This is a genomic window from Aurantimonas sp. A2-1-M11, assembly GCF_036549475.1.
In the GTDB taxonomy this organism is placed as follows: Bacteria; Pseudomonadota; Alphaproteobacteria; order Rhizobiales; family Rhizobiaceae; genus Aurantimonas.
The window spans coordinates 1-48,261 of sequence record NZ_JAZHLI010000033.1 but is presented as its reverse complement, the minus strand read 5'-3'; the positions used below and the strand labels follow the sequence as shown (position 1 = coordinate 48,261).

The window sequence follows — 48,261 nt, the reverse complement described above, 5'->3', positions numbered from 1 at the left end:
ACGATCTACCATTCGAAAATTGCTCATCGCAGAACCGGTCATATGGCTGGAGAATCAATCTCTCGATTCTAATCGATATCCCTCGCGTGCGCTAAGTCCGACAGGCTGCTAGGCTTGGCGCATGTTCCTGACCTTCTTCCTCAAGCTCAAGGCCGCCGGCGTGCCGGTCACGCTGCGCGAGCACCTGGCGCTGCTCGACGCGATGCAGGCCGACCTCGTCACCTACGACGTCGAGGGCTTCTATTATCTGGCCCGCGCCACACTGGTGAAGGACGAGCGGTTCATCGACCGGTTCGACAGGGTCTTCGCCGACGTCTTCAAGGGCGTCGAAGCTGTGTCCGGTCAGGCCGGCGACGGGGTCGACATGCGCGAACTGCCGGAAGAATGGCTGCGCCGCCTTGCCGAGAAGCACCTCACGGACGAGGAGAAGCAGTTGGTCGAGTCCCTCGGCGGATTCGAGAAGCTGATGGAGACGCTCAAGCAGCGGCTGGAAGAGCAGACGGAGCGCCACCAGGGCGGCTCCAAATGGATCGGCACCGGCGGCACCTCCCCCTTCGGCGCCTATGGCTACAATCCGGAAGGCGTGCGCATCGGCCAGAAGGAGAGCCGCCACCGGCGCGCGGTGAAGGTCTGGGACCGGCGCGAATTCCGCGACCTCGACGACAGCGTCGAACTGGGCACCCGCAACATCAAGGTGGCGCTGAAGCGTCTGCGCCGCTGGGTGCGCGACGGAGCCGAGCAGGAATTCGATCTCTCCGGCACGATCCGCGCCACGGCCGAGCACGGCTATCTCGACGTGAAAACCCGGCCCGAGCGGCGCAATGCGGTCAAGGTGCTGCTCTTCCTCGATATCGGCGGGTCAATGGACGACCATGTGCGCGAGGTCGAGGAGCTGTTCTCGGCGGCCCGTTCCGAGCTGAAGCACCTGGAGTTCTTCTATTTCCACAATTGCCCCTATGAGCGGCTGTGGCAGAACAACCGCCGCCGCCATGCCGAGGCGATCCCCACCATGGACGTCATCAACCGCTTCGGGCCGGACTACCGCGCCGTCTTCGTCGGCGACGCCTCCATGAGCCCCTACGAGATCGCCATGCCCGGCGGGTCGGTGGAGCACTGGAATGCCCAGCCCGGCGCGGTCTGGCTCGCCCGCTTCACCCGGCACTGGCAGAAATCGGTCTGGCTCAATCCGGTCCCCCGCCAGCACTGGGACTGGACCCAGTCCATCGCCATGATCCGCGAGGCGATGGAGGACCGCATGTTCGAGATGACCCTGAAGGGCATCGAGGCCGCGACGAAGACGCTGTCGCGCTAATGGCGGGCTGCGTCCAAAAATACGCCCTCTCTGCATGCATAATTTCCGGGCAGCCGTAGCGCCGTGACGGCATGTCCCCCATATGGAGGGGGACTCAAACCAGACGGGAACCGACATGGTCCATCGCCTCCGCTTCGGCGCGCTTTTCGCGAGCCTCCTCCTCGCCTTCTCCTTTGTCGCGGTCGACTATGCCGAGGCACGGCGCGGCGGCAGCTTCGGCAGCCGCGGTTTCCGCACCTATCAGAGCGCCCCGGCAACCCGCACGGCGCCCAGCGCCGCACCGGTGCAGCGCTCCATGACGCCCGGCCAGGCGACGCAGCCGGGCGGCAGCGCCGCGCAGAATGCCGCCGGCGCCAGTCGGCCGGGCCTCTTCGGCGGCCTCGGCGGCGGCCTGCTCGGCGGCCTGATGCTGGGCGGCCTGTTCGGCATGCTGATGGGCACTGGCTTCGGCGGCATGGGCGGCCTCTTCGCCCTGCTGATCCAGCTGCTGCTCGTCGGCCTCGGCGCGATGCTGCTGATCCGCTTCTTCCGCAGCCGCAATCCCAGCCCCGCCCGTTCGAACGAGGCCGGGCCGGCGGCGCGCCGCGTCCATGAGGACCAGCCGAAGCCGGCCGGCGACGGTGGCTTCCGCATCCCCTCGATTGGCTCGGGCGCGGGCTTCGGCGGCGGTGCCGCGGCAAGCAAGGCCGCAGCGGCCGAACCGTCCGACGAGATCGGCATCACCGACGCCGACCTCGACGCCTTCGAGCAGAAGCTTCAGGAGGTGCAGGCAGCGTTCTCGCGCGAGGATTACGCGGCCCTGCGGGCGATCACCACGCCGGAGGTCATGTCCTATCTCGCCGAGGAACTGTCGGAGAACGCCACCTCGGGCCGCAAGAACGACGTCCTCGACGTCAAGCTGGAGCAGGGCGACATCGCCGAGGCATGGCGCGAGGGCGACCAGGACTATGCCAGTCTCGCCATGCGCTATTCGTCGATCGACGTGATGCGCGACCGGACCACCGGCGAGGTCGTCGAGGGCGATCCGGAGCAGCCCACCGAGACGACGGAATTGTGGACCTTCGTGCGCGAAAACGGCGGCGACTGGAAGCTCTCCGCCATCCAGGAGACCTGAGCAACGAACGGGCCGGCATCGCCGGCCCGTTTTCGTTCAGGCCGCTCTTCGATCGCGCCCCTTTCGATCTGGGCGTATTCTTTGAACCGTCAGAAACCGGCGGCGCGGGCGAATGCGACCATCGCCGTGCCGATCGCCACGGTGACGATCAGCGGCAGCCGCAGCGCCAGCACCACGCAGACCAGGATCGCGATGCGCTCCGGCCAGCCGCCGGAGACCAGCGCCGGCGTCACGATGGTGGTCAGCACCGCCGCCGGCACCGCGTTCAGCGCCGCGTCTAGGCGTGGCGGGATCGTGCCGATGCGCGCCAGGAGCAGGTGTCCGCCGGTGCGGGTCAGATAGGTCAGCCCGCCTGCCAGGAGGATGATCCACCAGATCTCATCCATGGCTGTCCTCCCCCTGCGGGGCCGCCGTCGGCGCTGGCGGCAGGATCGCGGCCACGGCGATGCCGGCCAGCCCGCCTAGCGTCACGTGCCAGGGCGGCCCGAGGGTCAGATAGACCGCGACGGACGCGATGGCGCTGGTCAGGGCGACCGGATAGAAGCCGCTGCGCGCGCGAAACGTCATCAGCAGCGTCAGGAAGTAGACCGGCAGGATGAAGTCCAGCCCGTAGCGCGCCGGATCGTCGATCAGCGAACCGAACACCGCGCCGAGCGCGGACGAGGCCAGCCAGCCGACATAGAGCATGCAGCCATAGGCGAAGTAGAAGGTCTTGGTCAGTGGCTGTGCGCTAGCCCGCGCCTCGGCCGCGCCGAACACCGGGTCGACGAGGAAGAAGAAGGCCAGCGCCTTCTGCGGCCCGGAGAAGCGATGCAGGTGCCGGCCGACCGAGGCCGAATAGAGCACGTGCCGGAAATTCAGCGCGACCACGGCCAGCAGCACCGACCAGACCGGCGCGCCCAGCCCGATGAGCTGCAGCGCCGCCAACTGCGAGGCGCCGGCATAGACGGTCGCCGAAAATCCCATCGTCTGGGCGAAGCTGAGCCCCTCCGCCGTGGCGATCGTGCCGTAGACCATGCCGAAGGGCACGACGGCCAGCAGCACGGGAAGCAGCTGGCGCATCGCGGCGCGGATCTCCGATCGGGTGGTCTCGGTCAAGGGGACACTCTGCGAAATTGCGGGACGCCGCGCGCCGGATACTCAGCCGGGCTTATGCTTCGTCGCGGCGCCGCACACAAGCCGCCCTGGGTGAACAGCGCGTGCGGCAGGCGCCGGACCGGCCGCGATGACAGGCCGCCCTCGCCCGCCCTCAGAGCGACGGTTCGAGGATCTGCGCCTCGAATTCGGCGAGCGAAATCATCCAGCGATCATAGGCATCCGTCAGCTGCGTGCGGGTGACGCCGCCGCGGATCGACAGGTTCAGCTCGACCACCGGCAATTGCTCCTCGGTCTGATACGCCTTGTGGAAGGGCTGGGTGCGGTTCCAGGCGTTCAGGGCTTCCAGGGTGATGTCGGGCCGGTCCCAGATGGCGTAGAAATTGATGACCTCGCAATCCTTGCCGTCGGTGCAGTCGAGGAAAAACAGCTGATAGGCCACGCCGTTGATGATGCCGGTGATGACGGGATCGCCAATCTCCGTCTTCACCAGGTCGGCGTCGCCATAGCCTTGGGCAATGTCGAGAATGGTGTCGAGGTCGTCGGCCCGCAGGAGGTCGACGCCGAGGCTGGACTGGCCGTCGGTGCCGGACTGTGCCGCCAGCGAGCGCGACAGCAAGCCCTGTTCGTCCCGTTGCGCGGTCTGCGGGGTCGCGACCGCGCCCGCCGGTGCCAGACCGGAGCAGGCCAGCATCATCGCGGCGGCAAGGCCGGTGCGCAGCGCGCGCGGCGGATGATCGGGCATCGGAATTCCTTGTTCGAACCGCGCCAGTGTCGGCCACCGGCGACGGCCCCGCAAGCGGCGATGGGCACGCGGGGGGCGGTTCTGCACCGACCGTGGCGGGGATACATCGCGGCCCGCCGGTGGCCGCGACGTCAGGTGCGTTTTCGCCGCGACGACACCGGTCGGCCGGGCCCACAGGCGGACGCGACGGTTGGCCGATCACGCCGGAACAAGTCGAGCAATCCCGCGAATCGGTCTCAGGCCTCGCGTCCGATCCGTACGAACCAGGCCGCCTCGTCGATCACCTCGATGCCCAGTTCGGCGGCCTTCTTCAGCTTCGAGCCCGCGCCGGGCCCGGCAACGACGAGGTCAGTCTTCTTCGACACAGAGCCGGCCACCTTCGCGCCCAGCCCTTCGGCCATGGCCTTGGCCTCGTCGCGGGTCATCTGCTCCAGCGAACCGGTGAAGACGATGGTCTGCCCGGAGACGGGAGAACTGGCGACCGGCTGTTCGGCCGGCTGCACGTCGAGTTGGGCGACGAGTTCCTCGACCAGCTTCAGATTGTGATCCTCCGAGAAGAACTGCGCCGTCGCGGTGATCACGGCGCCGCCGATGTCGTCGAGCGCGTCCATCTCGGCGCTCGCCTCCTCGTCGCCGGCCGCCACCTTCAGCGCCGCCTCGTGAAAGGCCTCGAAGGTGCCGTAGGCGCGGGCCAGGGTCCTGGCCGTGGTCTCGCCCACATGGCGAATGCCGAGGGAAAAGATGAGCCGGTCGAGGGGGATGGTCCGCCGCGCCTCGATCGCCTCGAAGAGATTGCGGGCCGAGACCTCGCCGAACCCCTCCTTGTCCTTCAGCTTCTTCAGGCCCTCCTGATTGCGGCCCTGCATGCGGAAGATGTCGGCGGGCGTGCGGACCAGGAAATCCGGGTCGTCGTAGAACAGGTCGATCTGCTTGTCGCCCAGACCTTCGATGTCGAAGGCCTTGCGCGAGACGAAGAGCTTCAGGTGCTCGCGGCGCTGGAAGGGACAGGCGAACTCCCCGGTGCAGCGGCGCACGACACTCTGCCCGCCGGAAGCGGTTTCCTCGCGCACCACTTCGGTCTTCAACTCGCACGGGCAGACGGTGGGAAAGGCGAAAGGCTCGGCATCGGTAGGGCGCTTGTCCGCGACGATGCCCAGGACCTGCGGGATCACGTCGCCGGCGCGCTGGATCTGCACCGTATCGCCGACCCGCACGTCCAGACGTTCAATCTCCTCGGCATTATGCAGCGTGGCGTTGGAGACCATGACGCCGCCGACATTGACCGGGTCGAGCTTGGCCACCGGGGTCAGCGCGCCAGTCCGCCCCACCTGGATCTCGATCGCCCTCAGCACGGTCGTCGCCCGCTCGGCCGGAAACTTGTGGGCGATGGCCCAGCGCGGCGAGCGCGACACGAAGCCGAGGCGCTTCTGCAGGGTCAGATCGTCGACCTTGTAGACGACGCCGTCGATGTCATAGCCGAGCCCGGCGCGGCTCTCCTCTATCAGGTGGTAATGGGCGATCAGCCCCTCGATAGAATCGAAGCGCTGCATCCGGTCGTTGACCGGAAAGCCGAAGCCGTGGATCGCCGCGACGACGTCGGTCTGGGTCTCGCCTGGAACCTCGCTCGCCTCGCCCCAGGCATAGGCGAAGAACTGCAGCTTGCGGCTGCGGGTGATGGCGGCGTCGAGCTGGCGCAGCGACCCGGCAGCCGCGTTGCGCGGATTGGCGTAGACCGGCTTGCCATCCTCGGCCTGCCGGGCATTGAGGTCGGTGAAGGCGGCATGGCTCATATAGACCTCGCCGCGCACCTCGAAGATTTCGGGCGCCCTGCCCTTCAGCCGGTTCGGGATGTCGGCGATGGTCCGGGCGTTGCGGGTGACGTCCTCGCCGGTGGCACCGTCGCCCCGCGTCGCCGCCGAAACCAGTTCGCCCTTCTCGTAGCGCAGGGACAGCGACAGCCCGTCGATCTTCGGCTCGGCCGTGATCGCCAGCGGAGCGTCCTCGTCGAGCTTCAGGAAGCGGCGGACGCGCCTGGCGAAATCGGCTACGTCCTCGTCGGAGAACGCGTTGTCCAGGGAGAGCATCGGCACGGCATGGCGGATCTTGCCGAATTTCTCCGACACCTCGGTGCCGACGCGCGCGGAGGGGGAATCGGCGCGGATCAGGTCGGGAAAGCGCGCCTCGATGGCTGCGTTGCGCCGGCGCAGCGCGTCGTATTCGGCGTCGGTGACGGTCGGCGCGTCGTCGCGATAGTAGCGGCTGTCATGCTCGGCGATCTCGCCCGCCAGCCGTTCCAGCTCGGCGGCGGCCTCGCCCCTGTCCAGCGTCTCGACCGCCTTGTCGCTCATGGTCTATCCGAATCCCTGGCCGTTCAACCGGCCTGTCTTAGCCATTCCGGCGGCGGCAGGTCGAGGCCGAGAATCCGGTCCGCGATCCGTCCGCGCAACCAGGGCGTCTGCCCCGCCACGGGCACGAAGACGCGTAGCAGCGCCAGCGCGGCGGGCGGTGGCGCGGCGATGAAGTCGGTGCCCTGGCGCGTCGCCGCCATCACCTTCCGGACGGAGGGCAGCCGGCGCATCTCGTATTCGGTCTCGCGGTCTTCGCTCGCCAGGAAGGCCAGCGTCGCCGCATCCTCGATGCCGAGATTCATGCCGCGCCCGCCCACCGGCGAATGGACATGGGCGGCATCGCCGGCGAGAAACACGCGGCCCTTGGCCATCCGTTCGGCGTGGCGGAAGCTGACATGGAAGCGCGAGGCCCAGACGACCTCGCCAATGCCCGGAAGGTCGCCGAGCAGCGCTTCGGTCGACGGCGCGATCCCAACATAGCGGCCGTGTCGTTCGCCCAGCGGCAGCATGGCGATCGCTCCGCTCAGATGCCCGGGTGACGTGCGCAGGTCGATCTTCGCCACCGCCGGATCGATCGGCCGGTCGAAGACGACGTCAGCCAGCGCGAAACCGGCCGGATAGCCGTCGCCGCTCCACGAAATGCCGATATCCTCGCGCACCGCCGAATGTGCGCCGTCGGCCCCGACGACAATATCCGCGGCGACAATCTCGTCGGTGGAGAGCGTCACGCGCGGCACATGGGTGTCGGCGACGGTCTGGAAGCCCACGCCCCATTCGATTTCGACGTCGTGGGCGGCCAGCCATTCGATCATCAGCCGCTCCGTGCGCCCTTGGGGCAGTGCCAGTATGAAGGGGTGCTGCGTGTGGCCCGGCGTGGTGGTCATCTCGAAGAGCGGCCGGCCGTCGTCGGTAACCGCCATGCGCGAGATCCGGTTGCCCTCGGCCAGCATGCGCAAGGCGATGCCCGAGGCGGCCAGGATGTCGAGGGTGCGCGGGAGCACGCCGAGCGCACGCGACTGGTCGTCGGGCGTCGGTCCCTCCCCTGCATCGACGATGCGCGGGGAAAAGCCCCGGCGGCGAAACTCGACGGCGGCGGCCAGCCCGACCGGCCCGGCGCCTGCGATGAGCACGCAGCGGGCGGTCACGCTCAAGCTCCCGCGCCGATGAGCCGGGCAGCGGCGGCGCGCGCCTCTTCGGTAACGGTCTCGCCGGCCAGCATGCGGGCGATCTCCTCGCGCCGGCCATCCTCGCCGATCGGCGCAACGCGGGTTGCCACGCGGTCCTCGCCGGACTCGGCGGTGCCCTTGGAGATCAGCAGATGCGTCGTGGCGCGGGCCGCGACCTGAGGGGCGTGGGTGACGGCCAGCACCTGCACGGTGCTTCCCAGCCGCCCGAGACGGCGACCGATGGCATCGGCCACGGCGCCGCCCACCCCGGTGTCGATCTCGTCGAAGACCAGTGTCGGCGCCGAGCCGCGATCGGCCAGCGCGACCTTCAGCGCCAGAAGGAAGCGCGACAGCTCGCCGCCCGAGGCGACCTTCATCATAGCGCCCGCACGGGTGCCGGGGTTGGTCTGGACGTAGAACTCGATCTGGTCGATCCCGGCCGCCGACGGGCTGTCGGGGTCGGTGGTCTGCTCGACCAGGAAGGTCGCGCGGTCGAGCTTCAGGTCGGGCAGTTCCGCCATCACGGCGCCTTCCAGCAGCCGGGCCGTGGTGCGGCGCTTGTCCGACAGCGCGGCCGCATCCCGGTCGAAGCGCTGGCGCTTCTCGGCCAGGGCCGCTTCCAGCTTGCCCAGCCGTTCCTCACCGGCGTCCAGATCGGCCAGGTCGCCGATCATCCGCGCGGTCAATTCGGGCAGATCGTCGACGGGAACGGAATATTTGCGGCCCGCCGCCCGCAGCGCGAACAGGCGCTCCTCCGTCTCCTCCAGCGCACGAGGATCGAACTCCAGCGAGCGCAGGGCCGTCTGCAGCGCCATCTGCGCATCGGACAGCGCGTCGAGCGCCGCATCCAGCCGTTCGATCGGCTCGTCGAGCAGGCCCGGCAGCTCGTCCCGCTTGCGATCGAGCCGCTTCAGGAGCCCGGCCAGCGGCGGGATCGGCGAGGACGCGCCGGAGAGTTCCTCATGGGCGTCGTGGACGTCGGTGGCGATCTTTTCCGAGCGCATCATCACCTGCCGGCGCTCGGCCAGTTCCTCCTCCTCGCCGGCCACCGGGGCGAGATCGGAGAGTTCCTCAACCGAGGATCGCAGATAATCGGCCTCGCGGGCCGCCGCCTCGACGCGGGCGCGGTGGGTGCGCAGTTCGTGCTCGGTAGCGCGCCAGTCAGCATGGGCGCGCGCAACGACGGCCGCCTCCTGCTGAAGCCCGCCATACTGGTCGAGCAGCGTACGGTGGGCCTGCGGGTCGATCAGCGCCCGGTCGTCGTGCTGCCCGTGGATCTCGACCAGCGCCTGGCCGACGCTGCGCATCAGCGAGACGCTGGCGGGCCGGTCGTTGATGAAACCGCGGGTACGCCCGTCGGCTGTCTGGATGCGGCGCAGGATCAGGTCGCCCTCGCGCAGATCCTGCTCGTCGAAGCCGTTCTCGAACAGGATGGCACGCACGCCTGCGCCGGCGGGCAGGTCGAAGGCCGCCGTCACCTCTCCCTGTTTGGCGCCGTGGCGCACGAGACCGCCATCCCCGCGCCCGCCGAGAGCGAGCGACAGCGAATCGAGCAGGATCGACTTGCCCGCGCCGGTCTCGCCCGTAAGCACGGAGAGGCCTTCGTCGAGGGCGATGTCGAGCCGTTCGATGAGAACGATGTCGCGGATCGAAAGATGAACGAGCATGACCGGGATCGTCGGTACTGAACCGCCACCGAAATGGCAATGGCTCGTCAAGATAGTGCGGATAGGAGCCGAGCGCACGGCCGGAGCGCGAAAACCGGCGAGGCCTTGCGCGCCACCGGACAGACGATACCGCACCGCCCGGCGAAGGCCGCCAGCGAGCGGCCGGACCGGGGCGTCCCCGGTCCGGCCCTGTCTCAGGCGCCGGTGATCTTGCGCGCGGCCACGCCAAACCACGAGGTCGCGCCGCCCTCGCGGGGCGACAGACCGTTGGACTGCAGCAGCTGGTAGGAATCCTGGTACCACTGCGAATCCGGGAAGTTCTGGCCGAGCACGGATGCCGCAGCCTGGGCCTCGCGGGTCAGGCCCATGGCGTAATAGGCCTCGGTCAAGCGTGCCAGCGCCTCTTCCACATGCCGGCTGTCGGAATAGACGTCGACGACATTCTTGAAGCGGTTGATCGCCGCGACATATTCGCGCCGCTCCAGATAATACCGCCCGACCTGCATCTCCTTGCCGGCGAGCTGATCACGGGCGATCCGCAGCTTGGCGCGCGCATCTTCGGCATATTCGGAATCGGGGTATTTCTCGAACACCTCGCGCATGGCCGCCGCCGCACGGGCGGCTTCCTTCTGGTCGCGGGTGACGTCCGGGATCTGGCGATAATAGGCCAGGCCCATGATGTACTGGGCGTAGGCCGCCTCCTCGCTGCCGGGATAGAGCGACAGGTAGCGTTTGGAGGAGTTGATCGCGGTGTCGTAGTCGCCGCCGCGATAGCTGGTAAAGGCGCTCATCACCAGCGCCTTGCGGGCCCATTCCGAATAGGGATGCTGCCGGTCGATCGCCTCGAACTTCTTGGACGCCTCACCGAGACGGCCGCCCTCGAGATTGGCGAGACCTTGATTGTAGAGAACGTCCGGTGGGTCGGTCTCGGCGGCAAGCGCGAGCGCTTCGACGTCGCTGGTGTCCGATGACATGCAGCCCGTCAGGCCGGCGGATGCGAGACCGAGCGCCAGTGCGCCGGTGAGTTTCGCCACCCGCAATCGGCGCCAGGCCGGATGATCGTGCGGATTGCTCATTCGTGCTGATCCCCCTGCTTTCGAAAGCCCGGCAGTCTTACGCCGCGCCTTCGTCGTCAGCAACGCTCAAGCCGGTTCAAGCCGCCTTTTTTGTGACGTACCGCTTCAAATCCACCGGACAAATGCGTTTTCGGTCTCGGCCGGGACTATCTGACGCCCCGGCGCGAGCAGCCCGCCTCAGAGGGTCTGCGGACCGTAGGCCGGCGCCGCGACGGCGACGAGCGGCGCATGGTGGATGGGATCGACCCGGCGCGACGGCGCCTCGACGATCTCGTAGGCCCGGCGATCGGCCAGCAGCGCCTGCAATGCGAGGCCGTTCAGCTTGTGACCGCCGCGATAGGAGCGGTAGCAGCCGAGCACGCGGGCACCGGCCAGCGCCTGGTCTCCCACGGCGTCCAGTGCCTTGTGGCGGACGAACTCGTCCTCGTAGCGCAGGCCGTCCGGATTGATCACCCGGCCGTCATCGCCGATGACCACCGAATTGTCGAGCGAGGAGCCGAGGGCGGAACCGGCCGCCCACAGGCGCTCGACGTCCTTCATGAAGCCGAAAGTGCGCGCACGGGAGAGGTCCCTGGCGAAGCGCTCGGCGGTCAGGTCGGCGCGGTAGACCTGCCGGCCGATGGCCGGCGTCGCGAAATCGATCTCGACCTCGAAGCGCGTGCCGTTGTGCGGCAGGTATTCGGCGCGGGCGCCGTTCATCTCGACGACCACCGGCTTGAGGACGCGCACATAGCGGACCTTGGCCGACTGGCCGACGATGTCGGCTTCGCGGATGCCCTTGATGAAGGCGGCGGCGCAACCATCCATGATCGGCGTCTCGTGCGCGTCGAGCTGCACGACGGCATTGTCGACGCCCATGGCGTAAAGGGCGGCCATCAGATGTTCGATCGTGGCGACATGGGCGCCGCGCGGATCGCCCACCACCGTCGCCAGATCCATCGGCGCCGCATTGGTGGAGACCGCCCGGATCTCGTGGATGTAGCCCTGCTTGTCGCTCAGGTGGAAGACGATACCGGTGTTGACTTCGGCGGGAAGCAGGCTGAGCTGGACCGGAAGACCGCTGTGGACGCCAATGCCCTCGAAGTAGACCGTGGAACCAATCGTCTGCTGGAACATTCGCACTATCGGTAACCTTTCCCGCCAGCATCGCGCGGCGGACCGCGTCGCTGATACCGGCATCCCCGCTCGGGAGCTTTGCCCCCAGCGCTGGCCCATCCCTGTTCCCCTGAAGAAGAATCGGGCCGTTACGCGCTTTGAATCCGTGACGAATTTCCTAGAACGAACAAGCGTTTCGACAAAATCACGGTTCGTTACCCGTTGTTACCGCCTGTCCACGTCTAAAATTCGGAAATCCAGTATTTTCATATACTTGTCATGAGAAGGCCCGCCGATGTCATCGGCGGGCCTTGTGTCAAACCTGCAACGCTGACGGTCAGTTCGCCTGACGGCGCAGAAATGCGGGGATTTCGAGCTGATCTTCCTCGCTGACGGCGCGCGGTTGCGGGGCTGGACGAGCCGCTGATTCCGCCGCGGAACGACGCGGCGCATAGGGGTTCGGCTCGACCACGGCGCGCCGCGGCTGCTCGGCAGGCGCATGACGCGCTTCAGCCGGTGCCCCCTCGTCCTCGTCGCGGCGCGACAAACCGGTGGTCAAGCGACGCAGTAAGCCCATCGGGCCGCGCTCGTCGGCATGGGCATCGGCGGCCGCACGGTTCTCGATTTCCGCCCGCACGGTGGGCGGGAAGTCCTCGACCCGCGGCATGCGCGGTGCAGCGCGTGCCGCTTGCTCCGTGGCCGGGCTGACTTGGGCGATCTCGGCCTCGAGAGCGGCGGTGAAGTCGTCCTCGATCTCGGCCTGAGGCTCGTGAGCAGCTTCAGCGTAAACATCGGCGTGCACCGCAGCGGGAGCCGGCTGCTGGGCGGCCGGACGGGCCGCGGCAGCCTGGGAGACGGGCAGTGCGCGGGATGCCGCGGCAGTCGTCGGACCGGTGTACGCTGCGGCGGCTTCGATGGCTTCCATCTCCGCCTTATCGATACCGGTGGCGACGACCGACACCCGGATCACGCCTTCCAGATTCTCGTCGAAGGTCGCGCCGAGAATGATGTTGGCGTCGTGGTCAACTTCCTCGCGGATACGGGTCGCCGCCTCGTCGACCTCGAACAGGGTCAGGTCACGGCCGCCGGTGATCGAGATCAGCAGGCCGCGGGCACCCTTCATCGAGGTCTCGTCGAGCAGCGGGTTGGCGATCGCAGCTTCCGCAGCGGCCATCGCACGGCCCTCGCCGGACGCTTCACCTGTGCCCATCATCGCCTTGCCCATCTCCCGCATCACCGAACGAACGTCGGCGAAGTCGAGATTGATCAGGCCTTCCTTGACCATCAGGTCGGTGATGCAGGCAACGCCCGAATAGAGCACCTGGTCGGCCATGCCGAAGGCATCGGCGAAGGTGGTCTTGTCGTTGGCGATCCGGAACAGGTTCTGGTTCGGAATGACGATGAGCGTATCGACGTTCTTCTGCAGTTCCTCGATACCCTGGTCGGCGATGCGCAGCCGGCGCTGGCCTTCGAAGTGGAACGGCTTGGTGACGACGCCGACGGTCAGGATGCCCTTTTCACGCGCCGCCCGGGCGACGACCGGGGCCGCGCCGGTGCCCGTGCCGCCGCCCATGCCGGCGGTGACGAAGCACATGTGCGAGCCGAGCAGGTGATCGCAGATCTCGTCGATGGACTCTTCAGCGGCCGCGCGGCCGACTTCCGGCTGCGAGCCGGCGCCAAGACCCTCGGTGACCGCCACACCCATCTGGATGATGCGCTCGGCGCGCGAGGAACGCAGGGCCTGGGCATCGGTGTTCGCAATGACGAACTCGACGCCTTCCAGCCCGGCATTGATCATGTTGTTCACCGCGTTGCAGCCGCCACCGCCGACGCCGAAGACGGTGATGCGGGGCTTCAGTTCGGTGATGTCGGGCTTCTTCAGGGTAACGCTCATGGCTTGATCCTCTTTCACACAGTTCTGGCCGGTTCGCCGCGCGGCCGTTCCGTTGGTGATTATCCTGCAGTGCGCGGCGCGCACCGGTTTGCTGTTCGCCCGGCCGTCGCCGCGGCCGGGGGCATCTTCACAGGCTTCGCCTCAGCCACGAGCCGATCCGGCCGGCCCGGCTATTCTGGTCGAAGGCAACCGTAGCGATGGACGGCGCCGACACGCTCTCCCGGTGGGCGACCTGCGGGTAGATCAGCAGGCCGACAGCCGTCGCGAAGGCCGGTCCCTTGCTCGACGGGTTCAGTCCGGACACGCCCATCGGGCGGCCGAGCCGGACATTGCGCTGCAGGATGGTGCGCGCCGTGTCGCCGAGACCGGCGAGCTGGCTGGCGCCGCCGGTCAGGACGATCCGCTTGCCGATGACATGGCCGAGCCCCGAGGCGGCCAGACGGTCGCGGACGAGTTCCAGCGTCTCCTCGACGCGCGGGCGGATGATCCGCGAGACCAGCGACCGGGCGACGTTGATCGGCGCATCCTGGCCGTCCTCGCCGAGCGCGGCCACCTGCACGGTCTCGCCATCCTGCATCAGCTCGGTCAGCGTGCAGCCGTGCATGACCTTCAGCCGCTCGGCATCGGCCAGTGGAATCGACAGGCCGCGGGCCAGGTCCATGGTGATGTGGCGGCCGCCCATGGCGACCTGGTCGGCATAGACGAAGCGGCCGTTCTGGAAGATCGCGATGGTAGTGGCGCCGCCGCCCATGTCGATGCAGGCCGATCCCATCGCGGCCTCGTCCTCGACGAGGGTCGACAGCGCGCTGGCATAGGGCGTGGCGACGAAGGCCTCGACCATCAGCTGGGCGCGGTTAACCACCGCCTCGAGATTGCGCAGCGGCGTTTCCTCGGCAGACAGGACATGCATCGAGGCACCGAGCCGCGAGCCGGTCATGCCGACCGGATTGTCGAGGCCGCCCTCGCCGTCCAGGGCCAGGTCGTAGGCCATGGAATGCAGCGCCACGCGGCGTTCGTCGAGCGGCACGCGTGCCGCCATGCCCAGCACGCGCTGTACGTCGGCCTTGTCGATCTCGCCGGCGGTCTCGATCTCGGCGGAGCCGCTGTGGCTCTTGAGACGTCCGGCCGTGACCGAGACGATCAGCGATTCGATGGTCAGCCCGGCCATGCGCTCGGCGGCGTCGACGCACAGTCGGATCGCCTGCTCGGCGGCGTCCAGATCGACGACCACGCCGGACTTGATGCCGTGCGAACGCTGGTGGCCGACGCCGATGACCTCGATCGTATGGGTGCGGCCGGGCAGCATCTCGCTGGCCAGGCGCGGCTTCAGGCGGGCGATCAGGCAGGAGATCTTCTCCGAGCCCACGTCGAGCACCGAGATGACCCGGGCGCGGCGCTTCGGCAGTGCCTTGATGCGGGGCAGTTCGTCCCCGCCGCGATTGAACAGACTCATACCGGCTTGTCCTTCCGGCTACGCTTGATGAGCTTCTCGCGCTCCTCAAGGGCCGCATTCCGGCGCACCAAGGCGTCGGGAGTGAGCTTGACGACCATGCGATCGGACAGCCGCATGTCCACGGAGACGATGTCCCGCGACAGAAGTCCATTCTCCCGATCCATTCTCGCCACCTCGGCCAATGCTTCTACCGGCTGATCCTCCGGCAACAGGACGGACAGGCCATTCTCCAGCCGCACGTCCCATCGGCGGTCTCCGACGCGAACATACGCCTTGACCCTTGCGCGAAGCTCGGGAAGCACTTCCATTTCGTCGATCAGGGCGGCGGCATGGGTCGCCGCACCGGTGCCGACGACGATGGGCAGCGCGGCGAAGCGGCCGGGAGCGAAGGGGACGATCTCCTGTCCCTCGCGGTTGACGACGACGAATTCCTGGCCCTTCTGCCAGACGGCATAGGGCCGGTGCTCGGAAACGCTGATGCGCACGCGGCCGGGGAAGACCTTGGCGACCGAGGCCCGGTCGATCCAGGGCATCGCCTCCAGCGTCTCGCGCGCCGCCGACGGATCGAGCGAGATCAGGCTCTGGGAGCCGGTCTGCCAGAGCGCCTGCAGGACGTCGATCTCGGAGGTCTCGCTGTTGCCGGCGACGTCGATGTCCTCGATCGTGAATCCGAGCGGCTGCGCGACGGCATCGACCACCGTGACGGTATGCCCGCCCTGGACGACGCCGTAGAAGACCGACGAGCCGATGACGACCGCGGCGAGGCTGCCGAAGCGGGGCAGCGGCCATTGCCCCACGTCGACGGCCAGCGCCGAGACACGCCGGCCCAGCCGCGCGGTGCGCAGCATCAGCCGGCCGACAGCGCCCGGACGCGGATCGTCGTCATGGTCACGATAGGCCCCGAAGGGGCGCTGGGCGGTCATCGGCGACATGAGGCATCCTCCACCATCCAGCTGAGAAGTTCCGGGAAGCTGTGTCCGGACGCGGCGGCGATGTCGGGCACCAGCGATGTCTCGGTCATGCCGGGCTGGGTGTTGATCTCCAGCCAGATGACCTCGCCGCCCGGACCGAAACGGTCGTCGTAGCGAAAATCCGAGCGCGAGACGCCGCGGCAGCCGATCGCGGCATGAGCGGCCAGCGACCAGCCCTGGATGCGCCGAGCGACATCCTTGGGGAGGTCGGCGGGCACCACATGGCGTGAACCGCCGGGCACGTACTTGGAATCGTAATCGTAGAAGGCGTGGCCCTCGGTGACGATCTCGCAGACCTCCAGCGCCACGTCGCCCATCACCGCGCAGGTCAGTTCGCGGCCGGCGATGAAGCGCTCGATCATCACGATGTCGCCATAGGGCCAGTCGTCGCCATAGAGCTGCTGCGGCGGATGCGGTTGGTCCTCGCGCACGATCAGGACGCCGAAGCTCGACCCCTCGGCCACCGGCTTGATGACGTAGGGCGGCGGCAGGACATGGGTCTTGGCCGCCTCCAGACGGTGGCGAAGCTTGGCTTCGGCCACCGGCACGCCGGCCGCCTTAGCGACGATCTTGGCCCGCTCCTTGTGCATGGCCAGCGCCGAGGCCAGCACGCCGGAATGGGTGTAGGGAATTTCCAGATATTCGAGGATGCCCTGGATGGTGCCGTCCTCGCCGAACGGGCCATGCAGCGCGTTGAAGGCGACGTCCGGACGCATCCGGGCAAGCGTTTCGGCGACGTTGCGGTCGACGTCCACGGTCGTCACGCTGTAGCCGGCGGTCTCCAGCGCGGCCGCGCAGGCCTTGCCGGAGGCCAGGCTCACGGGCCTCTCCGACGAAAACCCACCCATCAAAACCGCAACATGCTTGCCCATACAGAACCCGATCCATCCTCGAACGAGGGTATCGGCCATTCATCGCAGGCAGATGGTTAAGCGCGAGTTAAGCCACTCGCGCTAAAGCAAGAAAATCGTAACACTGCCACAATGGGAGTGGCAGCTGTGGTTCGCGGCACTCCGCTCAATTTGCGCTCGCAGACTGCCACTCCGTTAACGAATTGTCGATCATCTCCATGGCCATGACCTTCCGGGGAAATGCGATGTCGAACGATCTGCATGAAGCCATCGAAGAAGTCGTGATCCGCGCCAAGCTGGAGCGGACGGTCCTGACGCTCGCCGAAGCGGCGCGGCAGATTGCCCTGGCACGCGGCGCCACCGACCGGCGCGGCGACGGCGATCTCGTGCTGGCATTGATGAAGGAATCAGCCCGCCGCGGCGTGGCGATGCGCTTCAACTGAGCCGACGAAACACCGCTTCCGTCCCGGCTCGCGCCGAGGACACCAGGCGCGGCGGCGTCCGCCGGCACCTCCTCCGCATCAGCGCCCGAGAAAGGGCTCCACGACCTTGCCGTCCTGGAACCGGCCGAGCCGCTTGATCTCCCATTCGAGCCGGATGCCGGACGTCTCCAGCACCCTGGCGCGGACCGTCTCGCCGAGCAGTTCCAGATCGTGGCCGGTCGCCGTGCCGGTATTGATCATGAAATTGCAGTGCAGTTCGGACATCTGCGCGCCGCCGACGACGAGGCCGCGGCAGCCGGCCCGGTCGACTTCCTTCCAGGCCGAACTTTCCGGCGGGTTCTTGAAAGTCGAGCCACCGGTCTTCTCGCGGATCGGCTGCACCGTCTCGCGGTGATGCTGGACCTCGTCCATCTTCGCGCGGATCTCCGTTTCCTCGGCCGGATAGCCCTCGAAGACGGCCGCTGTGAAGATCAGGTCAGATGACGCGGCCGAATGGCGATAGGCATATCCCATCTCGGCATTGGTCAGGACATGGAGGTCGCCCTTGCGGTCGAACGCCCTCACCTCAACGACGCGCTCGCGGGTCTCCACGCCATTGGCCCCGGCATTCATCCGCAGGGCCCCGCCGATCGCGCCGGGAATGCCGTGGTAGAAATGAAAGCCACCGAGCCCCGCCTCGAGCGCGGCCGCGGCGAGCCGCTTGTCCGGCAGCGCGGCACCGGCGCGAAGGGTGCGGTCGCCGACCCGCTCGACCTGACCGAAGCCCTTGGCCGACAGCCGGATCACCACGCCTGGCACGCCGCCGTCGCGCACCAGGAGATTGGAGCCGATGCCGACGACGAGCACCGGAATCTCCTCGGGCAGCGCTGCCAGGAAGGTCGCCAGATCCGCTTCGTCGGCCGGCTGGAACAGAAGTTCGGCCGGGCCGCCGGCACGGAACCAGGTGATCCGGTCCATCCCGGAATCGGGTGTCAGGCGGCCGCGGATCCCCTCAAGCCTGTCGCCGATCCGGGCGAGCAGATCCGCGCCGGCCATCAGGCCGACGCCCGGCCGGGGGCTTCGGCCGCGGCCAGCGCTTCCAGATCCTTCGGTAGCGCATAGGCCCATTGCGAGATCGAGCCGGCGCCGAGGCAGACCACCATGTCGCCCGGCTCGGCCAGGTCATGGATCAGCGGGGCCAACTCTTCCGGCCCGTCGATCAGCCGCGCGTCGCGGTGGCCGCCGAGCTTCAGCCGCTCGACCAGCATCTCCGAAGTGACGAACTCGATCGGCTCCTCGCCGGCCGCATAGACCGGCGCGATGATGACCGTGTCGGCATCGTTGAAGCAGGCGGCAAAATCGGTGAACAGCGCCTGCAGCCGTGTGTAGCGGTGCGGCTGCACGACCGCGATGACCCGGCCCGCGGCAGACGAACGCGCGGCCGCAAGCGCGGCGCGGATCTCCACCGGGTGGTGGCCGTAATCGTCGTAGATGGCGACGTCGCCCACGACGCCGGTCAAGGTGAAGCGTCGCTTGACGCCGCCGAAACCGGCGAGGCCCTTGCGGATCGCCTCGGCGGAAATGTTCAGGCGGTGCGCCACCGCGATGGCCGCCGTGGCGTTGGAGACGTTGTGCCGGCCCGGCATCGGCAGGACCAGGTCCTCGATGCGCTCGGACGTGCCCTTCACCCGGTCGCGGATGGTGATGTCGAAATGCGACTTGCCGGCCGAGAAGCTGACATTCTCGAAACGCACGTCGGCCTGCAGGTTCTCGCCATAGGTGATAATGCGGCGGTCCTCGATGCGCGACACCAGCGCCTGCACTTCGGGATGGTCGAGGCACATGACCCCGACGCCGTAGAAGGGCACGTTCTCGACGAAGGAACAGAACGCCTCGCGCACCTTGTCGAAGGTGCCGTAATGGTCGAGATGTTCGGGATCGATGTTGGTCACGACGGCGATGTCGGCCGGCAGCTTCAGGAAGGTGCCGTCGGATTCGTCGGCCTCCACCACCATCCACTCGCCCTCGCCCATGCGGGCATTGGTGCCATAGGCGTTGATGATGCCGCCATTGACGACGGTCGGATCGAGATCGCCGGCGTCGAGCAGGGTGGCGACCATCGAGGTGGTCGTCGTCTTGCCATGGGTGCCGCCGATGGCGATGGCGTGGCGAAAGCGCATCAGCTCGGCCAGCATCTCCGCGCGGCGCACGATCGGCAGCAGCCGCTCGCGGGCGGCGGCGAGTTCCGGATTGGAGCGCTTGATCGCCGTGGAGACGACGACCACTTCGGCCTCCCCGAGATTCTCGGCCGCGTGCCCGATGGAGATCCTCACGCCCAGTTCGCGCAGCCGCTGCACGTTGGCGTTCTCGCTCTGGTCGGAGCCCTGCACCGTATAGCCGAGATTCAGCAGCACCTCGGCGATGCCGCTCATCCCGATGCCGCCGATCCCGATGAAGTGGACCGGTCCGATGTTCGGCGGCATCTTCATGGCCGCATCCCCCTGATTTTATAAGCGATCAGCTTGGTTTCACGGCCTGCGGCATAGACTCAACGAGGTCGGCAAGCAACTCCGCCGCATCCGGTATTCCGGTCGCACGCGCCGCCTTCGCCATCGCCGAGGCCTTTGCCCGATCACCGGCGATCCCGGCGATCAACCCGGCCAGGCGTTCGGGCGTCAGCTGCGCCTGGGGCTCGACGAGCGCCCCGCCCTCGGCCTCCAGCCGCGCGGCGTTCGCCGCCTGGTCGTGGTCGAGCGCATAGGGATAGGGCACCAGGATCGCCGGACGCCCGATCACCGCGATCTCGGACACCGTCGAGGCGCCGGAACGGCTGATCACCAGATGCGCCGCCCCGATCCGCTCGGCCATGTCCGAGAAGAACGGCGCGACCGTCGCGGCGATGCCGCGCTCGGCGTAGAAGCGCCGCACCGCGTCCTCGTCCTCGGCGCGCGCCTGCTGGGTGACGACCAGCCGCCGGCGCAGCTCCTCCGGCAGGGCGTCGATCGCCGCCGGCATGACTTCCGAGAAGAATTGCGCGCCCTGGCTGCCGCCGAACACGACGAGGTTGAAGGGTTGATCCGCCGCGGCCGGCAGGTAGCGCGTTGCCGCGGCGGCGATGACCGCTGGCCGGACCGGATTGCCGGTGACGGTGATCTTGCTCACGATGGCCGGGTCGGCCGTGCCCTGCGGCATGCCGGCAGCGATGCGGTCGACGCGCGGGGCAAGGAACTTGTTGGCGCGGCCCATGACGGCGTTCTGCTCGTGGATCATCGTCGGACGTCCGGCCCGCTGGGCCGCCATCAGCGGTGGCACGGTCGGATAGCCGCCGAAGCCGACGACCACCGCCGGGCGGATCTCGCGGATCAGCTCGCCGGCCTCTCGGAAGCCGCGCCACAGGGTCCACAGCGCCGAGAACACGGCGATGGGGTTTTTGGAAGCAAAGGTCGCCGAGCGGACGCGGTGGATCTCCTTGACGGGAAACCGGTCGGCGAAACGCCCCGCGCGGTCGTCGGTGACGAGATGGACGTCGTGGCCACGGGCGACGAGTTCGTGCGCCAGTGCTTCGGCCGGAAAGAGATGGCCGCCCGTGCCGCCGGCGGAAAGCAGGATCGTTGTCATGGTCAGGCGATATCCATGCGAGCCGCCGGACGCAAGTGCACGCCGCGACCGGCTCATTGCACCACCAGCCCGAACGGGTCGGCCGCGCCTATCTTGTCACTTGCGTCAGCCGACGCCGTGCATCTGCCAGGTCCGCTCCAGGAGGCGGTCCGTATGCGAGCGGTTCTCTGGGCGGCGGCGGGTCAGCGCCAGGATGAAGCCGGCGGAGACCGCCACGGCCAGCATCGAGGAGCCACCGTAGGAGATGAAGGGCAGCGTCATGCCCTTGGCCGGCATCAATTGCAGGTTCACCGCCATGTTGATGATCGACTGCAGGCCGAACAGGAGGACGAGGCCGGATATCGCCAGCCTGTTGAAGATGTCGCGCTGGACGATTGCCACCTGCAGGCCGCGTATCACGATGAAGGCGAAGATCGCGGCAAGCAACGCGCAGGTGATGATGCCGAATTCCTCGGCCAGCACGGCGAAGGCGAAGTCGGTGTGGCTGTCGGGCAGCATCCGCTTGACGGTGCCTTCGCCAGGGCCCTGCCCCAGCCAGCCCCCGCGCATGATCGCCTCGCGTGCGGTGTCGGTCTGGAAGGTGTCGCCCTCGCCGGTGAGGAAGCGGTCGATGCGGCTCGCCACGTGGGGAAAGGCGACATAGGCGAGAAACGCCCCGACGGCGCCGATGCCGCCGAGGACGGCGATCCACAGCCAGGACAGGCCGGCCATGAAGAACAGCCCGCCCCAGGCGCCTGCGACCAGGATGGTCTGGCCCAGATCGGGCTGGGCGACCAGCAGCGCCACTGCGACGAGCAGCAGGATCAGCGCGAAGAGATTGCCGGGGATTTCGGCGCGGCGCTGGTTCTCCGCGAACAGCCAGGCGCAGATCACCACGAAGGCCGGCTTCATGAATTCCGACGGCTGCAGGTTCAGGGGGCCGAGATCGATCCAGCGGCGCGCGCCCTTGATCTCCGTGCCGAAGAACAGCGCCAAAACCATCAGGGCCAGCGAGGCGGCCAGGATGACCAGCGCCGCGCGACGCACGCCGCGCGGGGTCAGCAGCGAACAGGCGAACATCACTAGCGCCGAGGGCACCAGGAAGACGGCGTGCCGCTTGACGAAATGGAACGGCTCGAGGCCGATACGTTCGGCCACGGGCGGGCTGGCGGCGAAGGACAGCACCAGGCCGCCGACCAGCAACGTCAGGAACGCCGCCAGGAACCAGCGGTCGACGCCCCACCACCAGTCGCTGATCACACCCCGTTTGATCCGGCTTGTCATCGTCATTCCTTCCGGACCATCGCCATATCCGGCAGCTTGCGTACCGCGTCGCGGAAGGCATCGCCCCGAACCTCGAAATTGCGGAACTGGTCAAAGCTCGCACAGGCCGGCGACAGGAGGACGACTGCCTCCCCCTCGCTGCCCTGGTCTGCCGCGTCCGCCGCCGCATCGGCCGCCGCGTGCGCGACCGCGACGTCCAGCGTACCGGAGATTTCGTAAGGAATTCGTTTACCAAGCGTCGCCGCGAAGGACGGCGCCGCCTCGCCGATCAGATACGCCTTGGCGATCCGCGGGAAGTACTGGGACAGCGTGCCGATGCCGCCCTCCTTGGGCAGGCCGCCGGCAATCCAGTGGATGCGCGGGAAGGCAGCGAGCGCGGGCGCGGCAGCCTCGGCATTGGTCGCCTTGGAATCGTTGACGAACAGCACCGGGCCGGCACGGCCGACCTCTTCCATCCGATGCGCCAGGCCCGGAAAGCTCTTCAGGCCGGCTCTGATTTCCTCGTCCGACAGGCCGAGCGCCGTGAAGACCGCCACCGCCGCAGCGGCGTTCTGGCCGTTGTGGCGGCCGCGCAGCGAGCCGATCCCCGACAGGTCGAAGGTCGCCTCGGGCCGTCCCTCCATACGCCGGTGCAGGACGAGGCCGTCGAAGCCGACCCCGGCGTCCAGCCCGTCGGTCTGCGAGATCCGCACGACGGTACGGCCTTCCGATTCCAGCTCGTCGGCGATCTGGCGGCAATGGGGATCGTCGACGCCGACGACGGCCAGTTCCGCGCCCGATACCAGCCGCGTCTTGACGGCAGCGTAGTTGCTCATCGAGCCGTGGCGGTCGAGATGGTCGGGCGTCAGGTTGAGGAGCAGCCCGATCGAGGGCTCGATCGTCGGCGCGAGATCGATCTGGTAGGACGAGCACTCGACAACGTAGTGTCGCTCCGCCGCGGGCGGCGCCAGCGTCATGATGGCGACGCCGATATTGCCGCCGAGTTGCACGTCGCGTCCCGCATGGGCGAGGCAATGGGCAATCAGCGCCGTCGTCGTCGACTTGCCGTTGGTGCCGGTGATGGCGACGAACGGCGCCTCGGGTGCCAGCGCCCGCCGCTCGCGGCAGAACAGTTCGATGTCGCCGATCACCTCGACGCCGGCCGCATAGGCCAGTGCCACGGTCCAGTGCGACCGCGGATGGGTCAGCGGCACGCCCGGCGACAGCACCAGCGCGGCAAAGCGCGACCATTCCGCAGTCGCCAGGTCATTTGTCGCGATGCCTTCCGCGGTCGCCGCCTCGACGCTGGCCGGGTTGTCGTCCCAGGCGGTAACGTCCGCGCCGCCCTCCAGGAGGGCGCGCGCGGTCGCGCGGCCGGACGCGCCGAGCCCGAACAGCGCAACCGATTTTCCGGAAAAAGCGCGGGCCGGGATCATCCGCTCACCTCAGCTTCAGGGTGGACAGGCCGACAAAGGCCAGCATGAAGGCGATGATCCAGAACCGCACCACGACCTGGCTCTCGGTCCAGCCGAGCTTCTCGAAATGGTGGTGGATGGGGGCCATCAGGAAGACCCGCCGCCCGGTCATCTTGAACCATCCGACCTGGATGATGACCGACAGCGCCTCGATGACGAAGAGGCCGCCGATGATGGCCAGCACGATCTCGTGCTTGGTGGCGACGGCCACCGTGCCGGTCAGGCCGCCCAGTGCCAGCGACCCGGTGTCGCCCATGAAGATCGCCGCCGGCGGCGCGTTGAACCACAGGAAGCCGAGGCCGGCGCCGATCACTGCACCGCAGATCGGCGCCAGTTCGCCGGTGCCGGCGACATAGTGGATCTGGAGATAGTTTGCGAAGTTCACGTTGCCCGCGACATAGGCGATCAGGCCGAAGGCGCCGGCCGCGATCATGATCGGCACGATGGCGAGACCGTCCAGGCCGTCGGTCAGGTTCACCGCATTGGCGGCCCCGACGATGACGAAGGCGGCAAAGCCGACATAGAACCAGCCCAGATTGAGCAGGATCTCCTTGACGAAGGGGAAGGCCAGCGAACTCGCGAAGTCGCCCGTTCCGGCATAGATGATCAGCACCGCCGCCACGCCGGCGATGAGGAATTCCAGCGCCAGGCGCATCTTTCCGGAAAAGCCCTTGTCGCTCTGCTTGGTGACCTTGAGATAGTCGTCGTAGAAGCCGATCGCGCCGAAGCCGAGCGTGACCAGCAGCACCGTCCAGACATAGAGGTTGCGCAGATCCGCCCACAGCAGCGTCGCCACCAGAAAGCCGGTCAGGATCATCAGCCCCCCCATGGTGGGCGTGCCGGCCTTCTTGAAATGGGTCTGCGGCCCGTCGGCGCGGATCGGCTGGCCGCGGCCCTGGCGGACCCGGAGATTGGCGATGACGACGGGGCCGAACAGGAAGACGACGAGAAACCCGGTGATCATTGCCGCGCCGGTGCGGAAGGTGATGTAGCGGAAGACGTTGAAGAGCTGGAAATCGGCGCCGAACTGGCCGAGATAGGCGATCATGTAGCGGCTCCCGCTGGGTCGATATCGTCCGCCGGGCTCGGCGCCGGGGACTGGGCGTCGCCGGCGGGGGTGCCCGGCGCGTCGGTGGTGGCCGCCGTGGGCGGATAGAGGGCGAGCAGCTTGTCGACCAGCGGCGAGAAGCCGATGCTCTTGGACGCCTTGATCATGACGACGTCGCCGGTGCGGATCGTCTTCAGGAGGCTGTCCAGAAGCTCGCCCGGATTTTCGTGCCATTCCCGCTTCACGCGCGATTCCAGCACGTCGTCCAACGCCTTCATCTCCTCGCCCGCCAGGAACACGATGTCAGCGCCCGCGGCCTCGATCGGCTCGATCAGGCCGGCATGCAGGTCGCGGGCGCTGTCGCCGAGCTCCAGCATGTCGCCCAGCACGGCAATGCGCCGGCCGCCCTCGCCCGGCTGCGTCGTCGCCAGGACGTCGAGCGCGGCGCGCATCGAAGCGGGATTGGCGTTGTAGCTCTCGTCGATCAGCTCGATATGGCCGCCCGCCGGCATCGGCAGCCGGTCGCGCCCGCCGCGGCCCTTGACGGCGCGCCAGTCCTTCAGCGCGGCGGCGACGCGGTGGACGTCAGCGCCCGCCAACGACGCGGCACCGAGGACGGCGAGGATGTTCTGCGCCATGTGACGGCCGCGCGAGGCCAGCTCGACGCGCACGGTTTCGCCGTCGATCACCGCCTCCATCACCGCGCCATCGCCGGCGGGCTCGAAGGAGAGCAGCCGGTAGTCGGCGCCGACGGTCTCGCCGAAGGTGCGGATGCCGGTCACCCCGGCCTTGCGGGCCATGGTCGCCAGCGGGCCGCAGCGCGGGTCGTCGGCGTTGAGGATGGCGGTGCCGTCGGCGACCAGCCCCTCGAAGATCTCGGCCTTGGCCTCGGCGATCTCGTCGAGGTCGCGGAAATGCCCCAGATGGGCCGCGGCGATCAGGGTGATGATCGCCATGTGCGGACGCACCAGCTTGACCAACGGACGAATCTCGCCCGGATGGTTCATGCCGATCTCGAAGATGGCGAAACGGGCGTCGCGCGGCAGGCGCGCCAGGCTCAGCGGCACGCCCCAGTGATTGTTGAAGGAGGCGGCGCTCGCATGCACGCTGCCCTCGGCGGACAGGCCGTGGCGCAGCGCTTCCTTGGTGGTGGTCTTGCCGACGCTGCCGGTGACCGCGACGATGGTCGCCTTGGAGCGCGCCCGGGCGGCTTCTGCCAGCCGCGACATTGCCTTCAGGACGTCGTCGACGACCAGCAGCGGCGACTGCACGCGCCCGAGCGCCGGCAACTTCTGCTCGGAAACGACGTGTAGCGCAGCTCCCGCCTTGGTCGCCGCCGTGAGGAAGTCGTGGCCGTCGAAGCGGTCGCCCTGGATGGCGAAGAAGGCGTCGCCCGGCGACAGGGTCCGCGTGTCGATGGAAAGCCCGGAAATCGTCGCCGGCAGATCGCCGAGCGGGCGGGCGTGCATCGCCGCCGCCATGGCATTGACCTCCCACAATGCCTCGTGAGTTGGGGCATCTTCCAACGGGGTCTCGTTCGCCGTGTTTTCGTTCTTCGGAGCTTCGTTCATCGGACCGCCTCCGTAAGGGCTGCGCGGACCTCTTCGTGGTCGCTGAAATGATGGGTGATGCCGGCGACCGTCTGGCCGATCTCGTGGCCCTTGCCGGCGATCACCACCGTGTCGCCGGTGCGGGCCGCAAAGACGGCCTCGCGGATTGCGGCGCGGCGGTCGCCGATCTCGCGCGCGCCGACGGCCGCAGCCATGATCTCGGCGCGGATTGCCGATGGATCCTCGGAGCGCGGATTGTCGTCGGTGACGATGACGATGTCGGCGAGCCGCGCGGCGATCTCGCCCATCATCGGCCGCTTGGCCCGGTCGCGGTCGCCGCCGCAGCCGATGACCACCAGCACGCGCCCCGTGGTGAAGGGGCGCACCGCCGCCAGCACGTTCTCCAGCGCCTCGGGCTTGTGGGCATAGTCGACGAAGACCGGCGCGCCATCCGCCGTGGTACCGGCGAGGTCGAGCCGGCCGGCCGCGCCCTTCAGATGCTCCAGCGCCGTCAGCGCGTCGGCCGTCTTCACGCCGGTAGCGATAGCCAGGCCTGCCGCGACGAGGGCATTGGCCATCTGGAATTCGCCGGCCAGCGGCAGCACGACCCGGTGGATACGGCCGTCGGCCTCGATCTCCGCGATCTGGCGCTGGCGTTCCAATTCCAGCCGCTTCAGCGTCAGGAATTCGCCGCCGCGCCCCACGGTCAGCACCCGGGCGCCGGCGTTCGTGGCGATGTCGATCGCCCGGCCGGACCAGCGGTCGTCGGCGAAGATCACGGCCGGCGCGCCCTTCGGCAGCAGCGTCGTGAACAGCCGCATCTTGGCGGCGAAATAGGAGTCGATGTCCGGGTGATAGTCGAGATGGTCGTGGCCGAGATTGCTGAAGGCGGCGGCGGCCAGCTTCACGCCATCCAGCCGGCGCTGGTCGATGCCGTGGCTGGAGGCCTCCATGGCGACATGGGTAACCCCCTCGCCGGCGAGTTCCGCCATCAGCCGCGCAAGCGCGATTGGGTCGGGCGTGGTCAAGGAGCCGTATTCGTCGCGGCTCGGCGAGACAATGCCGGTGGTCCCGATCGAGGCCGCGGCAAGCCCGCATCGGGCCCAGATCTGTCGGGTGAAGGTGGCGATGGAGGTCTTGCCGGCAGTGCCGGTGATCGCGACGACATGCTCCGGCTGCGCTCCGTGGAGGCGGGCGGCCATCAGCGCGATGGCGCGGCGCGGGTCGGGTGTGCGCAGCACCGGCAACGCGGTCTCGATCGCCACGCCCTCGGCGGCGAGGATCGCTGCCGCACCGCGGCCCTCGGCATCGGCCACGAAGCGGGCCCCATCGGCGCGGCTGCCGGCCAGGGCGGCAAACAAGAAGCCGGCGCCAGTCTCGCGCGAGTCGACGGCCAGTCCGGCGATGTCCGGATCGTGCGTCGTAGGCCTTTCTGCAAGGCCCTCAGCGAGTTGGGAAAGCTTCATTAACCATGTTCCGAGCTGTACCGAAAAGCCGGCGCATCGCTCGCCGGCTGGTCGGTCTTCTATAGGCAAGCGTCCGTCCGGTGAAGCGCGCATGTCCCGCCGGCCCGACACGGCGGCCCGGCTGTTGCTTTCCTGCGGCAGCCTGCCGGCGTCACCGCCGCAAAGATGGGTCTAGTAGGAGACGAGCAGCGACTTGCCTTCTTCGCCGAATTCCGGCCGCACACCCAGCAGCGTGGCCGAACGCCGGATGATGTTGCCCACGGTGGGCGCCGCGTTCATGCCGGCCGTCGCGTAATGCTGCCCCTCTTCAGGCTTGGGCTCGTCGATCACGACGAGGACGATGTAGCGGGGGTTGTCGGTGGGAAAGGCGGACAGGAAGGCGTTGAACTTCTTGGTGTCCGAATAGCGCCCGTTGACCACCTTGTTGGCCGTGCCGGTCTTGCCGCCAACCCGGTAGCCGGGAACGTCCGTCCTGTTGCCCGAGCCGCGCTGATCGGCCACGTTCAGCCGGAACAGGTAGCGCATCTCGTCGCTGGTCTTCTCTTGCAGTACGCGCGTTGCCACCGCCTCGGCCTCGGCGCGCGTGCGCGGCAGGAAGGTCGGCGGGATCAGCTTGCCACCATTCATCAGCGCGGCTGCGGCGACCGCGGTGTTCAGCGGCGTCGTCGAGATGCCGTGGCCGAAGGAGATCGTCACCGAGTTGATCTGCTTCCACACCTTCGGCTGCGTCGGCGTGGCAACTTCGGGCAGTTCGGTCTCCATGCGCGACAGGAGACCGACGCGGGTCAGGAATTCGCGGTGCCCCTCGATGCCGACGGCCTCGGCTTCCTTGGCGCTGCCGATGTTCGACGAATAGATGAAGACCTCGGGCACGCTGAGCACCCGGCGCTTGCCGTGGAAGTCGGAAATCGTGAAGCCGCCCATGCGGATCGGGCGCGTGGCGTCGAAGCTGTCGGTGATCTTCACCTTGCCTGAATCCAGCGCCATCGCCGTGGTGAACGCCTTGAAGGTCGAGCCCATCTCGTAGAGGCCGGCCGACATGCGGTTCATGCGGTCCTTGTCCAGCGCCTGGCTCGGCTGGTTGGGGTCGTAGTCGGGAAGCGACGTCATGGCGATGACCTCGCCGGTGTCGACGTCGAGGACGACGCCGCCGGCGGCGATCGCCCGGTAGCGGGTCATCGCGGCGGCCAGTTCGTCGCCCACGATGTGCTGGACACGCAGGTCGAGCGACAGCTTCACGGGCTCCAGGTCGGTACCCACGGCCAGGCCGGCATCCTGCAGGGCGCGGTAGCCCTGGTCGTCGATGTACTTCTCCATGCCCGCGGTGCCCTGATTGTCGACGTTGGTATGTCCGACAATGAAGCCCGCGGTGGTGCCGCCCGGATAGAAGCGGCGCTTTTCGGTGCGGAAGCCGATGCCCGGAATACCGAGGTCGAGGACGGCCTGCTGCTGGCCCGGCGTCAGCTCGCGGCGCAGCCAGACGAAGCCAGCATTGCTGGCCAGCCGGCGGTAAAGCCATTTCGGGTCGAGATCCGGCATGACGCCGAGCAAGAGTTCGCTCGCCTCGTCAGGATCGATGATGCGGCGCGGCTCGGCGAAGAGCGAGGCGGTCTTGATGTCCGTCGCCAGCACTTCGCCATTGCGGTCGAGAAGGTCGGGCCGGTCCGACATGATCTTGTCATGGGCGCCGTAGGCCGCCGCGCTCTCGGTGGGCGCGATGCCCCACATGACGAGCCGGCCGCCGATGACGCCGTAGATGCCGACGAACAGGCCGATGGCGATGACGAAGCGGCTGCGGTTCTGGGGCGTGCGCCGGCGGCGGCGCGGACGGCCGAAATGGTCGCATTCGGGCAGTGTGCTGGTCGGCGCTGCCGGTTTGGTGCGCTTGAACGGATTGGGCACTCGCATCACCGTACCACCGTTTCGGAGCTGTCGGCATAGCCGCCGAGATTGCCGCCGGTCTCGGGAACGAGATTCACCGGGCGGCGCGGAAGTTCGTCGGGCCGGACGATCTGGTCGGGACGCATGGGCTGCAGCTGCAGCTCGTCCTGGAAAGCGTTGGCGATGCGCTGCAGCCGGTTGGGCTGGTCGAGCAGGCTCCAGTCGGCCTCCAGGAGCGAGATCGTCTCCCGCTCGAGCGCGATACGGCGTTCGAGCTTGGTGACCGCGGTCTCCAGCGTTTCGGCCTCGTGCTTGATCTTGTAGGTCCAGGCTGCCGCGGAGATCATCACTGCGATCAGCACGATGTCGAGTGTTTTCAACATGGCCCTCAAACTCCGGTATCAGGTAGGTCGGCGAGCGACGGCAGTCCGGCGAACCCCAGTTCGTCGGCGTCCTGGCGCGCCGGCTCGCCGGTGCGAATGCCCGAGCGCAGCTTGGCCGAGCGGGCACGCGGATTGCGCTCCGCCTCGTCGTCGCTCGCACCGATCGCGCGGTTGCGCGCCTCGAAGGTCTGCGTCGCCGGCGCGACGTCCGGCAGATGGCGAGAGCCCGACGGCGGCGACGAGCGGTCGCGCAGGAAGCGCTTGACGATGCGGTCTTCCAGCGAATGGAAGCTGACCACCACGAGCCGGCCACCCGGCTTGAGCACCCGTTCGGCCGCGACGAGCGCGCGGGCGAGTTCGCCCAGCTCGTCATTGACGAAGATGCGCAGTCCCTGGAAGCTGCGGGTCGCGGGGTCGATCTTGTCCTTGGGCGCCCGGCCGACGACCTTGCCGATCACGCCGGCGAGATCGAGGGTGCGCGTGAACGGCGTCTCGGCCCGACGCGCCTCGATGGCCCGCGCCACCCGGCCCGCCTGCTTCTCCTCGCCCAGAATGCCGATGACGCGCAGCAGGTCGCCGACCTTCAGCCGGTTGACGACGTCGGCCGCGCTTGGCCCGGAGCCGCTCATGCGCATGTCGAGCGGCCCGTCCTTCTGGAAGGAGAAGCCGCGCTCGGCCTCGTCGAGCTGCATGGACGAGACGCCGATATCGAGAACGATGCCGTCGACGAGCCCGCCCGCCGCTTCGGCCTCGACGATGCGATGCAGGTCGCCGAAGCGACCCTCCACCGGCGTCAGCCGGCCATCATGATCCTGCGCGAGTGCGCGCGCCGTCGCCACGGCGGCCGGGTCGCGGTCGATGGCGATGACGTTCGCGCCAGCCGCCAGGATCGCCCGCGTATATCCGCCCGCCCCGAATGTGCCGTCGACGATGACGTCGCCCGGCCCCGGGGCGAGCGCGTCGAGCACTTCTGCAAGCAACACCGGAATGTGGCGAGCCGGTCCGCCAACCACGGGACCGTCGATCCCGTCGTGACCCGCCGTCATTCCGGTGCTCCCGCAGACGCCCTGCCGCCTGGCGACGTTGCCAGCAGCCGTGCCCTCGCCTCGCTGCGTGCCGCCTCGAACCGCGCCGGCTCCCAGAGCTGGAAGTATTTGCGCGTGCCCACGAAGGCGACCTTGTCGGTGATCCCGGTATGGGAGCGGATGAAGTCCGTCACGACGATCCTCCCTTCCGCATCGAATTTCAGATAGGCGCCGTCGCCGTAGGCGAAGAGCGCAAGGTCCTGATAGGCCTCGCTGAACGGATCCTGAGTATCCATCTGCCGCTCGAAACGCTCGAGCAGATCCGGACCGCCCACTTCCATCACCGGCAGCGCCAGGCTGCGCATGGCAAACAGGTCGCGGATGCCCCGCGCGGCGATCACCTGCCGGAACGAAGCCGGCACGGACACCCGACCCTTGGAGTCGATGTTGTTGACGTAATTGGAGAGGAACCAGTCCATCAGCCGCAGCGCTGCCCGTCGCGACAGATTCCCATCTCATCAAGGCCCCCGCCTGCCTGCCGATCGACCGGCGCACCGACCCCACGGCGCTGCCTGACTTGCGGCGTCTACGACCTGCCTCAGACCGTCCGAAGCGCGTGTTTTCCTGTCTGGAATGGAGTCGCGAACGACCCCTGAATGATGGCTTATGGAATATCATGGGCACTCTTGGTCGTCAATGGGAATTGCCGCCACGGCAGCTGCGCACGACCCGCCCGGACTGTCTATCATCCTGCCCTTAATGGCCTATTAACATTGACGTTTTGCAAACGAACCAAGAATTCCCATGGCCAGGGGCTCGGGCGCGGCAAGGCGCGCCGACGGGACCGTCCAGATCGCGAATTCGGTTGAAGTTCGGGGTGCTTGCGGCGACGGGGGACGCCGTCCCATGCCGAGACGGGAAAAATCCGGTCGCGGCGATGCGTTTTTCGCGATCGGCCCGTTGGGCGATGATGGGATGAAAGTGCCAGCCGGCCTGTAAGCCGGGTTCTGTAGGCGGCATGACCGCCTGGCGACCATTCCTCTGGGACGACCCTTGCGAGCCGCCTCTAGCAACCTACCCGAACGACCGGCCCGGAGAGGGCTGGCGACCCGTCTTGCGACGAACCGACCGCGTCGTTCCTATTCGGTCTTGCTCCCGGTGGGGTTTGCCGTGCCGTCGCTGTTGCCAGAGACGCGGTGGGCTCTTACCCCACCGTTTCACCCTTACCCCGCCAGCACTGCGGCTCTCTGCGAGATCCTCGCGAGCCGCACTGCAGGCGGGGCGGTCTGTTTTCTGTGGCACTTTCCCTGGGGTCGCCCCCGCCGGACGTTATCCGGCACCGTTTCTCCGTGGAGCCCGGACTTTCCTCCCCCGCCGTCTTTCGACATGTGACGGGAGCGGCCGCCCAGCCGGCTGGCGTCCGCTACGTGTTCCGGCCGGCCGTCGAAGTCAACGGCAAATCGTCATGGCGCACCGGGTCACGGCGCTCCGGCAGGGCCGAGGCCGGTCCCGTCCCGACCTTGGGCGGCAGCGAGTACAGTGTGACGAAACGCTGCGCGACGGCGCGGTCGCCGGTGATTTCCAACACCCCGTCGGCCTCCAGCGCCGCCAGCGGCACGCCGCCATAGATTGCACCGCCGATCACCGGTGCCTCGGCCGCCAGGACCACATCGGCCTCGTCCGGCGCCCTCGCGGCGATGGCGATCCGCCCGTTTGCGACCTCGGCGAGAAACGCCTGCCCGTCGACCACCAGGCCGATCCTTGCGGCAAAGCCGCCGACGCGCTCCGCCGCGAACATGGCTCGTAGCGACAGCATCAGCGAGGCCGCGCTCAACGGCATCGACGGATCATGCGCCGGCGAGCGCACCGCCCAGCGCCCCAGCGCCTGGAAGATCGGTTCGCTCTCATAGCCCCATTCGGTCAGCTCGTAGACCTGAGAGGCCGCAGGCGGTGGCAGGCGGCGCCGCACCAGCACGCCCGCCGCCTCCAGCCCTTCCAGCCGCTGGGTCAGGACATTGGCGCTGATCCCAGGCAGCGCGGACCGCAGGTCGGAGAAGCGGCGCGGCCCCCACATCAGTTCGCGGACGACGAGGAGCGCCCAGCGTTCGCCAAGGAGATCCATGCCGTGGGCAGCGGCACAGGCATCTTCGTATCGGCGGCGTTGGCGAGCGTCAGGAGTTTTAGTTATTTTTTCTAACTTCATTGTTGTATTTTATAACTGAATGCGCCATCAATGGCAAAGGTTAGATCGCAAGAGGTTTCCATGACCCGCCTGATATTCATCAATCTGCCCGTTGCCGAGCTGTCCCGCGCCGTTGCCTTCTACGAGGCCGTCGGGGCCGAGCGAAATCCCCATTTTTCCAACGAGACAGCCGCCTGCATGGTGTTTTCGGAGACCATCCACGTAATGCTCCTGACCCATGCGCGCTTCCGCGAATTCACGTCGAAGCCGATCGCCGACGCCCATGCCAGCACGCAGATGCTGCACTGCACCTCGGTCGAGAGCCGCGACACCGTGGATGCGGTGATCGGCTGGGCGAGCGAAGCCGGGGGCAAAGCGGACCCGGGCCCGAAGCAGGACCATGGCTTCATGTACATGCGCAGCTTCGAGGACCCCGATGGCCATACCTGGGAAGTCATGTGGATGGAGCCGGCCGCCGTCCCGGCCAACACGGAGATGGCGACCGCCTGATCCGCCATCCGGGCACATACGCCCTTACACGACCATCGCCCGGCCCAAGCGCCGGTCGAAGCTGGCGTCCCGCACTGTGGCTTGCCACCGTGCCGGGACCGGCCAAACGATTCAAGAAGGGAGGAAACGCATGAGCTATGTAGATGGATTCGTGATCGCGGTCCCCGCCGCCAACAGGGAGGCCTACCGCGAACTGGCAGCCCGCGTCGGCCCGGTGCTCATGGAGCACGGGGCCCTGCGCTTGGTGGAATGCTGGGGCGACAACGTGCCTGATGGCAAGGTCACCGATTTCCGGCGCGCGGTGAAGGCCGAAATGGACGAGGTGGTCGTGTTCTCGTGGATCTCCTGGCCCGACAAGGCGACACGCGACGCCGGCATGGCCAAGATCATGGAAGATCCGCGCATGAAGCCGGGCGACATGCCCTTCGACGGCCAGCGGATGATCTATGGCAGTTTCGAGGTGATCCTCGACATGGCCGCCTGACCCCAAGGGACGAAGCGCTCCTGCGTCCCCTGCGTCGTCCCGGACAGTCCGCGCCGCGGAAGCCGAGCGGACGGGCTCATGCCCCTTGAAAACAGCATCCGGCATTGCTCGAAGCCGCATGTCGAGGCGATGCCCGAAGGACCACGCGGCTGGCAGCACTCACCCCACTGACCGCCGTCGGGTCCGGACGGAAGCGGCCGCGCCCCTCGCGACCGCTTCCTTGTCGTCGCCGCGTGCCGGCCGATCAGGCCTGCGCGAGCTCGCGTTTGACCTTCGAGCAGTAGCGCTGGGAAATCGGGTTCATCCGCTTGGCGTAGTGCCCGGCATTGTATTTCAGGATCGTCCCGCAGGTCGTCCCGCCGCCGCGCTGCACGGCGCCTGCCAGATAGCGCATGCCCCATTTGACGTTGGTCGCCGGGTCGTAGAGCGCCTTGGTGCTGCCCTTGAAGCCCATGCCGCGTGCCGTCGCCGGCTTGATCTGCATCAGCCCGACTTCGCCGGCGGCGCCGGTCACCGACGCACGATAGCTGCTCTCGATGTTGATGACCGCATGGGCCAGGCGCAGCGGCACGCCATGGGCGGCGGCTTCCTTGGCGATGATGCCGGCGAAGGGCCGGTCGGCGAAGCGCTCCAGGGCGGCGACTTCGATGGGAGCGACCGTGATCTCGGTAGCTGTATCCTGGGCAAAAGTGGTCGTCATATGGCCGAGTGCCAGCGTCGCGGCAAGTGCCACGGTCGTGAGTCTGTTCATGGAAACCCCAAATGATCCTTGCCGGCCATCCCCTTGAACAGCCGGCGCTATTTCCCCTCGAAGCGGCTGGACCGCATCAGCGAGGACCGCTGTGTGCGGCGCAAAATCATCGGGAATGTGACGGAGTGATCACGCAACATTTCATAGTGAAACAATCACCGCCATCAGGCGCTGGCGACAGCGCTTTCGGCAGGGGCAAACGGCGACCGCGGCAGTGTGGTCAAAAGCCGGTGCAACGTCTCGATCGTGGAGGCATCGGCGATGCCGTCGACGCGCTCCTGGCGGAAATGCCGCTGGAAGGCGATCGTCGCCAGACGCGTTGCGTCGTCGAAGGTTCCGTCGCACGGCACCCCATAGCCATAGGCCGCAAGCAGCGATTGGTAGGCGGCCACCGGCTCGCCCCGATCGCCAAGGCCGAGATAGCGTCCACCCTTCAGCGGCGCCGGATCGACCGCGTGGCCGATGCCGGCTGAAAAAAGTTGAAGCCAGGGGAACTTTTCGCCGGGATCGCACTTTCGCGCAGGCGCGACATCGGAATGGGCGAGCACGAATTCCGGGTGGATCGGCCGCCGCGCGACACAATCGGCACACAATCTCTGTACCGCCTCGATCTGCACGGACGGAAAATCGGGATAGCCGTTGCCGTGTCCCAGATTGACGATCTCGATACCGATTGAGCGGGAATTGATGTCGCCGCGGCCGCGCCAGCTTCCGGCGCCGGCGTGCCAGGCGCGCCGATCCTCGGGCACCATCTGCACGATCCGCCCGTCCTCGTGGACGAGATAGTGGCACGAAACCTCGCTGTCGGGGTTGCAGAGCCAGCGCACCGCCTCCTCCCCCGTCCCCATGCCGGTATAATGCAGGATCAGCATGTCGGGCCGCTGCCCGTCGCGGCGCTCGGTGTGGTTCGGCGACGGGCGGATTTCGTCGACGCCGGCATGATCGGGACTCAAGCCGCGGTCTTTCCTGCAATCTGGCTGTAGGCGTTGTTGATCGCCTTCATCCGCTCGGTGGCGATGAACATGAACTCGTCGGGGACGCCGCGGGCGGCGAGACGGTCCGGATGGTTCTCGCGCACGAGGGTCAGATAGCGCGCCCGGGTCTCGGCGGGTTCGGTGTCCGGGTGCAACCCGAGCACCGCGTAGGGATTGTTCGGTCCCAGGATATGACGATTGCGCACGTCGGTGAACTCGGCCTCGCTCAGCCCGAAGATACGGGCGACGGCGGCCAGGAACTCCAGCTCGCGCTCATGCACCAGCCCGTCGGCCTTGGCGATGTGGAACAGGCCGTCGAGGATGTCCGTCAGGAGTTCGCAGGTCTCGCCTTCCTCGCGGCACAGGCCCTTTAGCCGCATGGCGTAGCTTTCGAAGCCGGCGATGTCTTGCTTGGCAAGGTCGTAGAGACGGAAGACGTTGCGCAGTTCCTCGGGCGGAATTTCAAGGATGTCCTGAAACGCGGCAACCTCGCGCTGCGACACGATGCCGTCGGCCTTGGCCATCTTCGCCGACAAGGCGATGACGGCCACGCCGAAGGCGACGCGTTTGCGGGTCTCGCGATCGCCGCCGAAAATCGATCGGATGCTCTCGAAGATGGCGTCCAGCGTCGCGCGGCTGCCGGAAGGGATAGCCTGCAGCAGCGCGTTGAGGCTCGTCAGAATGTTCATCGCGCCGCCCCGGCCATTATTCAGATTGGTATTATCTGCGATCATTCATTGCGACGCAAACAGACGCTCGCGCATCTGCGGCGAACAGCCCATCACCCTGCACGACCCGGCTATCTTGTCGTCAACGGCGCCATCGCCCGTTGGTTTCCCGGCCATTACGTCTTCTTTCAACCGCGACCAGCCTCGTTCCAGCCAGAAATGATTCATGGGAGGGCGGCGCAGACCGACCGCCGTCGCCGATGCGTGGCCTTGCGAGCAAAGCGGGGCCACAATGGGCGATCTCCCGCCAGTTCCCGAGAGACCCGATGCGCGACCGCCCCGAGACGAATACCTTTACTGCCGCGCGCCGCGGGATCTCGCGCCGCCGCCTGGCCCTGGCCGGCATGGCGCTGGTCCTCACCCTCGCCGGCTGTCGCTCGACGGCGCTCAGCGTCGCCGAGCTCGGGCTCTCCGACATGGCCGTCGAGGCATCCCACGAATACCCGGTGCACGGTATCGACGTCGCCAAGTACCAGGGTGACATTGACTGGCGCGCGGCCCGCGACGGAGGCGTTGCCTTTGCCTTTCTGAAAGCCACCGAGGGCGGCGACCGGCTTGACGACCGGTTCCTGGAGAACTGGCGCGAGGCGGGCGCCGCCGGCGTGCCGCGCGGCGCCTATCATTTCTGGTATCATTGCCGGCCGGGCAGCGAGCAGGCCGAATGGTTCATCGACAACGTCCCGCGGGAAAAGGGCGCCCTGCCCCCGGTGATCGACGTCGAATGGACGCCCTTTTCGCCGACCTGCACCAAGCGGCCGCCCCGTGATGATCTGGTGCGCGAGGTCGTGGCCATGTCGAATGCGCTGGAGCGGCACTATGGGCAGCGCCCCATCCTCTACGTGCCCATCGACGTCCATCGCGAGCGTCTCGTCGCCGCCTTCCCCAACCACGAATTCTGGGTGCGCGCCGTCGCCGATCATCCCGACAATGTCTACGAGAACCGCAAATTCCGCTTCTGGCAGTACACCGCAACCGGCACGGTGCCCGGTGTTCGCGGCGACGTCGACCGCAACGCCTTTGCCGGCACGCGGGCCGATTGGGCGACATGGCTGAAGGCCCGGATGCGCCGTTGACGTTCTTCAAAGCGCCATGATGATCACCTAGGCGCGGAGGAAACGCCCATTGCCATCATCGTGAGGATTTCGCCGATGCCCGTCGCCAGCCGTTTCGCCCTGACCCTGTCGCTCCTGTTGTCCGGCAGCTCGCTTGCGGCGGCACAGCAATGCGGCGGCGATTTCGGCGCCTTCCTGCAGGGCGTACGGGCCGAGGCCCAAGCCAAGGGGCTGTCCGCCGGCGCCATCGACGCTGCCATCGCTGACATGCGCCTCGACCCGAAGGTCCTGGCGGCCGACCAGGCCCAGGGCGTCTTTGCCCAGGACTGGCAGCAATTCGCCACCCGCATGGTCAATGGCTACCGGCTGAAGCAGGGCAAGGAAAACCTGCAGACCTATGCGAACGTCCTGTCGCGCGTCGAGGCGGAGACCGGCGTGCCCGGCCCGGTCATCGCCGCCTTCTGGGGGCTGGAGACCGACTACGGTGCCGTCCTCGGCGGGTTCGACACGCTGGCCGCGCTTGCCACGCTCGCCCATGACTGCCGGCGGCCGGAACTCTTCCGCCCGCATCTGATCGCGGCGATCGAACTCGTCGACCGCGGCTATCTCGCGCCGTCCGAGATGCAGGGCGCTTGGGCCGGCGAACTCGGCCAGACCCAGCTACTGCCTGAAGAATATCTCGCCTTCGGCACTGATGGCGACAACAACGGCCGGGTCGACCTGCTCAAGGACGAGGCCGACGTCCTGTTCACCACCGGCAAGTACATCCAGTCGCTGGGCTGGCGTGGCGGCGAGCCCTGGCTCGAGGCCGTGCAGGTGCCCGCGCAGTTCCCCTGGGATCGCGCCGCCCTCGTCAACAAGGAGCCGCGCGCGAACTTCGCCGAGCTCGGCGTGACACGTGCCGACGGATCGGCCCTGCCGGCCGACCAGTTGCCCGCCTCGCTGATCCTGCCGATGGGACGCGGTGGCCCGGCCTTCCTGGCCTATCCGAATTTCGACATCTACCTGAAGTGGAACCAGTCGCTGGTCTACTCGCTGACCGCCGCCTATTTCTCCACCCGCCTCGCCGGCGCCCCGTCGGCCGACATGGGCAATCCCCAGCCGGGCCTCGACCTGGAAGCCACCAAGCAGCTGCAGCAGCGCCTGAGCGATCTCGGCTACGACACCGGCGGCATCGACGGCATCCTCGGCGAGAACACCCGCGNCGGGCCTCGACCTGGAAGCCACCAAGCAGCTGCAGCAGCGCCTGAGCGATCTCGGCTACGACACCGGCGGCATCGACGGCATCCTCGGCGAGAACACCCGCGCGGCGGTCCGCAGGGAACAAATCCGCCTCGGCCTGCCGGCCGACGGCTGGCCGACCGCGGAGTTGCTGCGCGCACTCTGATACGCGGGCGGTCCCGCCGGTCAGATCGCCGGCGGGACCGCCCCCTGATACGATCGGGTCATGCACCGGCCCTCGCCATCGGCCTGCCGAGACGATAAGCACGGCTTACGTCCATCGATCCCGGCCTCTCCGGTCCGGGCGGCAGAAAGTGCTCGTGACCCGGCCATCGTCTCACCCTCCCTCCCACAGGATGCCGTGCGGGCCGGCCCATGACGACCGCCGCCCGGTTGCGGGCTGTCGGACGGCGCGATGACGGACGATGTCCTCGCCCGCGCGCCCGATGCCGCCACGCCGGGCCGCAGGCCGCCGGCCGCCATCCAGTGGCTGGCACTGCTGGCGCTCTCCATCCTGATCGGCGGCGCGCTGGAACTGGTCGGCATGCCCGCCGCCATGCTGCTCGGCCCGATGATCGCGGCCATCCTCTTGGCGGTGCGCGGCACGTCTATCGCCGTATCACCGGTTCCCTATTCCGCCGCCCAGGCGGCGATCGGCTGTCTCGTCGCCGCAGCAATCACGCCGCAGATCCTGTCGACCTTCCTCCTCGACTGGCCGCTCTATGTGGGGGTGGTGCTCGCCGTGATCGCCGCAAGCAGCGTCCTTGGCGGCCTGATGAGTCGCTGGCACGTCCTGCCCGGGACGACCGCGGTGTGGGGCACGTCGCCGGGCGCCGCGACGGCGATGGTGGTGATGGCGGACGCCTTCGGCGCCGATGCCCGCCTCGTCGGCTTCATGCAGTATCTGCGGGTCATCCTCGTCGCCATCGCCGCCGCGCTGATGGCCCGGTTCTGGATCAGCGACGATGCGCCGGCGGCGACCGCTCAGGTCGCCGTCTGGTTTCCGACGCTGGTCTGGGAACATTTCGGTCCGACGCTGGCCTTTGTCGGTCTCGGCGTGCTGGTCGGCCGCTTCCTCGCCATCCCCGCCGGCCCGCTCCTGGTGCCCATGGCGATCGGCGTCGCGCTCAATCTCGCAGGCTATGTGGAATTCCAGCTGCCCGAATGGTTCCTGGTGCTCGGCTACGGCGTCCTCGGCTGGAAGATCGGCCTCGGCTTCGATCGCGCGGTGCTCGCCCATGCGTGGCATGCACTGCCCAGGATCGTCGGCTCGATCCTCATCCTAATGACCTTCTGCGCCGGCCTCGCCGCGCTCCTGCATGTCGGGCTCGGCATCGATCCGGTGACCGCCTATCTGGCGACGAGCCCCGGCGGCATGGATTCCATCGCCATCATCGCCGCCTCCACCCGGGTCGACCTGCCCTTCGTCATGGCGCTGCAGACGGTGCGCTTCGTCATCGTGCTGGTCGCCGGGCCGCCCATCGCGCGCTTCGTGGCGCGCCGTTTCGGCGTTCGCGACTAGCCGGCGCTATTCGCCGGCGGCCGGGCTGGCCGATGCTTCCTGCGTCTCGACCTTGCCATTGCGCCGGGCGATCTTCCGCCGGCTCAGGGCACGGCGCAACGCGCGGGCGCGCACCTTCAGCCAGACGCCCATGTCTTCCACGGTCTCGATCCGCTCGCCGTAGAGTTCGGCAAGCGCCGCACGGAATTCGGCGTAGCCGAAGCGCGCCTCGCCCTCCAGATGGCGAATCACCACCATCCAGGCGGGCGAGACCAGCAGCGAAACGGCGGTGACCGCCAGCGCCAGCCGATAGACGTCGCCGCCAAGGGCGCCGGAGGCGAAGGCCGCCGCCGCCAGGACAAAGGAGAACTCGCCGATCTGCGCCATGGACAGACCCGCCTCGATGGCGGTCTTGTGCGGCAGGCCGGCCAGCCGGATGAGCACGACGTTCAGCACGCTCTTGGCGAGGATCACGAAAAACGAGGCGACGAGCACCAGCACCCAGTTCTCGGCGATGTAGCCGAGATCGATCAGGAGGCCGATCGACAGGAAGAACACCACCAGAAGCAGCGCCTGGATCGGCTCGACCACATGGATGACGCGCGAGCGCAGGGTCGAGGCGCCGACCACCAGCCCGGCGATGAAGGCGCCATAGGCGGGCGACAGGCCGACGAGGCCCGACACCGCCGCGGCGGCAAAGCAGAAGGCGAGCGAGCCAAGAGCCAGGATCTCGACATTATCCTCCACCGCCGCCGCGAAGAACGGTTTCAGCTTGCCCCGGCGCCCGAGGAACCACAGCAGCCCGCCGAGGGCGGCGACCGCCACGGCGATCTTCAGCCCGACAGCTCCCCAGCTCACGGCCTCCTCGCCGCCGAGCGAGGTGGCTATGATGAGCATCGGCACCACCGCCAGGTCCTGGGCGATCAGCACCGCCACGGCGATCCGGCCCGGCTCATGGCGCAGTTCACCGATGTCCTCCAGCATCTTCATCGCCACCACGGTCGACGACAGCGCGATGATGAAGCCGAGGATGATCGCCTCGGCCAACGTCGTCTCGGAGATCGCCATCAGGCCGAAAGCGATCGCCATGGCGGCGAGAAGCTGGCCGCCGGCAATCTGCACCGCGGGCTTCAGCGAGGCGACGAAGGCCTTCAGCGACAGTTCCATGCCGATGAAGAACAAGAGCATCAGCACGCCCATCTCGGCGAGCATGGTGACGTTCTCGTTGGAGGTGGAGATCACGCCGAGCGCCGAGGGTCCGAGCAGGACACCGGCGAGGATGAAGCCGACCAGCGGGGGCTGGCGCAGTCGCATCAGGCCGAGGCCGGCGGTCACCGCGACGACAATAACGATGGCGATGGCGATCAGGCCGGTTTCGGTCCCGTGGGCGCCATGAGCACCGTTCGCAACTTCCGTGTGCGCGACGCTCGTCGTGGCCTGCGTGACCGCTTCCGTCATGTCGCCTTCCCTCTGCCCCGTCTGCGTGATTCGCGGGCGGTAGCACGAAAGTGCAGAACTATGACCCGCTTGTGTCCGCCGCCCCGCCCGCCTGGTTCCCTGCCCGGCGCGCGCATGCCGACTTCACCCTATCACCTTGCGGCAACATCTGTTTCGCGGCGCGGGCATTCCCATATGGTGAGCGACGCACGAACAGGAGACATGTCCATGACCGCCGCCGATCCTTCCCTCCACGCCGAACACCAGCGGCGCCTCAAGCGCATCAGCCGGGTCGCGCGGCTGATGGACACGGCGATCCGGATCCCCGGTACCGGCATCCGCTTCGGTGGCGATTCAGTGCTGGGCCTGATTCCGGGAGTCGGCGACGCGGCCGGCAGCCTGATCGGCGTCTATATTATCAACGAGGCGCGGCGCCTCGGCCTGCCCCGGCACAAACTGGCGAAGATGGTCGGCAATCTGGGCGTCGACTTCGCCGTCGGCGTCGTTCCGCTCCTGGGCGACGTCTTCGACGTCTTCTTCAAGGCCCACCGGCGCAATCTCGATATCGTCCTTGAGCATTTCGGCGAGGACGATACGGCCTTTGGCGACGCCCTGCGCGATCCGCCGATGAAAGACATCACGCCGAAGCGCTGACGTCATTCGTCTTCGCGGCGACATGCATCCGTGGCACCCTGCGATGAGGGAATCGCGGGGATGACGGGTGACGCAGGCAGGTGATGTCGATCGACGGGAAGCGGCACAGACGGCAGCCGCAGACAGGGCAGGTCCCGTTCGGGGTCCAGAAGGCTCGCCCGGCGAAGTGTTCCGCGCATTCCTCAAGCTCGGCTTTTCGGCCTTCGGCGGGCCGATCGCCCATCTCGGCTATTTCCGCGACGAGTTCGTCACCCGCCGCCTCTGGCTGGACGAGACCGGCTATGGCGACCTCGTGGCGCTCTGCCAGTTCCTCCCCGGCCCGGCCTCCAGCCAGGTAGGCTTCGCCATCGGACTGATGCGGGCCGGCCCCCTCGGCGCGCTGGCAGCCTGGACCGCCTTCACCCTGCCCTCCGCCATCCTGCTGATCCTCTTTGCGGCCGGCGCGCAGGCCTTCGAGAGCGGCGTCGGCGCGGCAATCGTCCACGGCCTGAAGATCGTCGCCGTCGCGGTGGTGGCGCAGGCGGTCTTCGGCATGGCCCGCACGCTGTGCCCCGACCGAACCCGCGCGACCATCGCGCTTGTGGCCGTGGTCGCGGTCGTCGTCGTCGCCGGTTCGCTCGGCCAGATCGCGGCGATCGTCATGGGCGGGCTGACCGGCCTCGTCTTCTGCAGGGCCGGGATGGCGGCCACGCCGCCGGCCCACGTCATCCCCGTGTCTCGCCGCGTCGGCCTTGTCGCACTTGCCGTCTTCGCAATCCTCCTCGTCCTGTTGCCGATCCTTGCCGCGACGACCAGCGGGGCCGGGCCCCTGGCCCTGTTCGACGCCTTCTACCGGGCCGGCGCCCTGGTCTTCGGCGGCGGCCACGTCGTCCTGCCGCTGTTGCAGGCCTTCGTCGTCGAGCCCGGATGGGCCAGCGAAGATGCCTTTCTGGCTGGCTACGGTGCCGCCCAGGCCGTGCCCGGGCCATTGTTCACCTTCGCCGCCTATCTCGGTGCGATCGTCTCGCCGAAAGCCTTCGGCATCGCCGGCGCCGCCATCGCGCTCGTGGCGATCTTCCTGCCCGGCATGCTCCTCGTCGTCGCCGCGCTGCCGTTCTGGGACGCCTTCCGCCGCCGCGTCACGGCGCAGGCCGCCATGCGCGGCGCCAATGCCGCCGTGGTCGGCATTCTGGGTGCGGCGCTTTACGATCCGGTCTTTGTCAGCGCGGTGCGGGCGCCGGCCGATTTCGCCCTGGCACTGGCCGGCTTCGTGCTGCTGGTCGTCTGGAAGGCGCCCCCCTGGACCGTCGTCCTGTTCTGCGCCCTCATCAGCGTCGCCATCGCGTAAAGCATCCATTAACCGCACCAGGAACGAACGTGCTGTTCTAGCGAAACTTTAAGTATCAAGCGGCATTCTCTGCCCGCGTCGCTGCACGATTCGCGCAGGACCACATTCGGAGATGGTGATGAGCTCGCGGGTCGACATGGACCTTGGTGTCGATGTCCAGACACTGTTCCTCACCAATGCCATGATCCTCATCGTGATGGGGCTCGCCTTCTATGCGGCCTGGCACAAGCAACGCGAGGAAGCGTACTGGCCGGTCTGGATAGCCGCCAACTTCATTATCGCCGCTTCGCTCTTCGGCTACATGGCTTTTCCGAGCCAGCAAGCGAGCCTCGCCCTGGCCATTCCGAACAGCCTGCTCGTCATCGGTTCCGGCCTGCGCTGGACGGCAGCGCGCCTGTTCACCCGGCGCCGCGTCTCCTGGACACTTGTCATACTGCCGGCGCTCGTCGTGGTCGTGCTGTTCGGCATCCCGGCACATTTCGACTACCTGACGGTCTATTGCACAGTGAACGCCATTCTGATGCTGCAGGCCGCCGCTACCGCCCGGGAATTCTACACGGACCGGGAATCCGGCCTGCCGTCTCGCTGCGGTTTGATGCTGGCCTACGGCATCATGGCGCTGTCCTTCGCTGGTTGCATCGGCCAGGCGATTTTCCTCCAACCGGATGACAACGCCCAGCTGATCTTCGAAGGCATCCTGCAGATCCATCTTCTTGTCGCCGTGATCCACACGACCGCCAGCGGTGCCTTTATCCTGTCGATCGCCTATGAGCGGATGGCGAAGGATCTGCGCCATGCCGCCATGCACGACGCACTGACAAAACTCCCCAACCGGCGCGCCTTCAAACTGCGGCTGCAGGAGGCGCTGAACGCCCGGGCCGAATTCGCGCTGGTCATCTTCGATCTCGACCACTTCAAGGCAATCAACGACGGCTACGGTCACGCCGCCGGCGATGCGGCCCTGCGCCGCTTTGCCCTGCTTTGTTCGACAGTGCTTCGCCAGGGCGACTTCGTGGCCCGCATCGGCGGCGAGGAGTTCGCGGCGATCCTTCCCGACGTAACGCGCACCGAGGCCTTCCTGTTGACGGACCGCGTTCGGGCGACGGTCGCCGCAACGCGGATTTCGTCCGAGGACGGCACCTTTGCGCTGACTCTCAGCGCCGGCATCGTCCATTCCGCCGACAGCATGGGAAGCTTCGACCGGCTGATGCGCGCGGCCGACGCCAATCTCTACCGGGCCAAGAATGCCGGTCGCAACCGCATCGTGGAAACCGCGGCGGCCTGACGACCGCGTGTTTCACCAGCGGCGCGAGCGGGCGAAATAGGCGTCCGCCTGCGGGCCGAAGGCGGAGCGAAGCGCGGCCTCTTCGCCGCGGATGAAGCGGGTGGTGATCACGAAGGGAAAGCCGATGGCGACTGCCACGGCGGACAACGCGCCCAGCCAGAAGGCGACCCCCACCAGCCCCAGTGCCATGCCCGTATAGATCGGGTTGCGATTGATGCGGTACGGCCCCTCGACGATCAGCGCCGTCGGCACCTCGCGCGGCTCGATCGAGGTCTGCTTGCGCCGGAACCAGAGCGCCGACCAGACCATGACCGCAAGCCCCACCACGATCAGGCCCATGCCGATCATCGTCGTCAGCGACGACGAGAAAAAGGCGAGCGGCAGCACGAACGCCGCCGCGACTTCGGCCGCCAGGAAGCCGAGCGCCCAGACCGGCGGAATATCCGGAAAATTGTGGCTGATCGACATGTCCGTTTCCCTTCGTCCGATCGTCAGACGAATATGGGATGGCGGACGGCCTGTCACGCCTGTCGAGGGTCGGAGGCGGCATCTGCGATCCTGTCGATCGCCAATACGCCGGATCGTCTCTGGGGATGAACCGAGACCCCCGACCGGTCAGGCCGCGTGCGAGCGCAGCGGGTCCTGCATCGTCGGGCTGAACAGGCGATAGGTCTGCCGCCCGGCCGCCTTGGCGGCGTAGAGGGCGGAATCGGCCCGGCGGAACAGGATGTCCGGTTCCGTTCCCGGCTCGGCCAGCGCAATGCCGACTGACGCGCCGAGATCGGATGCCACGCTGTCCGCGAAGGGGCGGTTCAGGACATCGACGATTGTTGCCGCCAGAACCTCGACCGTTATCCGCTCGACATGGCCACCGAGGATCACCCCGAATTCGTCGCCACCGATGCGCGCCACCAGTTCGGCCTGCCCGCACACCTGTTGCAGCCGCGCGGCCGTTTCCTTCAGGCATGCGTCGCCGAAGGCATGTCCGAACGTGTCGTTGGTCTCCTTGAAGCCGTCGAGATCGATGAGGATCAGCGCCCCGACGGTACCGGCATCGGTGCCCGCACCAGCAAGCTCCAGCCGCGTCTGGAACTGGCTGCGGTTCGCCAGGCCCGTCATGACGTCGTATTCGGCCAGATAACGCATCCGGTCGGCGAGAAGTTTTTCCTCGGTGATGTCCTGCTTCATGCCGAAGATGCGCACCGGCATCCCCTGCTCGCATTCCACCGTGGCGGTGATGCGGATCCAGCGCAACCGGCCCGTGGCGGTGGTGATCTCGACGTCGAGCTCGAAGCCGCCGCGTGCGGCGATGGCCTCGCTACGAATCTCTTCGAGAATCAGCCGCGATTCCTCAGGATAATATTGCAGGATTGTATCCCGGTCGAGAGGCGATCCGCGCGGCAGTTCGAAGAGGTCGTAGACGACGTCGGTCCAGCGCAACGTCTGCTCCGGCAGCGCACATTCCCAGACGCCGATGCGCGCCACCTCGGAGGCCCGATCGAAGATCTTGGTCACGTGCGCGAGCATGGCGGCCTGCTGGCGGATGAGACGCGACTTCGCCTCCAGCTCCGCCGTCAGGCGCGAGACGCGAGCGGGGCTGTTCGCGCGAAAGATCATCGCGCCGATATCCCGTGCTGCTTGCATACACCCGCCGCCCATGGACCGAGCGCACGCGTCCCAAACACGTCGGGCGTGTCTGGTGTGGTGTCAGTCGGGGTCGGCACGGCGGTCGGCATTGCGAAACACGGCTCCTTCATCGCGATCACGCACAAGCGTATCCGCCCCGTTCTTAATATTTCCCTGTCGCGCCTTCCGTATCAGTCTGCCATGGTTTCCAGGCTGGCAAAACTCTCGGCCGCGTCGCCCTCGTCAAAGGGCGTCGTCACCTCCACGAATGTGTCGGGATAGAAGCCGTTGAAGCGGGTGCGCAGCGACAGGGAATAGGCGCCGATGTGGCCGATCTCGATCCAGTCCCCGGTGTCCACCGTTTCCGGCAACCAGAAGGGTCGCGACAGGATGTCGACGCTGTCGCAGGTCGCGCCGCAGACCTTGAACGCCTGGATGTTCGACGGGTCGCCATTGCGGCTCTGGCGGGCCGGATCGGGAATGAACCGCGCCGGCAGCGTGATCTTGCCGGTCCACGAATCCGACAGCGAGGCCCAGATTCCGTCATTGATGTAGAGGCGCTTGCCCTTGCGCAGCAGCACCCGGACGATCAGCGAGAAGGCGCGCGCGACGACCACCCGGCCGGGCTCGGCCACCAGCGGCATGTCGGAAAAGCCCCATTCCTCGATGTCGGAGGTCAGGCGCGACATGATCTGGCCGAAACCGGGCATCTCGCGCTTCTTGCGGCGCGGATCGTGGCCGTATTCGGCCGGAAAGCCGCCGCCGACATCGATGCCGGCCAGCGGCACGTCGGCGCGGTTGCGCACCCAGTCGGCCGAGGCAAGCGCCCGCTCATAGGTGTCCGGGTCCTCGATCTGCGACCCGACATGGAAGCAGATGCCGACCTTGAAGCCGATCCGGTGGCAGCGCTGGAGAAGCTCGACCGCGTGGGCTGGCGCCGCGCCGAACTTCTTCGACAGCTCGTAAGCGGCACTGCCCTTGGTCTGGATGCGGATGAACAGGGTGATCTTGCCGGGGTCGAGATCGAGGGCCCGCACGACGTTCAGGATCTTGACCACCTCATCCTCGTGGTCGAGAGACATCACCCGGATGCCGTAGGTCTCCAGCGCCAGGCGAATGTCGGACTGGGCCTTGACCGGATGCATGTAGAGCATCTCGGCATCGGGCTGGGCAGCGCGCACGGCGGCGAACTCGCCAGGCGAGGCCACGTCGAAGATGCGAACGCCGGCGCGGCTGAGGGTCTCCAGCACCATCGGCTCGCCATTCGTCTTCACCGCATAGGCGGTGTCGCCCGGAAACGCCGCCATGAAGCGTTCGGCATCGGCGGTGAGGACGGCGGGGCGGAAGCAGTAGACGGGCACGTCGGGCCGGAGCGTCAGGGCGGCATCCTTGGCGGACTTGAAGCTCTGCAACAGGCGGTTCTCCACTGGGGTGACACCCGGTCGCTGGACCGGCGGAACAAAGGCAGGAAGCAGAAACATCCTCGGTCGACCCCGCCATTGCAGCGCAACTTAGGATTTCCGCATCGATAACTGCTACTCTTCCGGCTGTCTTGGCTTGATCGTGTAGTTCCATTCGGGATGGAAGGCGTCGCCGGTGATGTCGAGGCGGGCGAACTCGGCATCGGAAACT

At 67.5% G+C, this 48,261-nt stretch carries 43 protein-coding genes and 1 other RNA gene; 11 read left to right on the top strand and 33 right to left on the bottom strand.

Translation table 11 applies throughout. The features are described 5' to 3' along the window. Positions 1-121 precede the first annotated feature (121 nt). Together VQ042_RS15305 and VQ042_RS15300 are read left to right on the top strand one after the other, a co-directional pair. A complete protein-coding gene (locus tag VQ042_RS15305; protein ID WP_331820796.1) occupies positions 122-1,312 on the top strand; it encodes a vWA domain-containing protein in 1,191 nt (396 codons plus the stop codon). 115 nt (positions 1,313-1,427) lie between these two features. After that, positions 1,428-2,426 carry a Tim44 domain-containing protein gene (locus VQ042_RS15300; RefSeq protein ID WP_331820794.1) on the top strand — a complete coding sequence of 333 codons (999 nt, stop codon included), beginning with the start codon at positions 1,428-1,430 and terminating at the stop codon, positions 2,424-2,426. Between the two features lie 89 nt (positions 2,427-2,515). On the opposite strand, the gene VQ042_RS15295 is transcribed toward VQ042_RS15300, so the two are convergent. From VQ042_RS15295 to VQ042_RS15240, 12 genes are all read right to left on the bottom strand, one after another. After that, complete coding sequence (locus tag VQ042_RS15295; RefSeq protein WP_331820792.1) at positions 2,516-2,812, bottom strand: AzlD family protein; 297 nt, start codon at positions 2,810-2,812, stop codon at positions 2,516-2,518. Continuing rightward, positions 2,805-3,524, bottom strand: a complete 720-nt coding sequence (locus VQ042_RS15290; protein ID WP_331820790.1) for an AzlC family ABC transporter permease — start codon at positions 3,522-3,524, stop codon at positions 2,805-2,807. Before VQ042_RS15290 ends, VQ042_RS15295 begins: the two co-directional genes overlap by 8 nt. Before the next feature lie 151 nt (positions 3,525-3,675). Then, complete coding sequence (locus VQ042_RS15285; RefSeq protein ID WP_331820788.1) at positions 3,676-4,266, bottom strand: YbjN domain-containing protein; 591 nt, start codon at positions 4,264-4,266, stop codon at positions 3,676-3,678. 236 nt (positions 4,267-4,502) lie between these two features. Continuing rightward, positions 4,503-6,614 (bottom strand): NAD-dependent DNA ligase LigA, encoded by a 2,112-nt coding sequence (gene ligA / locus VQ042_RS15280; protein ID WP_331820786.1) that lies wholly within the window; start codon positions 6,612-6,614, stop codon positions 4,503-4,505. Positions 6,615-6,637: 23 nt separating this feature from the next. Further along, positions 6,638-7,759, bottom strand: a complete 1,122-nt coding sequence (locus tag VQ042_RS15275; RefSeq protein WP_331820784.1) for an FAD-dependent oxidoreductase — start codon at positions 7,757-7,759, stop codon at positions 6,638-6,640. 2 nt (positions 7,760-7,761) lie between these two features. Next, positions 7,762-9,447, bottom strand: coding sequence for a DNA repair protein RecN (gene recN / locus VQ042_RS15270; protein ID WP_331820782.1), 1,686 nt, complete (start codon positions 9,445-9,447; stop codon positions 7,762-7,764). Positions 9,448-9,641: 194 nt separating this feature from the next. After that, positions 9,642-10,523, bottom strand: a complete 882-nt coding sequence (locus VQ042_RS15265) for an outer membrane protein assembly factor BamD (RefSeq protein ID WP_331820780.1) — start codon at positions 10,521-10,523, stop codon at positions 9,642-9,644. 177 nt (positions 10,524-10,700) lie between these two features. Continuing rightward, positions 10,701-11,639: a UDP-3-O-acyl-N-acetylglucosamine deacetylase gene (lpxC, locus tag VQ042_RS15260; RefSeq protein ID WP_331820778.1), complete on the bottom strand. Its 939-nt coding sequence runs from the start codon at positions 11,637-11,639 to the stop codon at positions 10,701-10,703. A gap of 316 nt (positions 11,640-11,955) precedes the next feature. Next, positions 11,956-13,512, bottom strand: coding sequence for a cell division protein FtsZ (gene ftsZ / locus VQ042_RS15255; RefSeq protein WP_331820776.1), 1,557 nt, complete (start codon positions 13,510-13,512; stop codon positions 11,956-11,958). 127 nt (positions 13,513-13,639) lie between these two features. Then, on the bottom strand, positions 13,640-14,965 hold the full coding sequence (gene ftsA / locus VQ042_RS15250) for a cell division protein FtsA (protein WP_331820774.1): 1,326 nt from the start codon (positions 14,963-14,965) through the stop codon (positions 13,640-13,642). Further along, a complete protein-coding gene (locus VQ042_RS15245) occupies positions 14,962-15,897 on the bottom strand; it encodes a cell division protein FtsQ/DivIB (RefSeq protein WP_331820772.1) in 936 nt (311 codons plus the stop codon). Before VQ042_RS15245 ends, ftsA begins: the two co-directional genes overlap by 4 nt. Then, the gene (locus VQ042_RS15240; RefSeq protein WP_331820770.1) at positions 15,885-16,808 is read right to left on the bottom strand and encodes a D-alanine--D-alanine ligase; all 924 of its coding nucleotides are present in this window, start codon (positions 16,806-16,808) and stop codon (positions 15,885-15,887) included. The genes VQ042_RS15245 and VQ042_RS15240 overlap by 13 nt, the downstream gene beginning before the upstream one ends. Positions 16,809-17,005: 197 nt before the next feature. Between VQ042_RS15240 and VQ042_RS15235 the strand changes: the two genes are divergently transcribed. Continuing rightward, the gene (locus VQ042_RS15235; protein ID WP_331820768.1) at positions 17,006-17,230 is read left to right on the top strand and encodes a hypothetical protein; all 225 of its coding nucleotides are present in this window, start codon (positions 17,006-17,008) and stop codon (positions 17,228-17,230) included. Between the two features lie 78 nt (positions 17,231-17,308). Here VQ042_RS15235 and murB read toward each other — a convergent pair whose 3' ends face one another. The 14 genes from murB to VQ042_RS15165 form a co-directional block, all read right to left on the bottom strand. Beyond that, a complete protein-coding gene (gene murB / locus VQ042_RS15230) occupies positions 17,309-18,265 on the bottom strand; it encodes a UDP-N-acetylmuramate dehydrogenase (RefSeq protein ID WP_331820766.1) in 957 nt (318 codons plus the stop codon). Then, positions 18,265-19,698, bottom strand: a complete 1,434-nt coding sequence (murC, locus tag VQ042_RS15225) for a UDP-N-acetylmuramate--L-alanine ligase (protein ID WP_331820764.1) — start codon at positions 19,696-19,698, stop codon at positions 18,265-18,267. The genes murB and murC overlap by 1 nt, the downstream gene beginning before the upstream one ends. Before the next feature lie 28 nt (positions 19,699-19,726). Then, entirely contained in the window at positions 19,727-20,833 is a 1,107-nt protein-coding gene (murG, locus tag VQ042_RS15220) for an undecaprenyldiphospho-muramoylpentapeptide beta-N-acetylglucosaminyltransferase (protein ID WP_442880095.1), read from the bottom strand. Positions 20,834-20,932: 99 nt separating this feature from the next. Continuing rightward, positions 20,933-22,090, bottom strand: a complete 1,158-nt coding sequence (gene ftsW, locus VQ042_RS15215) for a putative lipid II flippase FtsW (protein WP_331820760.1) — start codon at positions 22,088-22,090, stop codon at positions 20,933-20,935. Positions 22,091-22,092: 2 nt separating this feature from the next. Then, a complete protein-coding gene (gene murD / locus VQ042_RS15210; protein WP_331820758.1) occupies positions 22,093-23,505 on the bottom strand; it encodes a UDP-N-acetylmuramoyl-L-alanine--D-glutamate ligase in 1,413 nt (470 codons plus the stop codon). Positions 23,506-23,509: 4 nt separating this feature from the next. After that, positions 23,510-24,592, bottom strand: a complete 1,083-nt coding sequence (gene mraY, locus VQ042_RS15205) for a phospho-N-acetylmuramoyl-pentapeptide-transferase (RefSeq protein WP_331820756.1) — start codon at positions 24,590-24,592, stop codon at positions 23,510-23,512. Beyond that, entirely contained in the window at positions 24,589-26,163 is a 1,575-nt protein-coding gene (locus VQ042_RS15200; RefSeq protein ID WP_331820754.1) for a UDP-N-acetylmuramoylalanyl-D-glutamyl-2,6-diaminopimelate--D-alanyl-D-alanine ligase, read from the bottom strand. Before VQ042_RS15200 ends, mraY begins: the two co-directional genes overlap by 4 nt. After that, positions 26,160-27,608, bottom strand: a complete 1,449-nt coding sequence (locus VQ042_RS15195) for a UDP-N-acetylmuramoyl-L-alanyl-D-glutamate--2,6-diaminopimelate ligase (RefSeq protein WP_331820752.1) — start codon at positions 27,606-27,608, stop codon at positions 26,160-26,162. The genes VQ042_RS15200 and VQ042_RS15195 overlap by 4 nt, the downstream gene beginning before the upstream one ends. 171 nt (positions 27,609-27,779) lie before the next feature. After that, on the bottom strand, positions 27,780-29,516 hold the full coding sequence (locus VQ042_RS15190) for a peptidoglycan D,D-transpeptidase FtsI family protein (RefSeq protein WP_331820750.1): 1,737 nt from the start codon (positions 29,514-29,516) through the stop codon (positions 27,780-27,782). Continuing rightward, a complete protein-coding gene (gene ftsL, locus VQ042_RS15185; protein ID WP_331820748.1) occupies positions 29,516-29,872 on the bottom strand; it encodes a cell division protein FtsL in 357 nt (118 codons plus the stop codon). The genes VQ042_RS15190 and ftsL overlap by 1 nt, the downstream gene beginning before the upstream one ends. A 5-nt stretch (positions 29,873-29,877) precedes the next feature. Continuing rightward, positions 29,878-30,918 carry a 16S rRNA (cytosine(1402)-N(4))-methyltransferase RsmH gene (rsmH, locus tag VQ042_RS15180; RefSeq protein ID WP_331820746.1) on the bottom strand — a complete coding sequence of 347 codons (1,041 nt, stop codon included), beginning with the start codon at positions 30,916-30,918 and terminating at the stop codon, positions 29,878-29,880. Next, a complete protein-coding gene (gene mraZ, locus VQ042_RS15175) occupies positions 30,915-31,376 on the bottom strand; it encodes a division/cell wall cluster transcriptional repressor MraZ (RefSeq protein WP_331820744.1) in 462 nt (153 codons plus the stop codon). Before mraZ ends, rsmH begins: the two co-directional genes overlap by 4 nt. 501 nt (positions 31,377-31,877) lie before the next feature. Next, an RNA gene (rnpB, locus tag VQ042_RS15170) (RNase P RNA component class A) lies at positions 31,878-32,314 on the bottom strand. Between the two features lie 6 nt (positions 32,315-32,320). Beyond that, a complete protein-coding gene (locus tag VQ042_RS15165; protein WP_331820742.1) occupies positions 32,321-33,100 on the bottom strand; it encodes a winged helix-turn-helix transcriptional regulator in 780 nt (259 codons plus the stop codon). A gap of 60 nt (positions 33,101-33,160) precedes the next feature. Here VQ042_RS15165 and VQ042_RS15160 point away from each other — a divergent pair, with 60 nt between their 5' ends. Then, positions 33,161-33,589: a VOC family protein gene (locus tag VQ042_RS15160; RefSeq protein ID WP_331820740.1), complete on the top strand. Its 429-nt coding sequence runs from the start codon at positions 33,161-33,163 to the stop codon at positions 33,587-33,589. 130 nt (positions 33,590-33,719) lie between these two features. Then, positions 33,720-34,073 carry a DUF1428 domain-containing protein gene (locus VQ042_RS15155; protein WP_331820738.1) on the top strand — a complete coding sequence of 118 codons (354 nt, stop codon included), beginning with the start codon at positions 33,720-33,722 and terminating at the stop codon, positions 34,071-34,073. A gap of 244 nt (positions 34,074-34,317) precedes the next feature. Here the strand turns inward: VQ042_RS15155 and VQ042_RS15150 are convergent, their stop codons facing one another. The 3 genes from VQ042_RS15150 to VQ042_RS15140 all read right to left on the bottom strand — a co-directional run bounded on the left by VQ042_RS15150 (position 34,318) and on the right by VQ042_RS15140 (position 36,478). Beyond that, positions 34,318-34,824, bottom strand: a complete 507-nt coding sequence (locus VQ042_RS15150; protein WP_331820735.1) for a lytic transglycosylase domain-containing protein — start codon at positions 34,822-34,824, stop codon at positions 34,318-34,320. Between the two features lie 164 nt (positions 34,825-34,988). Beyond that, a complete protein-coding gene (locus VQ042_RS15145) occupies positions 34,989-35,777 on the bottom strand; it encodes an N-acetylmuramoyl-L-alanine amidase (protein WP_331820733.1) in 789 nt (262 codons plus the stop codon). Continuing rightward, the gene (locus VQ042_RS15140) at positions 35,774-36,478 is read right to left on the bottom strand and encodes a TerB family tellurite resistance protein (RefSeq protein WP_442880094.1); all 705 of its coding nucleotides are present in this window, start codon (positions 36,476-36,478) and stop codon (positions 35,774-35,776) included. The genes VQ042_RS15145 and VQ042_RS15140 overlap by 4 nt, the downstream gene beginning before the upstream one ends. 314 nt (positions 36,479-36,792) lie before the next feature. Between VQ042_RS15140 and VQ042_RS15135 the strand changes: the two genes are divergently transcribed. The 3 genes from VQ042_RS15135 to VQ042_RS15125 all read left to right on the top strand — a co-directional run bounded on the left by VQ042_RS15135 (position 36,793) and on the right by VQ042_RS15125 (position 40,321). After that, positions 36,793-37,599, top strand: coding sequence for a glycoside hydrolase family 25 protein (locus tag VQ042_RS15135; RefSeq protein ID WP_331820729.1), 807 nt, complete (start codon positions 36,793-36,795; stop codon positions 37,597-37,599). A 75-nt stretch (positions 37,600-37,674) separates the two neighbouring features. After that, the gene (locus tag VQ042_RS15130; RefSeq protein WP_331820727.1) at positions 37,675-39,063 is read left to right on the top strand and encodes a lytic murein transglycosylase; all 1,389 of its coding nucleotides are present in this window, start codon (positions 37,675-37,677) and stop codon (positions 39,061-39,063) included. 151 nt (positions 39,064-39,214) lie between these two features. Continuing rightward, a complete protein-coding gene (locus VQ042_RS15125) occupies positions 39,215-40,321 on the top strand; it encodes an AbrB family transcriptional regulator (RefSeq protein WP_331820725.1) in 1,107 nt (368 codons plus the stop codon). A 6-nt stretch (positions 40,322-40,327) separates the two neighbouring features. On the opposite strand, the gene VQ042_RS15120 is transcribed toward VQ042_RS15125, so the two are convergent. After that, positions 40,328-41,758: a cation:proton antiporter gene (locus tag VQ042_RS15120; protein WP_331820723.1), complete on the bottom strand. Its 1,431-nt coding sequence runs from the start codon at positions 41,756-41,758 to the stop codon at positions 40,328-40,330. 207 nt (positions 41,759-41,965) lie between these two features. On the opposite strand from VQ042_RS15120, the gene VQ042_RS15115 reads away from it, so the two are divergent. The 3 genes from VQ042_RS15115 to VQ042_RS15105 all read left to right on the top strand — a co-directional run bounded on the left by VQ042_RS15115 (position 41,966) and on the right by VQ042_RS15105 (position 45,003). Continuing rightward, positions 41,966-42,391, top strand: a complete 426-nt coding sequence (locus VQ042_RS15115) for a DUF4112 domain-containing protein (RefSeq protein WP_331820721.1) — start codon at positions 41,966-41,968, stop codon at positions 42,389-42,391. Between the two features lie 166 nt (positions 42,392-42,557). Beyond that, positions 42,558-43,718 (top strand): chromate efflux transporter, encoded by a 1,161-nt coding sequence (gene chrA, locus VQ042_RS15110; RefSeq protein WP_331820719.1) that lies wholly within the window; start codon positions 42,558-42,560, stop codon positions 43,716-43,718. Positions 43,719-43,836: 118 nt separating this feature from the next. Then, positions 43,837-45,003, top strand: a complete 1,167-nt coding sequence (locus tag VQ042_RS15105; RefSeq protein WP_331820717.1) for a GGDEF domain-containing protein — start codon at positions 43,837-43,839, stop codon at positions 45,001-45,003. A gap of 12 nt (positions 45,004-45,015) precedes the next feature. On the opposite strand, the gene VQ042_RS15100 is transcribed toward VQ042_RS15105, so the two are convergent. The 3 genes from VQ042_RS15100 to VQ042_RS15090 all read right to left on the bottom strand — a co-directional run bounded on the left by VQ042_RS15100 (position 45,016) and on the right by VQ042_RS15090 (position 48,041). Continuing rightward, positions 45,016-45,471, bottom strand: a complete 456-nt coding sequence (locus VQ042_RS15100) for a methyltransferase family protein (protein WP_331820715.1) — start codon at positions 45,469-45,471, stop codon at positions 45,016-45,018. 147 nt (positions 45,472-45,618) lie between these two features. Beyond that, positions 45,619-46,620, bottom strand: coding sequence for a diguanylate cyclase domain-containing protein (locus VQ042_RS15095; protein WP_331820713.1), 1,002 nt, complete (start codon positions 46,618-46,620; stop codon positions 45,619-45,621). Between the two features lie 200 nt (positions 46,621-46,820). Beyond that, a complete protein-coding gene (locus VQ042_RS15090; protein ID WP_331820710.1) occupies positions 46,821-48,041 on the bottom strand; it encodes an alanine racemase in 1,221 nt (406 codons plus the stop codon). Positions 48,042-48,261 lie beyond the last annotated feature (220 nt).

What these genes read in the sequence shown, in the direction of transcription:
- VQ042_RS15195 (WP_331820752.1), bottom strand. Translation starts at nt 27,608, where the DNA reads ATGAAGCTTTCCCAACTCGCTGAGGGCCTTGCAGAAAGGCCTACGACG.
- recN (WP_331820782.1), bottom strand. Translation starts at nt 9,447, where the DNA reads ATGCTCGTTCATCTTTCGATCCGCGACATCGTTCTCATCGAACGGCTC.
- mraZ (WP_331820744.1), bottom strand. Translation starts at nt 31,376, where the DNA reads ATGGACTGGTTCCTCTCCAATTACGTCAACAACATCGACTCCAAGGGT.
- mraY (WP_331820756.1), bottom strand. Translation starts at nt 24,592, where the DNA reads ATGATCGCCTATCTCGGCCAGTTCGGCGCCGATTTCCAGCTCTTCAAC.
- VQ042_RS15245 (WP_331820772.1), bottom strand. Translation starts at nt 15,897, where the DNA reads ATGTCGCCGATGACCGCCCAGCGCCCCTTCGGGGCCTATCGTGACCAT.
- VQ042_RS15265 (WP_331820780.1), bottom strand. Translation starts at nt 10,523, where the DNA reads ATGAGCAATCCGCACGATCATCCGGCCTGGCGCCGATTGCGGGTGGCG.
- VQ042_RS15125 (WP_331820725.1), top strand. Translation starts at nt 39,215, where the DNA reads ATGACGGACGATGTCCTCGCCCGCGCGCCCGATGCCGCCACGCCGGGC.
- VQ042_RS15115 (WP_331820721.1), top strand. Translation starts at nt 41,966, where the DNA reads ATGACCGCCGCCGATCCTTCCCTCCACGCCGAACACCAGCGGCGCCTC.
- VQ042_RS15295 (WP_331820792.1), bottom strand. Translation starts at nt 2,812, where the DNA reads ATGGATGAGATCTGGTGGATCATCCTCCTGGCAGGCGGGCTGACCTAT.
- ftsL (WP_331820748.1), bottom strand. Translation starts at nt 29,872, where the DNA reads ATGTTGAAAACACTCGACATCGTGCTGATCGCAGTGATGATCTCCGCG.
- VQ042_RS15235 (WP_331820768.1), top strand. Translation starts at nt 17,006, where the DNA reads ATGGCCATGACCTTCCGGGGAAATGCGATGTCGAACGATCTGCATGAA.
- VQ042_RS15095 (WP_331820713.1), bottom strand. Translation starts at nt 46,620, where the DNA reads ATGATCTTTCGCGCGAACAGCCCCGCTCGCGTCTCGCGCCTGACGGCG.
- VQ042_RS15200 (WP_331820754.1), bottom strand. Translation starts at nt 26,163, where the DNA reads ATGAACGAAGCTCCGAAGAACGAAAACACGGCGAACGAGACCCCGTTG.
- VQ042_RS15300 (WP_331820794.1), top strand. Translation starts at nt 1,428, where the DNA reads ATGGTCCATCGCCTCCGCTTCGGCGCGCTTTTCGCGAGCCTCCTCCTC.
- murD (WP_331820758.1), bottom strand. Translation starts at nt 23,505, where the DNA reads ATGATCCCGGCCCGCGCTTTTTCCGGAAAATCGGTTGCGCTGTTCGGG.
- VQ042_RS15165 (WP_331820742.1), bottom strand. Translation starts at nt 33,100, where the DNA reads ATGAAGTTAGAAAAAATAACTAAAACTCCTGACGCTCGCCAACGCCGC.
- VQ042_RS15155 (WP_331820738.1), top strand. Translation starts at nt 33,720, where the DNA reads ATGAGCTATGTAGATGGATTCGTGATCGCGGTCCCCGCCGCCAACAGG.
- murB (WP_331820766.1), bottom strand. Translation starts at nt 18,265, where the DNA reads ATGGCCGGCGCGGATCTGCTCGCCCGGATCGGCGACAGGCTTGAGGGG.
- ftsA (WP_331820774.1), bottom strand. Translation starts at nt 14,965, where the DNA reads ATGAGTCTGTTCAATCGCGGCGGGGACGAACTGCCCCGCATCAAGGCA.
- rsmH (WP_331820746.1), bottom strand. Translation starts at nt 30,918, where the DNA reads ATGACGGCGGGTCACGACGGGATCGACGGTCCCGTGGTTGGCGGACCG.
- VQ042_RS15150 (WP_331820735.1), bottom strand. Translation starts at nt 34,824, where the DNA reads ATGAACAGACTCACGACCGTGGCACTTGCCGCGACGCTGGCACTCGGC.
- VQ042_RS15285 (WP_331820788.1), bottom strand. Translation starts at nt 4,266, where the DNA reads ATGCCCGATCATCCGCCGCGCGCGCTGCGCACCGGCCTTGCCGCCGCG.
- ligA (WP_331820786.1), bottom strand. Translation starts at nt 6,614, where the DNA reads ATGAGCGACAAGGCGGTCGAGACGCTGGACAGGGGCGAGGCCGCCGCC.
- VQ042_RS15135 (WP_331820729.1), top strand. Translation starts at nt 36,793, where the DNA reads ATGCGCGACCGCCCCGAGACGAATACCTTTACTGCCGCGCGCCGCGGG.
- ftsW (WP_331820760.1), bottom strand. Translation starts at nt 22,090, where the DNA reads ATGACAAGCCGGATCAAACGGGGTGTGATCAGCGACTGGTGGTGGGGC.
- VQ042_RS15305 (WP_331820796.1), top strand. Translation starts at nt 122, where the DNA reads ATGTTCCTGACCTTCTTCCTCAAGCTCAAGGCCGCCGGCGTGCCGGTC.
- VQ042_RS15120 (WP_331820723.1), bottom strand. Translation starts at nt 41,758, where the DNA reads ATGACGGAAGCGGTCACGCAGGCCACGACGAGCGTCGCGCACACGGAA.
- VQ042_RS15240 (WP_331820770.1), bottom strand. Translation starts at nt 16,808, where the DNA reads ATGGGCAAGCATGTTGCGGTTTTGATGGGTGGGTTTTCGTCGGAGAGG.
- ftsZ (WP_331820776.1), bottom strand. Translation starts at nt 13,512, where the DNA reads ATGAGCGTTACCCTGAAGAAGCCCGACATCACCGAACTGAAGCCCCGC.
- murC (WP_331820764.1), bottom strand. Translation starts at nt 19,698, where the DNA reads ATGAAGATGCCGCCGAACATCGGACCGGTCCACTTCATCGGGATCGGC.
- VQ042_RS15105 (WP_331820717.1), top strand. Translation starts at nt 43,837, where the DNA reads ATGAGCTCGCGGGTCGACATGGACCTTGGTGTCGATGTCCAGACACTG.
- VQ042_RS15160 (WP_331820740.1), top strand. Translation starts at nt 33,161, where the DNA reads ATGACCCGCCTGATATTCATCAATCTGCCCGTTGCCGAGCTGTCCCGC.
- VQ042_RS15100 (WP_331820715.1), bottom strand. Translation starts at nt 45,471, where the DNA reads ATGTCGATCAGCCACAATTTTCCGGATATTCCGCCGGTCTGGGCGCTC.
- lpxC (WP_331820778.1), bottom strand. Translation starts at nt 11,639, where the DNA reads ATGTTCCAGCAGACGATTGGTTCCACGGTCTACTTCGAGGGCATTGGC.
- VQ042_RS15190 (WP_331820750.1), bottom strand. Translation starts at nt 29,516, where the DNA reads ATGCGAGTGCCCAATCCGTTCAAGCGCACCAAACCGGCAGCGCCGACC.